Raw genomic sequence first — 56,761 nt, forward strand, 5'->3', positions numbered from 1 at the left:
ACCTGGGCCCTGTGCAGAACAACATCTCCTTCAACAAGACGCGCGGGACCACCCGTGGTATCCACGCTGAGCCTTGGGACAAGTTCATCTCCGTTGCGACGGGGAGCGTCTTCGGCGCTTGGGTCGACCTTCGCGCGGGCGACGGCTTCGGAACCGTGTACACGACCGTGATCACGCCCTCTACGGCGGTGTACGTGCCACGTGGCGTCGGTAACGCCTTCCAAACGCTCGAGGACTCTACCGCGTACTCGTATCTGGTCAATGCGCACTGGTCGCCCGAGGCAGAGTACACATTCCTGAACCTCGCCGATGAGACGGTGGCGATCAACTGGCCGGTACCGCTCGAGCACGCCGAACTGTCCCCGAAGGACCTGGCGCACCCGCGTCTCGTCGATGTGGCTCCGATGCGATTCAACTGATCACTCGATCACTCATCGCTTCTGACTGAAACAGTCCCCCTCCTGAGACGGAGGGGGACTGTTTTGATCTCAGCGACGTGCGTGAGGTTACCGCAGTGCACCGGGCGCAAGAATCAGCACGGCGCTGGGAACTCCGTACAGCCGTGTGATGTTGGCTTGCTCTTCCGTCGAGACCGGAGTCAGTCCTCCAGAGGCGAGATAGACCTGGCTGCTGTTGGACTCACGAACGAATCGTGGACCTGTTGCCGCTCCCGCAGACGGGATTGCAGAGATCACGTCCGCAGTGGTCGTAGCGAAAGCCAGCGATCCGTAATTCGATCTCTCCACCCGCAACCAGCCCTGTGCCGCGAGCACGTAATACGCTCCGGCGACTTCAGCCCTGGGTGTCAGAGTTGCGGTCGATTTGAGTTGGGCGAAGGACCCGGCCGTCAGCAGCTTCGACTGCGCGACCAGAGCATCGACTCGCAGAGCCGCAGGAACATCGATAACCTTGCCGCCGCTGGTGAGAAGACGTGTTTCGCCCGCGGCGTCCTTGTAAGCGCCGACTCCCACGACCGCCGCGCCGAGGGGGAAGCTGGTAGCGAGCGCTGCAGAGACCGACGTGAATGCTGAACCGATGCCGTAGGGCGCAAGCAGGGAAGGATCGGGAACCTCGCGCCTTTGTCCCCCCTGAACGAGCCAGAGCACGCCATCGGGCGACTTCAACAACGAGGCGAGGGTGCCTGCATTCGCCAACCCGAGCTGATCAGGCGAGATCGTCGGCGCCCCGTCACATCCTCGACCGTAACCCGACGCAGCAGCGCAGCTTGCGAACTGATAGTAAGTTGTCCCGTCAGAGAGCAACGCCCGCTCACTCGCATCCCGGAATACGAGGCCCAGAGAGAGCGGAACACGCTTGATCGCTCCGTCCGGGAGTTTCCAGAGCTTCGACGGCACTCCGAACCGTGCGACGATCCATGAAAGGGCTGCGTCGTCCTCGACGGGCTGCACTGCTCCACCGGACACGAGGAACATCTGCGAGGAAGATGTCTCCCGCACGAAGTGTGGCCGTGTCTCCGTGCCTGCTAGCGCTACTCCAGTCCACCCATTCGATCCGAGTTGAGTGAAGAGCTGTTGACCTCCGTACTGCATTGGGTCGACCTGCAACCAGCCTTGATCGGTCAGCATCATCGCTTTACCGTCGCTGATCATCCTCGAGGGAAGAGGACTGGTTGCTGTGACGAGAGCGAAGCTCGCCGCAGTCAACTTCCGTACACCAGAGACCACCACGGGAAGACGGTTCTCAGCGGGAACCGTGAAGGCTCCGGCGAGGTTGACCAGGACAAGCCCGGAACCGCCGTCGGAGTATGTCCCCGAGGCGAGCACCGGTGACCCGACCGACACCGGCTCGATGACAGAATTCGAGAGCGAAGTGGAAGCCCCGCTGATCCCGTAGGGAGCAAGCACTGCGGGATCGACCACTTCACGCCGCGCTCCGGACTGAACGAGCCATGTCGTCCCGTCTGACTTCCGCACCAGATGAGTCAGCCAACCGCGGTCGGTCGCCTGCGAGAGTTGAGACGGACTCACGACAGCGAGCTGCGCGCAGTCCCGACCCCAATCAGCGACCTGCCCACAGCTGGTGAACCGATACCTATTGGTTCCATCGATCAGATATGCCGCACCATCGGACGTCTTGACAAGGCCAGAACCCGCAGAAGAACTCTTTCCGAGGACAGTGTCGGCGACGATTCGTACGGCGACCGGCACCCCGTAGGCTGCAGCTATCCAACGCTGCTCCTCGGCCGACACCGCCTGCAGAACCCCCCCGGATACCAAGAAGACCTGGAGGCTAGAGCGCTCCCGCACGAAGTGCGGTCCTGACGCGGCGGGCGCGATCGGCATAGAGGCGAGCGAGCGCGTCGGCAGTGAGGCAAACGTCACGCTGCTTCCGTACGCTTCGGAAGCCATCCACCCGTCATTGCTAAGAACGTAAGAGATGCCGTCGACCTTCGCTGCCAGAGGCAGGTCACCCACCGCCGGAAGTTTGCCCATCGATGCAACGGAGATCGGTTTCGACATTGCTCGGAGTGCGTCGACCTGTCCTTGAGCGGAGACGGAGTAGGTTGCACCGCCCTGGAGAATCGCAATGCTCTTTCCAGTTGCATCGCCGTAGATGCCCGCTCCGAGTACAGGATCTCCAAGCGGGTACTCGCTCACCAGCGAATCGGCGACCGGGCTGACGGCCGTAGACATGCCGTATTGCGCCAGTAGCGATGTGTCGACGATCTCGCGCCGGGCACCTCCCTGAATGAGCCAGTTCGCACCGAGCGCACGCGTCGTTGGCGTGAGGTATCCGGCGTCCGGGTATGCGTTCGCCTGCCCCTGCGCCACCATCGGAAGCGAGGCACAACTCCAGCCATAGTCTGCAGCGAGCTCACATGTAGGTATGCGGAACCGGCGTCCGCTGTCCAGAAGGAACACCTGATACTGATCAGTTTTGATGGCGCGGGGCGCCTGACCACCATCGGTGAATCCTGCGAGCTGGGACGTACTCACGGTCTGCACGGGAGAGATCCAAGTGAACTGCGCCGCGCGCTCCGCTGTGGGGAACGAGTACTTCACGGAGCCGCTGACGAGGTAAGTCGCGCCGGTGGCAGAATCCCGGAGCACACGCGCACCGGTCGACTTCGTCGAGCCGAACCAGTCAGTGAAGTAGTTGTAGAAGTTGCGGTTTCCGTACGCCGAGCATCCGTCGCCTTCTCCGTACCCAGAGCGCATCGCGGCCGCATTGGGCTGGTAGGGCGTGTAGTAATAGAGCGCGGACGTAGCCATGTTCGCGACGTACACGGGAGAGCTCCCGCAGGCGCGGTTCGGGTTATAGAGGATGTTCCACGTCTTGCCCGGCGCGTAGTAGGTGAAGTAACGGCCTTCCATGTAGATCTGCATCTGGCGCGCTGCGCCGTAAATCTGGTGGAAGAAGCCGACGTAGTTCGGATCGCAAGCGACGCCCCCATCCGGGCATCCCTGCCCGAGCGCGGCATTGTAGCGGTTCATGCTCGGCCACGTGTGGGTGACCAGCCCCTGTTCCTTCTGCAGCATGACGATGAGCACCTGAGGATTGATACCGCAGGACTGCGCGACGCGGGAGATGATTCGCGCCGCCGACTCGTTGGCAGCGCCTGTGTAGCCCTGGCAGTATCGGTCGGCTGGGCGGTTCACCGATGTGATGGTGAAGTCCTTGAGGCAGATGATCGGGCCCCAACGGTCCGATCCGCCCTGGCACCGCGACACCTTGCTGTTGAAGAACGCCTGGATCTGCGCTTCCGTCATGGTTCCGCGGTCGGTGAACACCGCATCGCTGATGATGTTGCCGGGGTCGAAGCCGTCCAACGACATCTTGATGTCCCTGCCCTGAGCCGCACCGATCGTGGCTGTGGGCGCTGCGGAGACAGAGGCGACAGGGACGAATACACCGACCACGAGCGCAATGACTGCGACGAACGTGGCGAGGACCCGGGGCATCCTCAGGGTGTTTCGAGAGCGTGGGGCACGTCGAGACATGTGACCAGTGTGACGGAAGTTGCGTGATGATGCCACTGTTGCAATATTTTGGCCATCGGCGTGTCGGCGTGTCGAAGAAGACACAGCTGGCGTTCAGCCGATTACAGATCGGCGTGCAGGCCCCACACGCGCTCCGCGGCGCCGAGCCACGAGAACGATCTCGAACGATCCGCGCCCAGCACGCTGAGGCGTCTGGCCCCGTCACCGACGGCATCCTCGACTGCCGAGGGGACATCCGCGGGGTCGACGATCAGCCCGCCGTCCGCGATCACATCGCGGTGCACTCCGCTCTCGACGGCGACCACCGGCACGCCGAGGGTCATCGCCTCGATGACGCGCCATGGCCAGCCCGTGAGTGCGCTCGTCGCCACCAGCGCCGATGCACCCGCGAACACCGCGGCCCGGTCGTCCGCAGACAGCGACCCGCGCACGTGGGCGCGTGACTCCGGCAGTCCGGCAGCCGCGGCGATTTCTGCGAGCCGAGGCTCTGCGCCCTCGGGAGCATCGAGTACAACGGCGTCCTTGCCCGCAGCGACAGCGGCCCGGAAGCCGGTCTCCAGCGACTCCGGGGTCCCGGTCAGCGCGACGTATCCGGAGGGCAGAGACAGGGAGGCGCGGCGCGCGACCGCATCGAGCGGGACGACGAAACCTGTGGGAGCAGCGCCCGAGATGACCCGGATGCGCCCCTTGAGCTTGACGATCTCGGCGAGCCGCTCCCCCACCGCGTGAGACGGCACGACGACCGCGTCCGCGTGCTTGACCGCGCGCTTCAACATCGCGCGCTGCCAGGCGACAGCGGCCTTGGGCAGCAGGTCGGGCGACTCCCACGCGTACAGATCCCACAGAGTGACCGTCGTCTGGTCGTTGTCGTGCACCCGGTCATGCCGCACGAGAGGTGCCATGAGCGTGGACGAGTGGATCAGGCCGCCACCGACGCCGGGTGCGATCCCGAGCTGCCAGGATGCCGCGAGCTCCCGTCGCGCGAGCGAGAGCTTGCGCACGTCGGCCAGGCCGGGGATGCGCACCTCAGAGCCTGCGGGGATGATCGCCTCCACAGTGCAGCCGGACGGGGCCGTCGACACGAGCGCCGCCGCGAGATCCGAGGCCGCCGATGCGTGATCCGGATCGACCACATGCGTCAGTTGATCCAGAACAACACGCAGCCGAGCACCCATGCGACAACAGTAGTCGTCGGGGGCTGAAGAACCCGGGAGCGTGACCGTGTATATCCGGGGATCGACCTCATCGACGGAGCCCTAATATGCCGCTTCGTGCTTGAATGCAGGGGTGAGTGACGGACGCCTGCCTGTACGACGTCGGTGGTTGCGGTGGACCATCGGCGTGATCGTGACTTTGCTCGTGCTCGCGATCGGGTGGGTGACGATCCGCGGCATCGGAGCGGTGAACGATCTGCAGCAGGTCGCGACGTCGTCCTCGAAGCTCAAGGCGGCGATCGGCGATGGCGACCTCGACAAAGCCGCATCCCTGTCGAAGAGCATCGCGCACCACGCGGGATCGGCCCACGACCTCACCTCAGATCCGATCTGGGTCGCGTTCGGATACGTGCCCTGGATCGGCCCGAACTTCACGGCGGTGAGCGACGTCGCCGAGATCGCCGACGACATCGCCGCCGACGCGCTGATCCCTGTGCTCGATGTGGCCGGAGAACTCGACCTGGCCAGCCTGGGGCTCTCGGGGGGTGTTGTCGACCTCGCTCCGTTCACTCTCATCGAGCCGCCGCTGGCCGAGGCGAGCACGACATTGAGCAGCGCGGAGGATAGGGCGCTCGAGATCGACGCGGATGCCACGCTGCCTCCCCTCGCCGAGGCTGTGCGAGAGATGCAGGCCACCGTCACGCAGGCGGCGACCGTCGTGGGCTCGCTGCACGGTGCCGCGGTGCTGCTCCCCACCATGCTCGGGGCGGAGGGGCCTCGGAACTACGTCATCGCCATGCAGAACAACGCCGAACTTCGCTCCTCCGGCGGAATCATCGGGGCGATAGCCCTGATCCATGCCGAGAACGGTCGCATCAGCCTCGTCCAGCAGGCGTCCACGTTGGACTTCCCCGCTCTCGACACCGCCCTGCCCCTCAGCGAGTCGACGATCGCACTCTTCGAGGACCGGCCTGGCCGGTACCTGCAGAACATCACCAACATCCCCGACTTCACGGAGGCCGGCCCCGCCATCGCCAGTCGCTGGCAACTGCGCTATGGCACGCCGATCGACGGGGTGATCGCGGTGGACGCCGTGATGACGAAGCATCTCCTCGACGCCACCGGTCCGCTCCCGTTCGGGCCGTTCACCGTCGACAAGAACAACGTCGTGAGCCTGCTCCTCTCCGAGATCTACGCAGCCGTCCCCGACCCCGCCGCGCAGGACCAGATCTTCGCGCAGGCGGCCGGAGCGATGTTCGGAGCCGCACTGTCGGGTACAGATCCCCAGGACCTGGTCGCCGCCCTCGCGACGTCGGCGGACGAGGACCGCATCCGCATCTGGAGCGCACACGAGGACGAGCAGAGGATGCTCGCATCCACATCCCTCGGTGGGGCGCTCCCGAGCGACGACACCGAGACCCACGTCGGCGTGCTGTTCAACGACACCACGGGCGGGAAGATGGACTACTACGCAGGTGCGACGATCACGACCTCGGTGGGAACCTGCGAGGGCGAGCCGACGACGCAGGTACGGGTGACCTGGACCAACGACGCTCCTGCGGATGCCGCGACGTCGTTGCCGCCCTACGTCACGGCAGACGGACTGTACGGAGTGCCGGCAGGATCCACACGCACTCTTGTCACCGTGTACGGGCCGGAGGGCGCGACTCCGTCGCACATCGACCGAGACGGGGAGGATCAGACCGTGCAGACCGCGCTTCTGGGCGCCCGTTCCGCCGTCCAGCACGAGGTCCTGTTGGCACCGGGAGAGTCATCGACGATCACCGTCGAGTATCAGGGGACGGGCGCCGGGGAGCGCCTCACGGTCGTCGACCACACTCCGATGACCAGTACCCCCGACATCTCGCGCGAACAACTGCGTTGCGCATCGTGACTTTCCCGATCCGATGATGTAGGGTCAGTCCCACTGGGGAATATCTGAGTTCTGCAATTCTGTCGTGGGGACAGAATGAGCTCACGCAGTCGGATGCAGGGGTGTATCCGGAGGCGATTCCGCGTGTATTTCTGGGGAGAAACATGCTGAAGAAACTGGCTGCAATCAGCCTTACCGCTGGCGCGCTCGTGCTCATGGCACCGGCTGTCGCCTCTGCCGCGCCGGTCGTTCCGGCTGAGTCCGACTCATACTCGGGCACACCGCGCGTGGGCGTCGACGATCCGATCATCGACATCTGCGACGTGTCGACCGTCGCGTTCGGCGCAGGCTACTTCCTGCCGTCCGAGAATGTAAACGTGTCGGTCTCGGGGTTCAACGCCGGCGACTCCGCGGTGTCAGGTAACACGGCGGCTGCCGACGGCAGCCTCCTCGTCACCTTCCGCCCGCCGTCCGACGGCGAGGGCTCATACTCGCTCGCCTTCACCGGCTCACGTTCGTACACCGCGACCATCACGGTCACGCACGGACACGACGCCGCGATGAGCTGCGACCACGACCCCGGGGTCGCGAGCGCAGGAACAGAGATGCCGCTCACCGGTGGTGGGCTCGAGCTCGCACTCACCGGTGGCAGCGTATCGCCATGGGTTCTCGGCGGTGGAGCCGCTGCGCTGGTCGCAGGTGGAGCGCTCGTCGCCACAGGAGCTGCGCGCCGCAAGCGCGCCTAGGTCAGATCCCCGCTTTGCGGGGGTCGACTGGACGACGGTGGTCCCTCCCCCTCCGATCACCGTCGTCTGGCGAATCCGGTCTTGCACCGGAGGCCCACGGCAGCCCCCTTCACTCTCAGGTGGCAGCCGTGGGTTATTCGCGCCATCTGGGCGAAACGGTCGCTCCGATCAGTGCGGTAGCACGGTGATCTGCGTCAAACGGTCAAGGGCCGCGACCACACTACGGTGATTCGGGCGCCCGTTCCCGCACCAATCAGGGCGTCGGGGTCGGGGTCTCCGTCGGCGGATGCAGCGTCTGCTGCATCAGGTCGTGAATGTACGCGTAGTCAGGCGTGTGCTCGTCCACGCCGTTCTCGGGGGTGAGCTCGATCGTCGTGATCGTCTGCTCCTTGGCCTTCGTCATCAGATCGAAGAACTCCGGAAGCTTGTCCTGAGGCAGATCGGTGCTGATCAGCGCCGTACCGGCGGCGGCCACCTCGTTGAAGCGCGTGAGCACGGTCTGCGGAGTGAACTGCGCGAGGATCGCCTCCTGCAGCTCGCGCTGGCGCTTCATGCGATCCCAGTCGCTGGTCGTGTACCGCGATCGCGCGTACCACTGCGCGGTGTCACCGTTCATGTGCTGCTGGCCGACCTCGATCCACCCGATCGCCCAGGCATCGACATCGTATGGATCCGTGCCCTCCGGCGGTCCGCCCATCGGCAGCCGCTCCGTGACGTTGATGTCCACACCGCCGAGCGCATCGACGAGAGCCGCGAAGCCATGCATGTCCACGAAGACGTAATACGGGATCTCGATGCCGAGGACGCCCTCTGCCGCATCCTTCGTGGCCTCGATGCCCGGGTCTGACCCATGTGCGGCGGCGTCGGGGTAGAGTCCCTGGCCGTTGTCTTCCCGGCAGATCTCCGCGGCGTTGCGCACGTGGTTCATCCAGCCGTTCCAACCGCAAGAACTCGAGCCGTGCCCCTCGAAGCCGTTCGGATACAGCGCCTGCATCGGGCTGCCCTCGCTGAACGGCGCGTTCGGGAGCTCTCGCGGGATGCCCGTGATCGTGACGGCGCCGGTCGTCGCGTTCACCGAGACGACCGAGATGCTGTCGAACCGCATGGAGTCGCGGCCGTCTCCGCTGTCGGCACCGAGCAGGAGGATGTTGTAGTACCCCTCGCTCGGCGGCAGGCTGGGCCCGCTCTGACCGAAGATGGTGCTGATCGTCCCACGCGCGGTGCCGACGTACGACGCCGCGTAGCCCATGCCCGTGCCGACGAGACCGAGCAGCAGCAGCGCGACGAGCGGAATGGCGAACTTCGACGGGCTGGGGATCCTGACGATCCGCACCAGTCTCAGGACGTCGAACGTGAGGACGATCCACAGCACGATGTAGGCGATCATCAGCACCTGCACCAGAGTGAGGATGACCGCCGAGAACCAGCCGCCGCCTACGGTGAGCCACAGCAGGACCGGACGCGCGAAGAGTGCGAGGCCCGCGCCGACGATCACCAGGAACCACGCGAGAAGCGTCGCACCCAAGCCGAAGCGCCCGAGCCTGCGGTTGCCGGCGAGCACCTGAGCCGAACCCGGCACCAGCACATTCAGCAGCACCAGCCACCAGCCGCGCTTCGCCATCGTCGCGGCATCGGACGGATCCGGATTCCTCAGCGGGCGCGTCTCAATCAGCGGTCGCGCCGACCCGCGCGGAGGGGCAAGGGTCACAGCGACCCCTTCAGCCGTTCGTTCTTCTCCTCGACCTGAACTTCGAGGTCGAGCGCATAGGCTTCGACGCGGTCGGCGAGGTCGTCGTCGGACGTACCCAGGATCCGTGCTGCGAGGATTCCGGCGTTGCGCGCTCCCCCGATCGACACGGTGGCCACCGGGATCCCGGCGGGCATCTGGACGATCGACAGGAGCGAATCCATGCCGTCGAGGTATGCGAGCGGCACCGGGACGCCGATGACCGGGAGTGCCGTCATCGAGGCGAGCATGCCGGGAAGATGCGCGGCGCCACCGGCACCGGCGATGATCACGCGGATGCCGCGCCCCCGGGCTTCCCGCGCATATTGCATGAGCTTGTCGGGCGTGCGGTGCGCCGAGACGACCTCCACCTCATGCGGGATCCCGAAGTCGGTCAGCGACTGAGAGGCATCGCTCATCACGCGCCAGTCGGAGTCGGAACCCATGACGACACCGACGAGGGGCGCTGCGGAGGAGTGCAATGGCTCAGTCACCCACTCAGGCTACGGTCTACTGCTGGGAGAACCCCCGAACGGCACACCTCTGAAACAGCCTCAGTCGAAGTGAGCCGCTGCCGCCCTGGCGACGTACACGGCGTCGTCGAGGTCATCGCCTGAGACGTTCACGTGGCCCACCTTGCGGCCAGGACGCGGCGACTTGCCGTAGGTGTGGATCTTGGCGGTCGGATGCTCTCTCATAGCACCGGCGAAGCGGTCGCCGAGCTCCCCCTCTTTCGGGCCTCCGAGGATGTTCACCATGACCGACCACGCAGCGCGCGGGGTCGTGTCACCCAGGGGCAGGTCGGCGACGGCTCGCAGGTGCTGCTCGAACTGCCCGGTCACGGCGCCGTCCTGGCTCCAGTGACCGCTGTTGTGAGGACGCATCGCCAGTTCGTTCACGAGAATCCGCTCATCGTCGGTCTCGAACAGCTCGACAGCGAGCATGCCGGTGACCCCGAGTCCCTCGGCGATCGAGCGACCGATCTCGCCGGCCACCTGGATCAGACGCTCCGCGGCCTGCGGCGCGGGAGCGATGACCTCGGCGCACACGCCGTCACGCTGCACGGTCTCGACGACCGGATACGCGACGATCTGTCCGCTGGGCCGCCGCGCCACCTGCTGCGCGAGCTCCCGCACGAAGCCGACGAGCTCCTCGACCAGCAGCTCCTCGCCGTCGGCGAGGGCGTCGAACCAGTCCTGAGCCTCTGCTGCGGCACGGACGACGCGGACGCCCTTGCCGTCATACCCCCCTCGCGGGGTCTTGACGACACCCTGACCCTCGTGCTCGTCGAGGAAGGCTTGCAGCTCTGCGACGTCGCGCACCGGCGCCCAATCGGGCTGCGGCACGCCGAGTTCGGCGAGGCGAGCACGCATGACGAGCTTGTCCTGAGCGAACTGCAGTGCATCAGGGCCCGGATGCACGGCGACACCATCGGCGACCAGGGCTCGCAGGATCTCCTGAGGGACGTGCTCGTGATCGAAGGTGACGACGTCGACGTCGTTCACGAATGCACGCACCACCTCGAGATCGCGGTAGTCGCCGACCGCGGTCGCAGCGAGCTGCGCCGACATGCCTTCGTCTTCAGCGAGCACCCGCAGGTCGAGTCCCAGCTCGACCGCCGGGGCGATCATCATCCTGGCCAGCTGGCCTCCACCGATCACGCCAACGCGCAGCGCCATGTGCGCCTCCATTCGTCCTGACCATTCTCGCGCATCGGCGCGCGGACGGATCACAAGTCTCGCGCTGAGCGCTGAGCGCTGATGGCTGATCCCTGATCGCCGACCCCTGGGGCGATCGTCGCCGATCAGGATCCGGCGTATCCGTCCGGTCCCGACTGCGCGTCGCGGTGAGCGAGGATCTGACTCACCTCGATCTGATCGGCCAGGGTCTCGTGCACGAGAGTGACGTTGGGCACGTTGGCGATCCGCAGAGGCGCGTCGACCCCGTTCGAGAGCGTGATGGTCCCGACGCCCCACATGCGCTGCAGCACGCCGCGTCGCACGCCGATGGTGTAGCCGCGGGCATGAGACATCTCGTGCCGGTTGCGCGCGCCGATGCCGTGGTTGACGATGACCCGGCGCGTGGTGACCGTCGCCGATCGCGAATACCAGACGACATACGGCACGACCACGAGCAGCAGCACGATCACGCCCGCCGCAGCGAGCAGCATCCAGTTCTCGAACGGCGACGGAAGGTTGTCGTACAAGTACGCGGTGGCGCCGAACGCCGCGATCAGGACCAGCGCCGACCAGAACAGCCGGCGCGCATGGGCTCGGAACCGTGCGATGAGCAGTTCTTCTGTGGGCACGCCCGGCGGTGGCATCGTCGGCCTTCCGCCGAGAGTCACGGGCTGGGTCACTCCTCCATTGTGCCCTCAACTGCGGACATCGGCGTCTGCGCGCCCGGGCGTGTCAGAGTCACGCGGGTCGAACGTGCACCACGTCGCCCGCCGAAACGGCGGTCTCGATGCCGTCCTGGCGCACGAGAAGCCGCCCGTCGGCGTCCAGCGCCGTGGCCGTCCCGACGAGGACCCGGTCCCCAGGAAGCGACACCCGCACCTCGAGGCCGATGGTCGCGCAACGATCGCCTGCCGCCGCATGCAGTCCGCTCGACACCGCGTCTCCCGCCGCGGCGAGCGCGGCGACCAGGGTGTCGAGTTCACGCAGATACGCCGAGAGCAGGCGGTCGGCATCGACCTCTGCGCCCAGGACCGCGAAGGACGTCGCTGCGGGAACCGGCAGGTCGGATGCCGTCATCGCCGTGTTCACGCCGGTGCCGACGATCACCGCGTCGTGCGTGGCCTCGGCGAGGATTCCGCAGATCTTGCGACCGTCGACGAGCACATCGTTCGGCCATTTGACCGCCACCACGTGCTCGGGAAGCTGCTCGGCGATGGCATCGGCCATCGCCACGCCGGCGGCGAGGGGGATCCATCCTCTGGCATCGACAGCGGATGGGAGCCGCCGCAGCAGCACCGATACGGCAAGAGAGGCCCCCGCCGGCGCCGTCCACGTTCGATCGAGTCGTCCTCGGCCCGCCGTCTGGTTGTCGGTGAGCAGCACGGAGAGGTGCGGCCACGCCTGCGCGTCGACAGACCGCTCGCGAAGGACCGCGTTCGTCGAGCCGGCTTCGGCGAGCACGTCGAGACGCGAAGAGACTGAACGGGAGAGAGGAAGCTCCACCGTCAGACCTCTTCCTCGTCGGCCTCTTCGTCGTCGTCGTCCTCGTCGGTGCGTACGGAGCCGATCTCGTGCGCCTGCCAGTGATCCCACTTCTGCATGAGCTGCTCGATCGCGGCGTGGAACTTCTCGGTGGCGACTCCGGGCGTCGTGTCGCCGAAATAATGCTGCACCCACATGCGGAGCCGGGCGATGGCCGCCTCGTCCGCACGGACGCGCTCGACCTCCGCCACGATGTCCGTCGCGGCACCCGCGCTCAACCACTCGCAGTCCGAGAGGTACCCGTTGGTGTCGATCGAGGCGCGCTCGTCGGCAGGACGTGTGATCATCAACGGCTTCCCGACGGCCAGACGGTCATAGACCATGGCCGAGATGTCGACGATGGCGACATCGGCTGCAGCGAGCTGCCACCCGAGATCCGCGCCGTCGTCGTACACGTGCTGCGCCGTGGGATCGGCGGTGTTCGCCGCGGCGATGTCGGCGATGATCCGTCGATGCGCCGCGCCGTACGCGTCGTCGACCACACCGCTGCGCGGATGCGGGCGATAGATCACGCGGTGGCTGCCCGAGGCGAGCAACGCCTTCACCAGCGCCTCGCCGTGCGTCGCGATCGAGCCGTAGTGGGCGCTCGGGCGATCGCCCTCCCAGGTCGGTGCGTACAGCACGACGGTGCGGGCATCGGGCGTGTAGGGCAGCGTGCCGGAGTAATGATCAGCCTGGGGCCGACCGATCTCGATCGTACGGTGGTCGATGTCCCAGTCCCACAGCGTGCGGGACAGACGATCACGCGCGGCCTGACCTGCGACGAGGGCGTAGTCGTATGCCTTGTACTGGTTCGTGGTCATGTACATCTTGTCGGACTCGCCGTGGTTGATGAACACGTGCCAGCGTCGCCCATAGCGGAACATCTGGAAATTGCGGGTGTTCTGGTTCACGTAGAGCACGATCCGGATGTCCTGCGCCGTGATGAACCGTTCGAGGTCACGCACTGTCGGGACGAACGCGACAGGCGGACCATCCTCGTCGAGAAGCTTGTCTGCTCCGGTGGCGGAGCGGGACAGCACCACGACGGGCCAGCGCTTCGCGAGTTCTTTCAGAGGGCTGTACCACTGCCGCATCTGATACATGTTGACCGCGCCGTCCGCGAAGTAGACGGCGACCTTGTAGTGCTCGGTCGGATGAGGCTCCTGGTCGGCCAGGCGACGCCTGACCCGCTGCACGGCCTTGCGCGAGGCGAGCGCGCGCTTCAGCAGACGGTAGGCCTTCTTCGCATCGGACACTGCACCCATCCCTCCAGGATACCGAGTGCGGGCGAAGCGAATCAGCGAACGTCCGAGAAGCCCATGCCATGATCGTCATGTGCCTGACAAAGACATCGACGTTCCCGAGACCGGGGTGTCGTTCGTCATGCCCGTGCTCAACGAGCGCGCCTACCTGGAGCACGCGGTCCGCTCGGTGCTCACGCAGGAGCTGACGGTGCCGGCCGAGCTCGTGCTCGCACTCGGCCCCTCCACGGACGGGACGACCGAACTCGCGCAGCGTCTCGCCGCGGAGGACGACAGGATCCGCCTCGTCGACAACCCCGCGGCGCACATCCCCGTCGGGTTGAACGCCGCGATCCGTGCCAGTCGCTACGGCACGATCGTCCGCGTCGATGCGCACTCGGAGCTCTCGCCCGGATATGCGGCGCGCGCGTTGGACACCCTCGAGCGCACCGGAGCCGCCAACGTCGGAGGCGTCATGCACGCCGACGGACGGACTCCCTTCCAGAAGGCGGTCGCACGCCTGTACAACTCACCCGTCGGGCTGGGCGGCGGCGCGTATCACGGCGGGACCCAGGAGGGCGAGGCCGAGTCCGCATATCTCGGAGTGATGCGCCGCACCGTGATCGAGGAGGTCGGGCTCTTCGACGAATCGATCCGCCGCGGGGAGGACTGGGAGCTCAATCTGCGCATCCGCCAGGCCGGTCACCTGGTCTGGTTCGATCCGAGCCTCTCCGTCACCTACTGGCCCCGCGAGAGTTGGCTGCGCCTGGCGCAGCAGTTCCGGGCCACGGGGGCCTGGCGCGGAGAGCTCGTGCGCCGTTATGGCCGCCGCAACGGCATCCGCTTCTTCGCTCCCCCGGCCCTCGTGGTCCTCGTCGCGATGGCCCTGGTCGTGGGGGCGCTGCAGCTGACCGGCGCGATCACCGGGCTGATCTCCACGGTCCTCTCGGCGATCATCTACCTGCCTCTCCTCGCCTACGTACTGCTGGTGCTCGCCGTCGCGTCACTCCCTGGCGGCGGACGGTTCCGTCAGCGGGTGTGGACGCTGGCCGTCCTGCCGACCATGCACCTCTCCTGGGGGCTGGGCTTCCTCGGCGGAGTGCTCCGCGGCGCCGGCGACACCGTCGACGCCTCGAGGCTGGGCACGCGCAACACGCCCCTCCCCTAGTCCGGCTCCGGTGTGGGGACCATGCTGGCTCCGTCAGCGGGTGATGTACCCCTGATCGAGGATGCGCGCGACGACCCGCTCGGCCGCATGACCGTCGTCCCTGGCGTTGAACTGAGCCTTCCACGCGGCATAGCGCTCCGCGAAGGCGCTCTCGTGCCCCCGGTCCGCCAGTGCGGTGACGAGTTCGTCCTGCGTGTGCACCAGCGGCCCCGGTGCCCGTGTCGCGAGATCGAAGTAGAACCCGCGGAGCTTCCCGCGATAGTGGTCCAGGTCCGGCACGAGGAAGTACATCGGCTTGCCCGTGACGCTGAAGTCGAACATCACCGACGAGTAGTCGGTGATCAGGGCATCCGCGGCGAGCAGCAGCTGAGAGGTCTCGGGATACCCGGTGACGTCGATCACCCGCGCACCGGCGCGGTCGCGCCCGGTCTCGATCGTGCGCGAGTGCCCCCGCACGAGCACCACAGAGTCGGTCTTTCTGGCGAGCTCCTCGGGGTCGATGAAGTCGACCATCTCCGTGCGGTCGTCACGCCACGTCGGCGCGTACAGCAGCACGCGCTCGCCCTCGCCGATGCCGAGGGCAGCGCGGATCGCGGCGGGATCCCCTGTCACCAGGGCGTCGTTGCGCGGATACCCCTCGACCCAGACGGGCCGCCCGAAGAACGCGTATGCCTTGCGGAGAATACGCTCGGAGTAGGTGTTCTGCGCGAGCAGCACATCCCAGCGACGGGACTCCTTGACGACGGCTGCCATACGACGGGGGTCGAACCCCGGACGATGCAGCGCCAGGCGCTTGAGGGGCGTTCCGTGCCAGGTCTGCAGCACACGCTGCCCTGGCTTGCGCGCGAATCGACGTCGCAGCCAGTCGTTCACGATCAGCAGTCGCGCCGCCGCGCGGGCGCGCCACCATTCGGGGCTCCCCTCGACGACGGCGATCGCGCCGTCCGGGACCGCCACGGACAGGTCGACGACACTCCAGTAGCGGACGACGTCTGGCGCCACCGCAGCGAGCGCCCGGTCGATCGCCTGAGGGTTGCAGCCGACGCTGCGCCCGTAGAAGCTCTCGAAGAAGACGGCATTCTCGGTCGCGCCCTGATGCGCGAGGTAGCGCCCTTCGAGCGTGGCCTGCCCCTCCGGCGACTCGTACGCGGGGTCCACCGGTGCGGCGATACGGACGATCGCACCGTCGACGGCCACGCGGACGCCGGTCAGCACTTCGGGACCGATGTGCAGACCGGCGAGGTCGACGTCGGGGATGCGGATCTCGTAGTCGCCCGCAGGCAGAGGAAGCTCAGGCCCACCCCATCGCGATGCACGGAGCGCGAACGTGGCCTTCCACGTCTTGCCACCACCGGTGATGCGAGCATCGACTCGGGCGCGCGGCCCGATCAGCTGCGCCGTGGAGGGACGGTGACCTGCCCCTGCGATGATCAGCGACTCTGCCGTCTCATCGATGCGGGCCGTCGTCATGCTGCTCCCTTCGGCGCGGGGATGCCTCGCGCACGGATCGTCTCGTACACACGCCGGGTGTTGCGTCCGTCACGGAACGCGTGCATCTCCGCGCTGAGCGTAGCGGAACGCTGCGACCTCGCAGCGAACACGCCGTCATCGTCCAGCAACGCCGACAGCTGCACGAGGAGAGAATCCCAGTCCGTCGCGGCGTCGTCACCGGCCACGTCCTTGAAGCGACCGTAGAAGCCCCGCGTGCGGGCGTACTGCTCGGCGTCGGGCGCCAGGTAGAGCACCGGCATCCCGAGCAGTCCCACGTCGTAGGCGAGCGAGGAGTAGTCCGTGATCAAGACGTCGACCGCCGGGAGCGCGGGCGTGATGTCGGGCAGGAGGCCGGCCCCGAGCATCCGCACCCGTCTGCTCGGCAACGACGGCGCGTATCCGCCCTCGCCGAGGGGGTGGGAGCGCACCAGCAGCACCGCATCATGCTCTTCCAGCACACGGATGATCTGCACCCACTGCGCGGCATCCGGAACCGCAGGGTCGACCGCGCCGTCACGCCACGTCGGCGCGTACAGGATCGTGCGCGAACCGGGTGGCAGATCGCCCAGCGCGCGGCCGAGCAGCGCGGATGCGGCAGCTCGCCGCTCGTTCGGTTCACCGGCGGACAGGACGTCGACGCGGGGCTCTCCGGTGACGACGACGCGCGCGTCGCCGAGCGCGAATGCGGACTCCAGGCGACCCCTGGCGCGGTGCGAGGCCGCAGGCAGCACCCGTATCCGCTGAGCGGCACGGCGATACAGGATGCCGATCAGACGTCGGAGCACGGGCGCCCCTGGGATCTCGGGAACCTGAGTCGTGGCCGGCGAATCGAGTCCGATCCGCTTGAGCGGGATGCCGTGCCACAGCTGCACCACGAAGGCGCCGGAGATCGCGTAGCGATTCACATCCCCGAGACCGTGGGTCACCACGACGACGCCGGCGCGGGCCGTGGCCCACCACCCGCGCAGACCGCCCTTGCGAACGGTCCGGAGTCCCAGAACTGCGGCGTCGCGCTCCTCGCGGTCCGACGAGGTCAGCCACAGCGTCTCATGGCCCTCCGCCGCAGCGTGGCGTTGCAGCGCGAGAGCACCGTCGCCGACGCCCGCGCCGCAGCCGAAGACCCAGCGGGCGCCTCGGGGCACGAGGAGCGTGCCGACGCGTCCGGCGAGGTAGAGAGGGATCCGAAGCAGCTTGGCCGCATTGCCGGAGCCGAAAGAGAAGGACGCCACCCCGCGAGCCTATCGCGGGGTGGCGTCCTTCTCTGTGAGCGGGGTTCCGACGGTCAGCCTGCGAGCTCGCCCAGGGTCACGTCGATCTCATACTCCTTGCCACCGCGGATGTAGGTGACCTTCGCGTCGCTGCCGGCAGCGGCGGCACGAACCTGAGCGGTGAGGTCGCTGGCGCTCGTGATCGGCACGCCGTTGAAGGCGGTGACGATGTCGTCGGCCTTGAGGCCGCCGGCTGCGGCAGCTCCGCCATCGGTGACCTCTGCGATGTAGGCGCCTGCGACTTCGGCGTTCTCGACCGAGGCCGCGTCACGGACCGATGCACCGAGCAGACCGTGGCTCGCCGCACCACCGGCGATGATCTCCTCCGAGACGCGCTGGGCGATGTTCGCCGGGATCGCGAATCCGATGCCGATGGATCCGGATTCCTCCGAGCTGCCCGAGCTGGCGATCGCCACGTTGATGCCGATCAGCTCGCCCTTGCTGTTGACGAGGGCACCGCCGGAGTTGCCGTGGTTGATCGCCGCGTCCGTCTGGATCACGGCGATCGAGATGGACTCCGAGCTCTGCTGCGAGGTGTTGCCCGGCAGATCGAACTGGAACGGGCCCTGGCCCTCGCCCTCGTCCGGCGTCTGCTCCTCCTGAGGGGCGTCCTCGGACGACGAGTCGGGAAGGGCGGACGACGCGATCTGGATGCTGCGGTTGAGCGCGCTGACGATGCCCGTCGTGACCGAGTTCGACAGTCCGAGCGGAGCACCGAGCGCCACGGCGGTGTCGCCGACGTTGAGCTTCGACGAATCGGCGAAGTCGATGGGGGTCAGATCCGACGCACCCTCGAGCTTGATGACCGCGAGGTCGTAGATCGGGTCGGTACCCACGACGGTCGCCGTGAAGATGCGTCCGTCCGAGGTCGTGACGCGGATCGTCGGGTCGGCCACTGCTCCACCGAGGGTCACGACGTGGGTGTTCGTCAGCACGTAGCCGTCGTCGCTGATGATGACGCCGGAGCCGCTGCCGGCCTGGTCTGAGCCCGCCACCTCGATCGTGACGACCGACGGCAGCGCCGCGGTCGCGACCGCGGTGGTCTCGTTGACCGAACCGGGGTTGTTCACGGTGACCGTGTCGGGGCCCTGGGCGACACCCGTCGAGTTCTGGTTCGAGATGCCGTTGAGGAGCGCTCCTCCACCGAAGCCGGCGACACCGCCGACGAGTGCTGCGGCGACCACGATCGCGGCGAACTTGACCCCGGCCCGGGGCTTCTGGCCCTTGACCTTGGTCGCGCCGTCGACGGGCTGCACCGGCTGAGCGGTGTGGATGCCGAAAGCCGCTCCGGGAGCCGTGGCAGCGCCGGGGTGAGCGGGCGCCTGCTGACCTGATGCCGGCTGACCGGTAGCGCCGAAGTACGGCTGCGGAACCGTCTGCGCTGCTGGCGACACATGGGCCGCGGGCGCCTCGAACACCGGCGTGGGAATCTGCGGGGATGCAGCGGCGGACGCCGGGGATACCGGGGTCGTCTCCGGAGCGCTGGGCACGCTCGGTGCGCCCTGATGAGGCGCCGGCGTGGACGCGAACGTCTGCGGAACCTCATGCCCCTGGCTCGATCCCGGCGCGGTGGCGGTGCCGGTGGTCTCAGCGGTGGCATCCGTCGTCGAACGGTCGACGACCTCTGCTGCCTCGGTGGACGGCACCGCGTCGTTCGACGCGGGTACCGAGTGGTCCTGGGTGTTGTCTTCGTTCATGGTGTGTGCTCCTTCAACGACGCTCCTTCAGAATGGCGCGTGTATCTGTGCGTTTCGTATGGCGAAGATGAGTTTCACCTATGCCCTTAGCCTGTTCTTCATGAGTGTCATCCCAGGCGCATGGCGGCGCACGGCAGCGGGAGCCGGTCTGCTCGCACCCGACGGAAGCGTCGCGCCCACCATCTTCGCAGAGATGTCCGCTGCCGCGGCTCGAACCGGAGCGATCAATCTCGGCCAGGGCTTTCCCGATGAGGATGGCCCCTCCGAGGTGCTCGACGCCGCACGTGAGGCCATCGCCCGCGGGGCCAACCAGTATCCGCCGGGGCGAGGCATCCCCGATCTGCTCGCGGCGATCAGCGAGCACCAGCGACGCTTCTACGGACTCGAGGTGGATCCTGCTCGCGAGGTGATCGTGACCGCCGGTGCCACCGAGGCGCTGACGGCGACGCTGCTCGCTCTGATCGACGGGCCGGACGACGAAGTCGTCGTGTTCGAGCCCTACTACGACTCGTACGCCGCGGCAGTCGCCCTGGCCGGCGCTCGGCTGCGCACAGTGCCGCTGCGCGCGCCCGACTTCCAGCCGGACCTCGATCAGCTCGCCGAGGCCGTCACGGATCGCACCAGGGTCATCCTGCTCAACGATCCGCACAATCCGACCGGGGCGGTCTTCGACCGTGCGGTGCTCACCGAGGTGGTCCGGCTCGCCGAACTGCACGACGCGATCATCGTCACGGACGAGGTCTACGAGCACCTCGCCTTCCACGCCCCGCACACGCCGGTGGCGACCCTCCCCGGGGGCGCCGAGCGCACGCTGACGATCTCGTCGGCGGGAAAGACCTTCTCGGCGACCGGCTGGAAGATCGGCTGGGTGCACGGCCCCGCAGACCTCATCACAGCCGTGCTCACGGTGAAGCAGTATCTGACGTATGTGAACGGCGCTCCGTTCCAGCCGGCGATCGCGGTGGGGCTGCGCCTCTCCGACGACTACTTCACCGGGGCTGCGGCGACGCTGGCGGCGAAGCACGAGATCCTGGGATCGGGTCTGCGAGCCGCAGGCTTCACGGTGCATCCGCCGCAGGGCGGCTACTTCACCGTGGCCGACGCGTCGGCGCTCGGAGGGGTGGATGCGGCACAGTTCTGCCGCGAGCTCCCGGAGCGCGCGGGAGTCGTGGCGATCCCGCTCACGGCTTTCGTCTCCGAAGACCGGCGCGGGGATTATGCGGGCCTGGTGCGCTTCGCCGCGTGCAAGCAAGTGTCCGTGCTCGAAGAGGCGGCCTCACGCCTCGCCTCGAGCTTCTGAGCAACCGCTGCCCCTCGCGCGAGCTGCGCCGATCGCCGGCCGCTCAGCGCGGAGCGACCGCGTAGCGGCGCACGCGCAGCGACGGATTGACCGCGCGGACCCGATCGATCGCCGCCCGCTCGACGGCGGCGACTGCAATGCCCTCCGCGGTTCCGACCCCTGCCAGCACGACACCCTGAGGATCCACGATCTGCGAGTGCCCGACCCCGACCGGCGTCGGATGGTCGGCGGCGATCACGTAAGAGGTGTTCTCGATCGCCCGTGCGGCGAGAAGTGTCGTCCAGTGGTGCTCCTTGAGCGGGCCGCGCACCCATTCGGCCGGCACGACGAGGGCGTCCGCGCCGGCGTCGATGAGCGTGCGCGACACCTCGGGGAACCGCAGGTCGTAGCAGGTCATCAGACCGAACCGGATGCCGGCGAGGTCGAACGTCGCCGCGACGCCGGTCTCCCCCGCCTCGACCCAGTCGGACTCGGTCTGACCGAACGCGTCGTACAGATGCTGCTTGCGATAGGTCGCGAGGATCCCGTCGCCACGCACCGCCACGACCGTGTTGCGCACGTGCGTCGAGTCGGAGGCGCGCTCGGCGAGCCCCGCCACGATCACGACGCCGTAGTCGGCGGCCAGCGCGGTCAGCGTCGCCACGAACTCGCCGTCCAGTGTCTCGGCGTTCTGCGCGAGGGTCGTATCCATCGGATCCACGAAGTAGCTCGAGTACTCGGGGAACACGATCAGCGTGGCACCCCGCGCAGCAGCATCCGCCGTCAGCTGCGCGATGCGCTCGCGATTGTCCGCGCGCGACGCCGTCGGCGCGAACTGGCAGACGGCGACGGGGACGGCGGCAGAGGTCTCTGGCATGTTCTCCATCCTCCCGCATCGTGTCGGCCGAGGCACCGATTCCCGGCCTCGATTCGCGCGCCCTCAGAATCCGTGATAAGTTTCTTCTTGTGCCGCGGGGTGGAGCAGTTCGGTAGCTCGCCGGGCTCATAACCCGGAGGTCGCAGGTTCAAATCCTGTCCCCGCAACAAATGAAAGGCCCTCTGACTCGGAGAAATCCCGGTCAGAGGGTCTTTCGCTTTCCCCTGTGAGCCTCAGTAATCCCACTCGAGTGATGGGTCGGCAGGCACGAGGGGCCGATCATCCCGCTCCTGCCGCGGCTCGACCGTGACCTTGACCCGCGTGGCTGCGCAGACCAGGACGCTCATCATGCCGGCGCGGGCGGAGAAGCCGACGAAGGTGGGGCGCGTGCGAGCAGCCGTCTCGATCCTCCCCATGAGGTCGACCAGATCCTGCTCGGCCGCGAGCACGAACTCCTCGTCATCGAACACTATGCGGGTGATGGTGCCCATCTGCTCCCCTTCGATCGGGAGACGCGAGATCGCCTCTGCAATCGACGGTAGACAGACTCGGCGCTCACGGCGCGGGGGTTGCGCGGAACGCCCGACCATGCACTTCTCAGGCGAGACGCCTCGGAAACGCGAATGGACGCCCTCTCGGGCGCCCATTCGTCGATGTCACTGCGGGTTCACTCCCCCGACGAGCTCTCCAGCCCGAGAAGCGTGTTCACCGCGTCGGTGAGCCGCTTGTCGGCCTCGGCGAACTTCGTCAGGTCGCCCTCCTTGAGAGCCGCCTCACGGTCGGTGAGCGCCTGCTGCGCCGCGGCGAGAGCCTCGGCCTCGGCGTCGGTCGGCGTGGTCGGCTCGGTGGGAACCTCACCGGTGTCGGGATCGGGCTCGGTGGGCTCGACCTGATCGTCGCCACCCGTCGCACCGGCGTCACCGCCGAACAGCGTGTCGAGCGCGGCTGTCAGGGTGTCCTCGAACGCGACCTTGTCACCGAAGGCCACGAGGACCTTCTGCAGGCGGGGCAGCTTGGTGCCCTCGGACGACTGCACGTAGACCGGCTGCACGTAGAGCAGACCGCCACCGACGGGCAGTGTGAGCAGGTTTCCGTACAGGACCTCGGACTCTCCCTGCTGCAGCAGGTTGAGCTGCGGCACCACGGCCGTGTCGGAGTTGTAGGTGTTCTGCACCTGCCCGGGACCGGGCACCGTCGTATCGGTGTCGATCTCGAGCATCCGGAGCTGTCCGTAGCCCTCGGCCTTCACTCCCGCTTCCGCGCCCGCATCGGAGTCGACGGCCAGGTAGCCCATCAGCACGTCACGGTTGCTTCCGCCCTGTGCAGACGGGATGAACGTCGAGAACATCGAGAACCGCGGCGAATCCTGTCCTGGCATCTGCATCGTCAGGTAGTACGGCGGCTGCAGGACCGAGTCGCTGCGCGGGTCGTTCGGAGTCTGCCAGCGGTTGTCCTGCTGGGCGAAGGACCCTGCGGTGTCGATGTGGTACGTGCCGAGGATGTCGCGCTGCACCTTGAACAGGTCGGTCGGGTAGCGGACATGGCTCATCAGGTCGGCCGACATGTCGCTGACGGACTTCAGCGTCGACGGGTAGATGTTCTGCCACGTCTGCAGCACCGGATCCTGGTCATCCCACGCGTAGAGGGTGACCGAACCGTCGTAGGCGTCGACCGTGGCCTTGACCGAGTTGCGGATGTAGTTGATCTCGTCGATCGCGAGTGTCGGCGACGGGAGGTTCGAGTCGGCGATCGCATCCGACAGGCTCACGTTCGTCGAGTAGGGATAGGTCGAGCTCGTCGTGTATCCGTCGATGATCCAGACGATCCTGCCGTCCACCACGCTCGGGTACGGGTCGCTGTCGAGCTCGAGGTACGGAGCGACCTTCTGCACGCGCGTCTTGGGGTCACGGTCGTACAGGATCTGCGAGTCGTCGTTGACGAGGTTCGAGAACAGGATCTGCTCCGACTGGAACTTCAGCGCGTACAGGAGCTTCGTGAAGGTGCTGCCGATCTTCGGCCCGCCATCGCCCTCGAACGTCGTCTTGGTCTCGCTCGCGCCGTCCTTGCCTCGCGGGTAGTCGATCTCGACGGGATCGGTCCCGTCAGGAGCGCCGACGATCGAGTACTCGGGAGAGCTCTCGCCGAAGTAGACGCGGGGCTCGAACTTCTCGCCGTCGGTGAGGAAGCCCGATGAGGGGATGCCTCGTTCGAGGAACACCGGCTCGCCGTCGCTGGTGCGCTGGTTGCCGGCGGCTGCCACGAGTCCGTAGCCGTGAGTGTAGACCGCGGCGCGGTTGTTCCAGTTCGTGACGTCGACGCCGTTCATGTCGAGGTCACGGACCGACACCACTGTGTCCTGCATCTCGCCGTCGATCTCGTAGCGGTCGACGTCGAGCTTCTCCTGGAACTGGTAGTAGCCGCGGTACTGCTCGAGCTGACGCACGGCCGGGCTGATCACGTTCGGGTCCACGATGCGGATGGATGCCGTGGTCTCGGCATCCTCGCGCAGCTGACCGGCCTCGGCATCGGTCTCGGCCTCGAAGGGAGTCGTCTCGAGGTCGGCGACCCCGTAGGCCTCCTTCGTTCCGTCGATGTTCCGCTGATAGAACTCCGCCTGATAGGCGTTCTGGTTCGGACGCACCTGGAAGGTCGTCACGGCCCATGGGAAGCCGACGCCGACGACGAGCGAGGCGACGATGAGCAGCGCGGTCGCGGCGAGCGGGAAGCGCCAGCGGCCGATGACGGCTGTGACGAAGAAGAGGATGGCCACGATCGCGGCGATGATCGTCAGGATCGCGAGTCCGGGGATGGTCGCATTGACGCCCGTGTACGCGGGGCCGACGATGCGGTCGTCCTGGGCGACGAGCGTCTTGTAGCGGTCGAGCCACAGGCTGGCGGCCTGCACCAGCAGGTAGAGCCCGGCGATGATCGCGAGCTGGATACGGGCGGGCTTGGAGATGCGCAGCTCGCCCTGGCCGATCCGGACCGAACCGTAGAGGTACGACACGAGCGCCGTCACGATGAGCGTGAGCAGGAGCACTGCCGACACGAAGGCCAGCAGGATCGAGTAGAACGGCATCGCGAACATGTAGAAGCCGGTGTCCACGCCGAACTGCGGGTCGGTCGTATCGGTGGCGACGCCGTTGGCCCAGAGCCATACGGTCTTCCACTGACTCGCGGCCGAGAAGCCGGCGAACAGGCCGAAGAAGATCGGCATGCCCCACATGGCGAGGCGTCGCAGCGGCTCGATGACCTCCTGGTATCGGTCGAGCTGCGAGCTGAGCCGCACGTAGACGGGACGCAGTCGGTACGCGAGCTGGATGGCGACGAACAGCGGCACCGCCATGCCGAGGAATCCGACGACGAACATCACCGCCGTGGCGAACCATTGGGTGGTGAGAACTCCCGCGAAGCCCACCTGGTCGAACCAGAGGAATTCGGTGTAGAGCGACGCGAAGACGAAGAAGACGGCGATCAGCGCGGCGATGATCGCCAACGAGATACCGAAGATTCTTCGCGAGGTTCGGGGAGTGGCCGGGTTCGGTGCAGAAGTCGAGGTCACCCTCCCATCCTAGGCACGCCTTACTGTGCTGCGGCTGTCATCCCTATCACGGGGAGGTCACGACGTCGCACGTCGGGAGCGATCCCACGTCGCCGCCGTTGGCGATCACCTCGAGTGCATCGAGCGATTCCTCCAGCGTCGAGGTGCTGATCACGGTCAGACCGTCCGGCACATGACCGGTGACCTCGTCGCAGTTCGTACTGGGTGCGAGGAAGTAGTCGGCTCCCGCGTCGCGAGCACCGTAGAGCTTCTGGCGGATGCCTCCGATCGGCCCGACAGTGCCGTCGGCCTCGATCGTGCCGGTTCCCGCGACGTTCTCCCCGCCGTTGAGCTCACCCTCGGTGAGGGTGTCGATGATCCCGAGCGCGAACATCATCCCCGCACTCGGGCCGCCGACGTTGTCCAGCTGCAGGGTGACGTCGATCTCGAAGTCGTAGTCGGTGCGCAGGGTGACACCGATCAGCCAGGTGGTCACGCCTGCGTCGACCTGCTTCTCGGGCGTCACCTCGACGACCTTCTCCTCGCCTCCGCGCTGCACGGTGAGCTCGACGGTGTCTCCCCCGGCATCCTGTATCGCCTGCCGCAGCTGCTTCGCCGAAGTCACCGCCGTTCCGTCGATCGCGGTGATGACATCCTCGGCCTCGAGGCTCCCCTCGGCGGGTGCGTCTTCGACGACGTCGACCACAGCCACCTCGGCACCCGTGTCGTAGCCGAGTTCGTTCAGTGCCGCCGCTGTGGCCTCGTGCTGCGAATCGACCATCAGGGTCGCGTTGCGCTCGTCGCGCTGCTCGGTGGTGACGCCTTCGGGGAACACGGAGTCGAGCGGCACGACGGCACGAGACGGATCCGTCCAGGCGAGTGCGAGCTCGAACCAGCTCGGCGTGCGCTCGCGGTTGCCGACCACCTGGACGGTCGTGAGGTCGATCTTGCCGGCGGTCTCGAAGGTCTCGGCACCCTCGACGTGGATGAGGGGCACCTGCTCGCCGTCCGTGCCCGCGGCGGTGCCGAGGGTGTCGTAGACGGGTCCAGGCCGCTGGATGACGTAGGGCGTGGGGAGGAAGGTCAGCACGACGAGCGCGATCAACGCGACGATCAGCGCCCAGACTCCGAGTCCGAGCTTCACAGACCGTGTTCGATCCACAGTGTTCCTCCGTCGTTCGCGGGCGGCGTACAGCGATCTGCCCGCTTCGGGGTCTCGCGGCCGATCCTGTGACTAGCGTAGATGCCACGGCTTTAGGCGTGCTGAGAGGCGAGCGACATGTCAGACAACGACCCGACCCCCGAGGACTTCCAGGAGTTCCTCCGACGAATGATGTCCGGCCAGGGTGCCGGCGACATCGACCCCGAGGCGCTGCAGAACGCGTTCGCGGGCATGGAAGGCATCGAGTTCGACCCGGCGATGATGCAGACGATCATGTCGCAGCTGCAGGGCGCATTCGGCGGCGATGCATGGGAGAACGCGCTCCGTCAGGCGCTGCACATCGCGAACCGCGACGGACTCGGGATCACCGACGGCTCGAGGACCTCGCTGGTCGACTCGTTCGCGCTCGCCGACCTCTGGCTGAGCGAGGCGACGACCATCTCCGAACTCGCCGAGGCTCCTCGTGCGATGACCAGGGGCGAATGGGTCGAAGCGACCCTGCCCGTGTGGAAGGAGATCGCCGATCCCGTGTCGACGAGCATCGCCGATGCGCTCACCAGTGCGCTCGACTCCCAGGTGCCCGAGGACATGCGCGAGGTCGTGCAGGGGGCAGGAAAGCTCATGCGCGGGCTCGGCGGCTCGGTGTTCGCCGCGCAGTTCGGCCAGGTGCTCGGCAACCTCTCGCTCGAGGTCGTGTCGGGCGGAGACGTCGGCATCCCCGTTCTCCCCGCCGGCACCGCAGCCGTGATCCCGCAGAACCTCACCGCCTTCGGCGAAGGGCTCGAGATCCCTGAGGACCAGATCACGTTGTATCTCGCGACTCGTGAGCTGGCGTACGCGCGGCTGTACCGCCACGCCAAGTGGCTGCACCTGCATGTGATGGCGCAGATCACCGACTTTGCGCGCGGAGTCACCGTCGACGTCGACGCTCTCGAAGACGTCGCCAGCCGACTCGACCCCTCGAACCCCGAAGAACTCCGCGCGGCGATCGAGGGCGGAGCCCTGCTCCCCACTCAGACCGACGCTCAGCGTGAGGCGCTGGCACGTCTCGAGAACCTCGTCGCCACGATCGACGGATGGGTCGACGTGGTCACCGCGCAGGCGACCTCCCGGCTTCCCGACGGCGCCCGTATCGCCGAGGCGGCGCGTCGCCGTCGCGCAGTGGGCGGCCCCGCAGAGGATGCGCTCGGTGCGCTCGTCGGCCTGAAGCTGCGGCCGCGCCGCCTCCGCGAGGCCTCGGCCATGTGGCAGGCGGTCACCGACGCCGTGGGCACTGGCGGACGCGATGCACTCTGGGACTACCCGGATCTCATGCCGACGTCCGACGACATCGACGACCCTTCGAAGCTCGTCGCACGGCTCCAGGCGACGGCGCGTGGCGAGCAGCCCGTCGCCGACGAGTTCGACGAGGCGCTCGCACGTCTGCTCGACGGCGACGACTTCTCGGGTCAGAAGCCCGATGACGCTGCGAAGACCGATTCCCCGGAATCCGACTCCCCGGAATCCGACGCCGGCGACGGCCCGGGCGGCGACCGCCCGGTGTGATCGACGGCTTTCTGCTCGTGGGGATCCCCTCGACGAGCAGAGCGCCCGATGACTTCTCCACGGATGCCGGTGACGGCGACATCTCGAGCTGCGGAGTCCGCAGAATCGAGAGATGTCTCCGCTGACTCCCCAGATCACCACCCGCCTCGACCCCGCCGTGCCGCTGCTCTGGCGCGACGGAGAGACCCTGCAGATCGGCATCGAGGGCACCCTGCGCATCTCGGCGGCGGAGCCCTGGGTCGAAAGGCTGATCGCTCGGATGGCCGCGGGGTTCCGACGCTCGGCGTTCGACGTCGTGGCCCATGCGTCAGGCGCGCCCCGCGCCGACGCGCGGATGCTCCTCACCCGCCTCGAGCCGCTTCTCGTCGACGATTCCGCAGTTCCTCGCGCGGCCTGGGTCGAGAGCATCGACGTCCTCGACGGACGCTGCGAGTATCGGATGCGCGACGCGCTGCTCGACGAGGGCGTGACGGCGGGAGCGCGCGAAGAACCCGCTGACGTCGGCGTCGTCCTCGTCGAGGGCGCCGCCGCGGCCCTGCACTTCGCCCGCTACCTGCGCGAGGACATCACCCACCTGCCCGTGTCGCTGGAGCGCGGTCGGACGACGATCGGCCCGTTGATCGTTCCGGGTGACTCGCCCTGTCTCACATGCCGGGACGAGCACGAGCGCGACCGTGACTCGGCATGGCCGCGGATGCATGCACAGCTCATCGGAAGGGAATCCGGGCCGATCAGCGTCGCTCGGATCGCCGAGGCGGCGACCCTGGTCGCGCGTCTGCTCGCGACGACGACGCTGCCCGGGTCCTTCGTCGAGGTCAGCGGCGACGGTCGGCGCGCGTGGCGTTCACTGACGTTTCACGAAGAATGCCGGTGCCGCGAGCAGTCGTTCCTATCTCTGCCAGGAACCGCGACGGCGCCCGCTCCCCTCGTCCCGCTGACCGGGACCACGACAGCGACAGCGTACGCGCGGCGCGCGTGACCCCGACGTAGGCGAGACGGCGCTCCTCGTCGATCGCGTCGAAACCGGTGGCGTACGAGATCGGCAGAGCACCCTCCGCCCATCCTGCGAGGTACACGTGCGGCCACTCGAGCCCCTTCGCCGCATGGAGCGTCGATAGGGTCACGGTGCGCATCGTGGGCTCGTGCTGGTCTTTCGCGCGCGCCATGAGCGTGTCGCTGAAGGTGCGCAGATTCTCGTCGGGGCCCGCATCCTCCGCCAGCCGGAGGATCGCTCGCCTCGCCTCCCACCCGTCGCGCTGGGCTCCGCCGGCTTCCGGCGGCTCTTCGGTGAGTCCGAGTTCCCGGAGCACCCGCTGCACACCGGGGAGGAATCCGTGCTCTGTCGGCGCCACGGCGGCGGCGCGCAGCGCGAGGATCGCCTGACGCACCTCCGGCATGGCGAAGAACCGCGTGCCGCCCAGCACCGATGTCGCGATGCCCTCGGCGGCGAGTGCCTGCTGCAGCACGGCGGACTGCGCATGGGCGCGGTACAGCAGTGCGATGTCGGCCGGCGACGCTCCGGCTTCGATCCGCGCCGACACGGCGGCGGCGATGCCCTCGGCCTCCTCCCGCTCGGTGTCGTAGGCGGTCACGGTCGGCGAATCCGCGTTGAAGGTCTCCCGCGCGGGGACGAGTTCGAGGGCACCCGGCCGCCCCTTCATGAGAGCGTTGGCCGCTTCGAGGATCGGAGCCTGCGAACGGTAGTTGGTCTCGAGGCGCACGACCGTCGCCTCCGGATGGCGCCGTTCGAATTCGAGCAGGAAGCGCTGCTCCGCCCCGGCGAACGAGTAGATGGTCTGGCTCGCGTCGCCGACGACGCAGATGTCCTTGCGATCTCCGAGCCAGAGCTCGAGCAGCCGGTTCTGCAGGGGCGAGACGTCCTGGTACTCGTCGACCGTGAAGTGGCGGTACTGCTCGTGCACGGACGCGGCGACCCGTGGTTCCGCCTCGAGCATGCCTGCACACGCCAGCAGCACGTCCTCGAAGTCGAGCTGACGACGCTCATCCTTCAACGCCTCGTAGCGCTGCTGCAGCTCCATGAGCTGCTCCGTGTCGATTCCGCTCATGGAACGGCCCAGCGACGCGTGCTGCTCGACCGAGAGCATCGAGACCTTGCGCCACTCGATCTCTGAGGCGATGTCCCGAAGGGTGGCGGTGCTCGGGCGCAGACGCATCGCGTCGGCGGCCTGACCGAGCATCCGCACCTTGTTGTCGATGATCGACGGTGCGGGAGAACCGGCGAGAGTCGGCCAGAAGAAGTTCAACTGCGCGAGTGCCGCGGCATGGAAGGTGCGCGCGGCGACGCCTTCGACACCGAGCGCGCGCAGGCGGCCTCGGAGCTCGCCCGCCGCCTTGGCCGTGAAGGTCACCGCCATGACCCGCGACGGCGAGTACGCGCCGGTGTCCACGCCGTGCGCGATGCGGTGGGTGATCACCCTGGTCTTGCCGGTGCCGGCGCCGGCGAGAACCGCGACGGGTCCGCGGAGCACGGATGCCGCTTCGCGCTGTCGATCGTCGAGGGCTTCGAGCGCGCTCACCCGCGCTCCTCGAACCACGACACGATGAGGGCGCGGGCGATGGATGCAGGGCCCGGCAGGCCGACGGGACCGTCTCCGACGAGGGCGGACCCGATCTCGTCTCGGGTGAACCAGCGGACGTCGATGATCTCCTCACCGTCCGGACGCAGCTCGTGCTCGTCGACCGCCACCGCGCGGAAGCCGAGCATCAGCGACCGTGGGAAGGGCCAGGGCTGCGAGGACACGTACCGGAGGGAGGCGAGGCGGACTCCGGACTCCTCCTCGAGCTCGCGGTGGACCGTGGACTCGAGCGACTCCCCCGCCTCGGTGAAGCCCGCGAAGCAGGAGTACATCCGCCCGCCCCAGTTCGCGTTCGCACCGAGCAGCAGTCGCTCGCCGTCGGAGCTCTCGACCGCCACGATCACGGCCGGGTCGGTGCGCGGGAAGTGCTCACGCCCGCACACGAGACAGTGTCGCGACCATCCGGCCTGGCGAAGCTCGGTCGCGCCTCCACAGGCAGGACAGAACGGCGCATCGCGCAGCCAGCCGCCGAGCGCCAGCGCTTCGATGAGGAGCTCGGTGTCTTCGGCGCTCAGGCGGGCGCCGAGGTCGCGGAGCCCGAGCCAGGTCTCATCCGGCGTGGTGTCGAGGGTGTCGCCTTCGGGCGGCAGCACGGCGAGCAGAACGGCGGCACCGCGGGTGTCGCGTCCGAGAAGCGCCCACGTGGCGTCAGCGATCTGCGAGGGCGAGACCCTGAGCAGGGCGGCCGCGTCGAGGTCGTCACCGGCGATGCGCACCCGCCCGTCACGCACGGCGATGACCTGCGTGGTCTCATCGAAGCGCAGCCGGTCGATGACCCCCGGCTCGGTCCTGAGGTCTGCGGCTCGGTCGAGGGACGTGTTCTTCGCGGTCATCGGCTCCCTCTCTCACGGGCGTGGCGGAAGCGGGACCGCCCCCGCGTCCACCTACCCTGGGGGTATGGGACGCTCTCCATTCACTCTAGCCGCGGCGGTGACTGCCGCACTGCCCGGCGCGGAGGTCACCGGAGCCCGCATCCTCAGCGCCGACGGCGACGGACGGTTCGACTCCGCTGTGGCCTCGCTCGCCGACGGACGCGAACTCGCCATCCGAGTGGCCGACGACGACGAGACTGCACGTGAGCTCGCCGGCGAGGCGCTCGCGCTGCGCGCCCTCACCGCCGGAGCACGGGCGATGCTCCCCTTCCGAGCCCCCGAGTACATCGGCGAGACGCGGCTGGGCGACGCACGCGCACTGGTGACCGAACTGCTGCCCGGATTCCAGATCGAGGCGGCGATGGTGCCCGGCGGACGCGGTGCCGCAGAGTCGATGGGTGCGGCGATCGCCGCCGTGCATTCCCTCCCCACGTCGGTCGTCCGCGGTGCAGGACTGATCACGCGATCGGCGCAGGAGAGCCGCGACGAACTCGCCCGACTCGTGGATTCCGCCGCGTCGACCGGACGCGTGCCCGCGAGACTCACGGTGAGATGGCGTGAGGCCGTCGCCGACGACGACCTCTGGCGCTTCGAGTCCACCGTCGTACTGGGCGGCGTGCAGGCCACGTCCTTCATCTTCCGCGACGACCCCGAGCTCGGTCCCGAGGTCACCGGCCTCATCGGATGGCACTCTCTGGCCGTCGGAGACCCCGCGGTCGATCTCTCCTGGCTCTCGGCAGCCCCGGACGCATCCGCCGATGTGCATGCGTCCTACGCCCGAGCCGCGGACCGCGTTCCCGACCCCGCTCTCGAGGTGCGCGCACGACTGCTCGCGGAGCTCGAGTTCGCGCGCTGGCTGGTGCACGGCGATTCGCTGCGTCGACCCGACATCGTCGATGACGCCGCAGCTCTGCTCGAGGCACTCGCCGACGGACTGCACGGCGATGACCTGGAAGTCATCGCCGCGCGCAGCGAAGGAGTCGATTCGGCCCTGGACGCTCTCGACCGTGTGCCGGCGAGCACGCTCTCCGGCGTCGACACATCGATGCAGACCGACGCGTACAACCCCAACGAGCTGTGGCGCGACGAGGATGCCGACGGCGACAGCACGAGCGATCTCAGCGACGCCGCCTCGGATGCCGCGCATCGTCTGCAGGTGGGCGGGCTCGAGACGGAGGATCTCACGTCCGTGCGCTCGGCAGCCTCCGACGACCACTCGTCAGCCGACCGTGCGACGGATGGACGCCGCCACGAGAACCGGGATCGCGACCCGCAGCGCGGGGGCACGACCGACGGCGCCTCGCCGGAGGACGAGGCTCAGCGCGCAGCGCGGGCGGCGCTCCAGCGCTGGAAGAGCTCCGACTCGGAGTAGACCCGGTCGCCTCGGATGACGAGGTCGTCCGCGACGTAGTACAGCGCGACGTCGATCTCATCGAGCGGCACCCCGAAGCGGCGGTGATATGCGAGCCGGTAGAGCGCGAGCTGCAGCATCCGCTCTTCTCGCTCCTGCGCCGTGCGGGGAGCCTTGCCGGTCTTCCAGTCGACGATCTCGATGCGACCGCCTCGGTCTTCTCGCCGGTAGACCGCATCGAGCTTGCAGATGACGATATGACCGTCGCCCGAGCTCGTGCCGCCACCCAGGGCGAAGTCGATCTCGATCTCGACCGCGATCGGCTTCAGGCCACCCCATTCGCTGCGCTCGAAGATCTGCTGGAGACCGCCGAGATCTTCGGCGTCAGCCGGGGAGACCTCCGCACCGCTGCCCTCCGCTCCGAACGCGGGATCGTCCTCATCGATCTCCCAGAGGGCCTCATCGACGCGATGCCCGACACCCACGAGTTCGCTGCGCCGCTCCACCCATGCATGGAACAGCGTGCCCAGTCGGGTCTGGCGATACGGCCGCTCGGGCATCGGTCGCACTATCGATGACAGCGTGCCGCCGAAGTCGGCGACGTAGTCCTTGAAGCGCGAGGCGGGCACGCGCGTAGGAGGCGGTGCGTCCGTCCCCCGCAGCCTCGCCGCCCGTTCTGCGAGCAGCCGAGTCAGCTCGGGAGAGGGCACCGGGTCGCTCTCGGCCGCCGCACGAACGGATTCCGCTGCGCTCTCGACCACCGCTCGACGGGCACCGAGCGGATCGATGGGCCAGGAGAGGGTCGAGCCTGGGCCGTCGTAGGGGTTGATCTCAGGGTCCACTTCGTCGATCGTCCGCCCACCGGTCGCCTCGATCGCTTCGATCAGGTACGGACTCGGTGCCTTCGGCTGCTTCTGCCCCGCCCAGTGTGCGCCGGTCAGGAGCAGGTCGCTGCGCGCTCTGGTGACGGCGACGTAGGCGAGCCGCCGCTCCTCTTCCTGCTGGTATTCCCGGTAGGCATCCTTGAACACCGTGAGCGCGCCCGGCGCCGTCTTGCTGCGGCTCGTGAGCGAAGCGATCCCGGCCTTCAGCCGCTTGGCCGGGTCGAGCTCCTCATCGGACGGCGGGATCCAGCTGAACGTCGGCAGGGCCCCGCTGTCGCCGCGCAGAGCGAACGGCAGCACCCCGAAGCCGAACCAGCCCGCCGTGTCCGTCGGGCGCGAAGGAAGCTCGCCCTCGACCATTCGGACCACGGCGACAGCATCCCATTCGAGGCCCTTGGATCCGTGGATCGTCAGCAGCTGGACCACGCCCGGCTCGGGCGGCTCCGGTCGCGGGACCAACTCGTCGGTGCTCTCGGCCTTGTCGAGCCACGCCAGGAGGCTGGAGATGGTCCCGCGCTCGTCGGCCGCGAGGAACGCGCGCACCTCGTCGGTGAACGCCCGCAACTGAGTTGCCGCGATACGCGCGGGGCCCCTCGTCTCATTCGCCGCGAGCTCGATGTCGAGACGCAGCTCGAGCTCGATGAGCCTCAACACGTCGGGAAGCGGAAGAGACGAGGCCCGACGGAGGCGTTCGAGCATCTCCCCCGCCGCGCGTATCCGGGCGCGCCCCTCGGGAGTGATCCGCGCCAGAAGGCGGTAGTCGTCGCTGAGACCACGGAGCACGTCGACGGCGTCGACTATCGAGAGCGCCTCGTCGGCACCGCGTGATGAGCGGATGCGCTGCCGGAGCTCGTCGTCCAGGGGCAGCAGTCCGCTGTCGCGTCGGGACAGCTCGGCAGCGAGTTCTTGAAGGGCGGCCATATCGGCGATCCCGACAGCGAAACGGGGCCCGACGAGGAGTCTGATCAGCGCGGAGCCGGCGGTGGGATCGTGCAGCACCCGCAGCGTCGAGACGACGTCTACGACCTCGGGCGTCGCCAGGAGTCCGCCAAGGCCAAGGATCCTGTGCGGGATCCCTTGCGCGGCCAGCGCCGCGGCGAACGTCTGCATGTGTCGCTTCGACCGGAACAGCACGGCGCCGGTGTGCGGCTTCGCGCCGTCGTCATGCGCCGCGCGACGCGCTGCGAACCACTCGGCGACCTCACGCGCCTCGTCGTCGACCGTGAGCGGGAACCGGATCTCCACCGCACCGTCACCCGCGCCTGGGCGAGCCTCGAGCGGCGGCACGTCCAGTCCCGGTCGGCGGAGCGGCCCGAGAACTCGATTCGCGATGCCGAGGATGCTCCGGTCGTTGCGCCAGCTCGTCATCAGGCTGTAGTTCCCGACGGCCTCGTGCTCGGAGAAGGTCCGCGCGAAGGCGTGCAGGTTGTCCGCGCTGGCTCCACGCCATCCGTAGATCGACTGGTGCGGGTCTCCCACGGCCATCACTGCCGAGTCGCGGAAGAGCCGGGCGAGGAACTGGGTCTGGATCACCGAGGTGTCCTGATATTCGTCCAGGAGCACCACGCGATGCTGCTGTCGCAGTTCGTCGCGCACATCGGGCGATGATTCGACGATGTCGTACGCGCCGCTGACCTGATCGGCGAAGTCCAGCACGCCGCGGCGCTCCTTCTCGGCGATGTACTCGCGCACCAGGACCGAGAGCGCCGGTAGGGCTCGCAGGTTCGCCGTGACCGACGCGATCTCCGTATTGCTCCGATACGGGTCGAACGCCTCGGCCTGACGCAGCGCGATCCGATCCGCGCGGTCGAGGTCCGCTCGGTGATCGAGAGAATCTCCGGCCAGCCGCTGGACCGCGTCGACCACGCCGGCCACGGATCGGTCGATCTCCTCCAGCTCCGGCAGGTCGGCGCGGAGAACGATGTCCCGCGCCAGCATCCACGACGCGGCCTGGCTGAGCATGGCGACGTCGGAGTCACGACCGATCCGTGCCGCGTGCTCCCGCACGATGCCGTCCGCGAAAGCGTTGTAAGTGGAGACCTTGGGGCGGATCAGCACATCCTCGACCGCGGGTGCAGTCACGTCTCCCGCGGTTCCGTAGCGTTCTGCGAGCTCGTCGAGCACCTGCGATCTGACGACCTCCCGCTGACGGGCGTTCGCCGCTCTGGAGACACGATCCAGCGCGCCGCTCGCCACGATCTCGGGCAGGTGCGGCAGGAGGCCCCGTCTGCCGTACTCGTCGATGAGGGCGAGCCGGACGCCGATCCGCTCCGCGAGCTCACCTGCGGCCTTGCGGGTGAAGGTCAGCCCGAGGATCTCATCGCGCCGCACGTGTCCGTTCGCCACGAGCCATACGACGCGACCGGACATCGTCTCGGTCTTGCCGCTCCCCGCTCCTGCGACGACGAGCGCGGGTGCGGGCGGGGACTCGATCACTCGCTGCTGCGCCTCGGTGGGTGCGGGGAGTCCGAGCGCGGCGGCGACGTCGAGGGCGGAGATGCCGTTCCCCGCCCCTGTCCACGCGGTCATGCGCTCACCGCGGCGACGGTGTGGATCCGGCACGGCTGCACACGCCACTGCGTGTCTGCGCAGTGCGATTCGACGTGCGCCGTGAAGCTCGACGCCGACATGCCTCGAGCAGCCTCCGCGATGCGGCCGAGGAAGTGCACGCGGTCGTCTCCGGCGAGAGTGTGCTGGTGCGCGACGCGGAAGTCGCTGCCGGCCAGCGTCTTCGCCACCAGGACGAGGCGCGCTCCGGCGAGCGCAGCCGGGTCCGCACCTTCGATGAGTCCCTCCTGCACGGCCACCTGGTAGGCCGCGAGCTGGGCGTGGTCTGCCACCTTCTGCTCGCTCTCGGGCTCGTACTTGCCCGTCTTCAGATCGACCACCACGACGCGCTCTCCGTTCTGCGGGTCTGCCATGCGCGTCCACCTCTGCCCTCGGGCCTTCGCATGCTCGCCTCCGCCGGGCGCGTATGCCTCGACCCGGTCGATGAAGCCGTGGACGATCGCTTCGTGGGGGTGCGATTCCGTCTCTGCGCTCGCCGCACGCGCGGTGGGCTTCTCGCCGGTCTCCTCGGGGACGTCTACGGCGAATCGGAACTCGACCTCGCCGGCGATCACGCGCCCCCCTTCTGCCGCGACATCCGAGAGGTAGCTGTGCAGCCGATCGATGTAGAGATCGGCCCGGCGGCGCTCTTTTCGTCCGATCCATGCCGTCTCGAAGTCGAGCTCGGGCCAATGCTCGGCGAGGACGTCGCGCAGGCGCTCCAGCTCGCCGTCGGGCACCTGCTCCATCGCCTCATGGATGATCGTGCCGATACCTGCAGAGGGCGGCATCACCGTGTCGCCCCCGAGTGCGGAGACGGCCCAGTTCAGTTCGCACTCCTCGAAAGACTCCATCCGCGACGGCGACACCCGCGCGGCCTCGACGGTCAGGTCATGCAGGGGCGCATCGGTCGACGGCGGCATCACGCCGTACCACTCGGCAGGATTCGCGCCGGGCACGCGCTCTCTCGCGAGCACCGCCAGCTGGGAGGCCGCATGCTCTCGCGCGGGCGCCGAGGTCGACGATGTCAGCACGCGGCGGTGCCGCGCGACGAGGCCGCGCAGAGTGAGGGGATGCTCGGCCGACGCGTGCATCTCGGGAGGATCGGGCACCGGGAGGAAGGCGAAGAACGGGCTCGGCGTCATGTCGTCGTCGTCGACGGCGGTGATCAGCAGTCGCCGACGTGCTCGCGAGATCGCTCGCACGAAGAGGCGCAGCTCGTCGTGCAGCGCACCTCGGCGCCGATCGAGCACATCGGGAGGCTGCTCGGCGGCTCCGGTGCGGGCCGCGAGCAGCGCGTCGGCGAGCCTCCAGGTCTGCAGCATTCCTCCGCGGAGCCGGACGTTGGGCCAGACGCCGTCCTGCATCCCGGCGACCACCACTGCGTCGAACTCGGTGCCGAGAGCCGTCGCCGGAGTGAGCAGCGTCACCCGTCCCGGTCGATCGGGGCTCGCGAGCGAGTCCTCCGGCACCTCGCTGTCGAGGATGTCGCGGACGAACACCTCCGGCTTCTCGTTCGGGGTCCGCTCGACGAATCTCTTCGCGGCACCGAACAGGGATACCAGCGCGTCGAGCGCCCTCGCCGTCTCCGACCCGCTCGCCTGCAGCGACATCTCCCGCCAGGCGACCTGCAGCTTTCGGCCGTCGACGGCTCGGGACTGATCCCACACTCGCCAGAGGAGATCGTGGATCGTCTCACCCGCCGCGGCACCGTCGGCCACTTCGGCGACCGTCTGCGCGAAACGCGCGGCTCTGCGGGACTCCTGCGAGTCGATCAGGTCGAGGTGCGCGGGCGAGGTCAGCGCCTGGCGCATCAGCTCTCGCGCCGGGGTGGAGCCGCCGTGCTCGAGCTCGATGTGGCGAAGGCGCGCCCGAAGGCGGCGCAGTCCGATGGCATCCATCCCGCCGAACGGAGTGCGCAGCGACTCCTCCCAGTCCTGCGACGAGCGCTCGTCGGGTGCAGTGAGAGCCAACCGCACGATGCCGACGATGTCACGGACGACCGCCTCGCTGCCGAGCGGCCGCTGCACACCGGCGGCGCGCGTCGGGATCTCGCGAGCCGCCAGCTCCGTCTCGAGCTGGGTCACCTGGCGGGTGTCGTGCGCGATCACCGCCATGCGATCCCACGGAACATCGTGCGTCAGGTGCCATTCGCGCATCACGCCCGCTATGCGATCGAGCTCCTCATGAGGCGACGGCGCCACGAATGTGCTGACGAGGGATGTCGCTCCGCGCTCCTCCGGCTCGGCGAGGACCGGGGCGCGCCGATGGTCGACCCGACCGGACACGCCGATCGCCTGAGTGACCGTCCGCGTCAGTGCGGTGAGCGCTGCGGTCTGCCGATGCGGACCGTCGAGGACGTGCACCTCGCCGAGCTCGGTCGCGAGTCGGGAGAACAGTTCTGGGCTCGCCCCTCGGAAGGCCCCGGAGGAGATGTCGGGATCGCCGAAGGCGAGAACGGCGATACCGCGGGCCCGAAGGGACTCGACCACTGCGATGCCGCCCCTGGTGAGCTCCTGAGCATCGTCGATCAGCACGGCTCTGAGGTGGGCGAGCGGGCCGAGATCCGCAGCGTCCGCCGTGCGCAGGATCGCACTGGCCTCTGCGAGCAGGTCGGCGGCGTCCCGATGCGATGCGCGCGCCAGATCGAGAACCGCCCGGTACTCGACGAGGAAGTCGGCCGCCGCAGCCCACGCGGGATCGCCCGCCGCCCGGAGCTCGGTCGGCTGGGCGCCGAGCTCGACGCACTCCGCGAGGAAGGCCCGGAGCTCGGAGCGGAAGCCCTTGGAGGCACGGACCGACGGGCTGAGCGCGCCGGGCCAGGCGATGCGCTCGTCTTCGGCGTCGCCCGCGAGCAGCTCGGCGATGATGCGGTCCTGATCGGCACCGGTCAGCAGCGCCGGAGGTTCGGCTCCTGCACGGACCATCGCTCCGCGCACGACCTGGAAGGCGAACGACCCGAGCGACCGTGCGAGCGGGCCGGGGGTCGCCTGACCGATCCGCACACCGATACGGTCGCGCAGAGCCGTCGCGGCCTGCCTGCTGGGGGTGAGCACGAGGAGTTCTTCGGGACGGACTCCGCGGGAGTCGAGCAGATGAACGACGCGCTCGGTGAGGGTGCGGGTCTTGCCCGTTCCCGGTGCGCCGATGATGACCCCGGATGCCGTGACGTCAGCGCCGATCACGGCGTTCTGCGCAGCATCCTCTGTCATGCCCTCCACGCTACTGGCGCGCACGGACATCATCGGACGGGCGGTGCCGCACGTGCTGTGCGCTCACGGCGAAACCGGCCACTCGGCCGATCCGAGGGCCTCGCCGCCCGGTAGAGTTGGGCGCAGTCGTCGACCTCCGTGGTCGACTCGACCACAGCATCGTCGACTGGAAAACAGGAGTACGCGTGGAAATCCGCATCGGCATCATCAACACCGGCCGCGAGCTCAGCTTCGAGACCGCATCGAGCGCGGACGAGGTCCGCACCCAGGTCGCCTCGGCCCTCGAGCAGAACACCCCGCACCTGAGCTTCTCCGACGTCAAGGGCAACTCGTACCTGGTCCCGACCGCGAACCTCGCATACATCGAGCTGGGCACCGAGGAGTCCCGTCGCGTCGGCTTCTTCGCCTGACACCGCGATGTACATCCTTCTCGCACTCATCGGAGCGTGCGCTCTCGGCATCGCCGCCCACTTCATGATCGGTGGCCGAGAACTGCGCGGAGTCGCGCTGACGCCCGCGATCGCCACGGCTCTGGCCGCTGTCGTCTACACCGGGCTGCAGTGGCTGGGTGTCGGGGAGGACAGCATCTGGCTCTGGCTCGCCAGCGTTCTGGGCGCGGTCGTCGTGGCCGCTGCGCTGACCTTCGCGATCGTCGCACTCCGTCGCCGGTCGGACGCCACGGCCAAGGCCGCACTCGGCATCTGACCGCTCGTGGACGAGCGTCGCACTCTGCGGTGGATCCGCATCAGCATCGTCGTGCTCATGATCGGTCTCGTCGTGAGCGGCGTCACGGCCTTTCCATTGCGCCTCGAGCTCGGCTTCGCGTCGCACCTCCTGCACGACACTCCCGCCGCAGTCTGGTTCCCTGACGCGGTCGGCTGGGTCGACCGTGTGGCGGACGCTCTGACCGATGTGGACGCCCGATACCCGTTCATCGCCTACGGCACCGACTGGCTCGCCTTCGCGCACCTCGTCATCGCCGTCGTGTTCATCGGCCCGCTGGTCGATCCGGTGCGCAACATCTGGGTGATCCAGTTCGGGGTGATCGCCTGCATCGGGATCGTCCCGCTCGCCCTCATCGCCGGCAGCATCCGCGGCATTCCGCTCGGATGGCAGCTGATCGACATCTCGTTCGGCGTGATCGGAGCGATCCCGGCCGTGATCGCCTGGCGTCTGACGCGACGCCTCGAGCGGATGCGCGCTCAGGCGGTCGCGGTCTAGGAGGCCAGGCCCATCGCATCCATTCGCCGGGCGTGGGCTCCCATGAGCTCGGTGTAGACCAGCTCGACGCGGTCCTCGCTCATGGCGGCGAGCTCGGGCTGACGCAGAGCCGACCGGCAGACGAGGATCGTGTCGCCGACCAGACGACGAGCCCACATCGAGAGCAGCGAGCGCCACTCGCCGTCACCGTCGATCGTCTCCTGGATGATCGCGACGATCTCGTGCCGAGCATCGTCCTCGCTGAGGATCTCCGCCACCCGTTCGCCCGTCTCGCCGTAGCTCGACGCGAGCGCGAAGTAGAAGTCGTCGAGCATCCCCGCCGTGATGTAGACGGCCAGGAGGGTCTCGCGCGGGCGGGCGCCGATCGTCTTGCGGCGGAACGCGTCGAGGTTCTCCCGGAACGGCAGCATCAGCTGCGTGGGGTCGTCCCCGCGCTCGGCGATCAGATCGACGATCGCCCTGTGCTTCGTCAGCGCAGCGCCGGCGGCGCGGGACAACGACTCCTTCTCGGAGAGCTCCGGAGTCGCTCTGATCAGGCGGGTCAGCGTCTCGAAGTAGCCGAGCTGCAGATACGCCGCCTGCCCCAGGAACCGGGTGAGTTCAGGCGCGAGTTCTGCGAAGTCGACGCGCGTCGAGGCGCCCTGCTCCCCGCGACTGCGCAACGTCATCGTGCGCCGGGGCGTCCTACGCTTCCAGAACCAGTTCACCACGGGGTTCACAATACTCGGGCGACGCGGTACTTCCGGGCGCCACCACCCCCTCGGGTAGGCTGGTGCTGTCCCCGCCGTCGGAGCGGGGCCCGCGCCTGTGGCACATGAGACGGCGTGGATCCGTGAAACATGGCGATCCTCGCAGGTCGCCGGACAGGCATCTGAACATTGACAACCTTCGCTGATCTCGGAATCGATCAGGACATCGTCGACGCACTCGCCTCCAAGGGCATCGTCGACGCCTTCCCGATCCAGGAGCAGACCATCCCCCTCGGCCTTCCCGGCCAGGACATCATCGGCCAGGCCAAGACCGGAACCGGAAAGACCTTCGGCTTCGGCATCCCCGTCGTGCAGCGACTGGGCCTCAACCCGGAGCACGGCGTCAAGGCGCTGATCGTGGTTCCCACTCGCGAGCTCGCGGTGCAGGTGTACGAGGACATCGACCTGCTCACCAGCAACCGCTCGACCAGCGTCGTCGCGATCTACGGCGGCAAGGCCTATGAGGGCCAGATCGACCAGCTCAAGGCCGGAGCGCAGATCGTCGTCGGCACGCCCGGTCGCCTCATCGACCTCGCGGGCCAGCGCCTGCTCGACCTCTCGAACGCGACCGAGGTCGTGCTCGACGAGGCCGACAAGATGCTCGACCTCGGCTTCCTGGCCGACATCGAGAAGATCTTCCAGCGCGTGCCCGCCGTGCGGCACACGCAGCTCTTCTCGGCGACCATGCCCGGCCCGATCGTCGCGCTCGCTCGCCGCTTCATGTCGAACCCGATCCACATCCGGGCCAACGACCCCGACGAGGGTCTCACGCAGGCCAACATCAAGCACCTCGTCTACCGCGCCCACTCGCTCGACAAGGACGAGATCATCGCCCGCATCCTGCAGGCCGAGGGCCGCGGCAAGACCGTCATCTTCACCCGCACCAAGCGCGCGGCGCAGCGTCTCGTCGACGAGCTGGGTGACCGCGGCTTCAACGTCGGCGGCGTCCATGGCGACATGGGCCAGGACCAGCGTGAGCGCTCGATGGCCGCCTTCAAGGCGGGCAAGCGCGATGTTCTCGTCGCGACCGATGTCGCCGCACGAGGCATCGACGTCGACGACGTCACGCACGTGATCAACCACACCATTCCGGATGAGGACAAGACGTACCTGCACCGCGCGGGTCGTACCGGCCGCGCGGGCAAGACCGGCATCGCGGTGACCTTCGTCGACTGGGAGGACCTGCACAAGTGGGCGCTGATCAACCGCGCCCTCGAGTTCGGCCAGCCCGAGCCCGTCGAGACCTACTCGTCGAGCCCGCACCTGTTCGAGGACCTCGACATCCCGGCCGGCACCAAGGGCCGCCTCGTCTCGGCCCCGAAGACGCAGTCGGTGAAGACCGAGCGCGCGCCTCGTCCGGAGCGCGCAGCGGATGCCGCCGCCGAGGGAACGGAAGAGGGTGGCACCCGTCGTCGCCGCCGCCGCCGCGGAGGCTCGAACCCGGTGGGTTCGACGTTCGCAGAGGGCACGACCGACTCGGCGTCCGGCGACTCGCAGTCCGCTCCGTCGGGTGACCGCAGCGCCGAAGGCGCCGGCACCCACGACGGCGCGGGCAAGGAGCACCACGACGGCAAGCCCGCCCCGGCACGTCGTCGTCGCCGCCGCCGTGGCGGCTCGGGCGGCACGGGGGCAGCCCCGGTCGTAGGGGCCTGACAGGCCTCGACCCGATCGACCTCGGAGGGGGCGGATGCCGCATCAGCGGCGTCCGCCCCCTCCGCCGTCCTGTCGTGCGCCCTGATGCCGCGAGTACTGCGCCGCTGCGATCAGGCGTAGCGCGGCGCAGTACCCGTCGCCCGTTCGATGAGCCGCGCCACCATCTCGTCCGAGGTCGTGTGCTCCCCCGGCAGGTTGGGTTTGCCGGTGCCGTGGTAATCGCTCGAGCCGGTCACGATCAGATCGTGCTTCTCGACGATCGCGCGCAACGTCTTCTTGCCGGATTCGGTGTTCTCACGGTGGTCGATCTCGAATCCACCGAGGCCGGCGGCAATCAGCTTCTCGATGAACGGCACGGGCATCATCCGATCGCGTCCGACCGTGACGGGGTGTGCGATGATCGCGACTCCCCCTGCTTCCGTGATGAGACTCACCGCAGTGAGCGGATCGGGAGCGTAGTGAGGCTCGTAGTAGCCCTCACGCGGGTGCAGGATGCCGTCGAAGGCCTCCGTGCGGTCTCTGACGATGCCGCGCGCGACCAGGGCGTCGGCGATGTGCGGGCGTCCGACGGTCGCGTCGAGAGTGGTCTGCGCGAGGACGTCTTCCCAGCTGAGGTCGTAGTCGCGTCCGATGCTGCGGACGATCCGCTCCGCGCGCCCGATCCGGTCGCCGCGGATCCGTTCGGTCTCTGCCCTGAGTGCTTCGTCGAGCGGGTCGAAGAGGTATCCGAGCACGTGGACGCTGCGCCACTCGTGCTTCGCCGACAGCTCCATACCGGGGATGAACGTCATTCCGAGCTCGGCAGTGGTCGCCGCCGCCTCATCCCACCCGGTCGTCCGATCGTGATCGGTCAACGCCATCGTGCGCACTCCGAACCGGTGCGCCTGCCGCACCACCTCGGCCGGCGACTCGGTGCCGTCGGACTGGTTGGAGTGCATATGCAGGTCGGCGGGACCGGCGAAGCGAGGGGAACGAGCAATGGCCATCCTCTGAGCGTACCGACGACGGCCGATGACGGCCGATGCCGGACCGCGCGGCCCGTCGCGGCCCGTCGCGGCAGGGACTTCACAGAGACGCCTTCTAGGCTGGATGGGATGTTTCGACTACTGGGGATCCTCGTCACCGTGCTGTTCGCGATCGCGACGGCTGTGGTGGTGTGGCCGCAGTTCTTCCATCTCGAGCAGACGTATCCGTTCGCGCAGGTCGTCGCTGCCCGTGGGGTCGTGCTCGCCGCGTTCCTCGTCGTCGCAGCTCTCGCCCTGCTGCTCCTCCTCGCCAGGCCGCTCCGCGGCTTCGCCGCATCCGTCCTGATCGTCGCCCTGCTCGGCGCCGGCGCGACCGGTGCCATCGGATTCCAGCGCGGATTCGGTGGAGACACCCTTCCTGCGGCGACGGATTCCAGCATCCGCGTCCTTACCTGGAACACGGCCGGCGACGAGGTCTCCGCCGAGGAGATCGCGAAGCAGATCCTCGATCGCGGCGCCGACATCGTCGCGCTGCCGGAGACGACCGAGGAGGTCGGCGAGCAGATCGCGGTGCTGCTGCGCGAGCAGGACCACCCGATGTGGGTGCACCACGTGCAGTTCAAGCCGGACGTCGTCGACGGTCCGAAATCCTGGCACACGACGGTCCTCGTCTCCCCCGATCTCGGCGAGTACTCGGTCATCGAGTCATCGCAGGACGGCACGAGCAACACGGGTTCCGTGCCGAGCGTCGTGCTGATGCCGGTCGGCGGGAACGCCGGTGGCCCCGCGATCGTGGCCGTGCACGCCGTCGCGCCCCGCATGGAGGACATGGCGCAGTGGCAGAGCGATCTGCGCTGGATCGCCGACCAGTGCCCCGAGGGGAACTTCATCCTCGCCGGCGACTTCAACGCGACGATCGACCACATGGCCGGCCTCGGTGTCGACGGCGGCGACATGGGGTACTGCCGAGATGCCGCGACGCGCACGGGGAACGGCTACAGCGGGACCTGGCCGAGTTCTCTTCCGGCTCTGCTCAGCACCCCGATCGACCACGTCATGGCTTCCCCGAGCTGGACGGCGACCGGCTCCGTCGTCATCGACGACGCCACCGGCAGCGATCACCGCGGCCTGGTGGTGCAGCTCGAGCCCGCCGGCTGACATCCCGCGTCCGTCGCGCAGGTGACAGACTGGAGGGATGAGCACCGCAGAGCGCGACACGATCGCAGAGCCCACCACAGAGACCCCCGTCGAGGCGACGACGACGAACCGCAAGCAGCCCTTCCCCCGCGGCTTCCTCGACACGATCTCGACCGGTTGGGCGGACCGCCCGGAGTCGATCCCCGCACCTCGCGCACAGGCCTCGTACGCGGCGACCCGCCGGGCAGCCGTCTCTGCCGCGTTCCCCGGCAAGCGCCTCGTCATCCCCGCAGGTTCCCTGAAGCAGCGCAGCAACGACACCGACTACCCGTACCGTGCGCACTCGGCGTTCGCGCACCTCACCGGATGGGCCTCCGACGCCGAGCCGGATTCGATCCTCGTCTTCGACCCCACCGACGCCGGTCACGACGTCACCCTCTACTTCCGTGAGCGGGCAGACCGCACGACGACCGAGTTCTATGCGGACGCCACGGTCGGCGAGTTCTGGATCGGTCCGCGCCCCTCGCTCGCCGGAGTCGCGGCGGACCTCGCGGTCGAGACCCAGCATCTCGACCGTTTCGCACCGATCGAGGGCGAGCTGCTTCTCGACGAGGACGACGACCTCACCCGCTTCGTCTCCGAGCTGCGTCTGGTCAAGGACGAGTTCGAGATCGCCGAGATGCGCCGTGCGGTCGACATCACCGCTCAGGGCTTCGAGGACGTGATCCGCTCGCTCCCCGACGCGATCGCGCACGCACGCGGCGAGCGCGTCGTCGAGGGTGTGTTCCACCGCCGCGCCCGCGAGGACGGCAACGGTGAGGGCTACGACACGATCGCCGCCTCCGGACCTCACGCGTGCTACCTGCACTGGACGCGCAACGACGGCACCGTCGTCCCCGGGGACCTGATCCTCGTCGATGCGGGCGTCGAGGCCGACAGCCTGTACACCGCCGACATCACCCGCACTCTGCCGGTCTCCGGTACGTTCACCGAGGTCCAGCGCCGGGTCTACGAGACCGTGCGAGAGGCTGCGGACGCCGCCTTCGCCGCAGCACGGGTCGGGGTGCGTTTCCGCGAGGTGCACGAGGCTGCCATGCGGGTGATCGCCGCGCGGGTCGCCGAATGGGGCCTGCTGCCCGTGACCGCCCAGGAAGCCCTCGACGGTGATGCAGGAGGACACCACCGCCGCTACATGGTGCACGGCACGTCGCACCACCTCGGCATCGACGTCCACGACTGCGCTCAGGCTCGTCGTGAGATGTACTACGACGGCATCCTGGCCCCGGGCATGGTGTTCACGATCGAGCCGGGCCTGTACTTCCAGATCGACGACGTCACCGTGCCCGCGGAGTACCGCGGCATCGGAGTGCGCATCGAGGACGACATCCTGATGACGGAGGAAGGCCCGGTCAATCTGTCGGCCGACATCCCCCGGACGGCCGACGAGGTCGAGGCGTGGATCGCTCGCGTCCAGGGCTGACGTCACCGGATGCATGAGGGCGAGCTCGCGCTCACCGATGAGACCGCCGGGCGTCTGATCGCCCGGCGGTTTCCCGAGTTCGGCCTGATGCCGCTGCGGCGCGTCCCCACAGCGGGGACGGTGAACACGATCTTCCGCATCGGCGACGAGCTCGCGGTGCGATTCCCGCTCACCGGGGAGTCCGAGGCCGCGCTGATCGCCGAGGCCGACGCGATGTCGGAGTTCGCTGTGGTGTGCCCGGTGGCGGCGCCCCGACCTGTCGGCATCGGCACGGCATCCCCGGACTACCCGTCGGCGTGGTCGGCGCAGACCTGGGTGCCGGGAGAGACTGCGCGCCACGATCACCACGCGACATCCGATTCGCCGGCGTTCGACGTCGCCGCGCTGATCGCCGCTCTCCGGGCGACGGATGTGCGAGTGGATGCGGGGTGCGGCGTGGGCGCTGCAGCAGGCTATCGGGCTCGGCTGATACTACGAGGCCTCCAACCCCGGCATGAGCGACCTCGGGCTGTCGACCATGCGACGGCTGCTCGACGACACCGAGCTCTCATCCCTCGGGTGACGCCTCGGCGTGTGGCTCCGCGACGATCTCGACCTTGAACCCCTGCACGTTCTCCACCCACCCTGCGTAGTGGTCCGGTCCGCCGGCGTGCGGATACCTCTCCTGGTACAGCGGCTGCCACCCGTGCGCCTCCGCGTCCGCCAGCACGGCATCGACCTCCTCGCGGGTCCCGCCCCAGAAGGCCAGGTGGTTCACGCCCGCGCGACGCCGGTCATGTGCGGCGGACGACAGGTTCGGTGAAGTCGTGAGCGTCACATAGGCGCTCCCGGAATCCCACGTGCGGCCGTCCGACCATTCACCCGTGAGCTCGAGGCCCAATCGCGCGAGCAGCCATCCCCAGCTGCTCACGGCCTCGTCGATGTCGGGCACCCAGATCTCGACGTGATGCAGCCCCTTCATGACTGCCGCCCCCGGTACACGGCGGTGCGGAGCTCGACCGTCCAGACATCGGCGGTGGGCATGTCGAGCGACTCGGCCACCGCGATCTCGGCCTCGACGTCGTACGGCACCCGCACGAACTGCACGCCGAACGGATCGTCGGACGACGCGCCGCCTTCGAGGATCACGTACGACGGAACCGGGGTGTCGAGCGGGTTTCCGACGCTGCCGACGTTGAACAGAGTGCGTCCGTCGTTCGACTCGATGTAGGCGTCGTGGATGTCGGCATAGCCCACCACGTCCGGCAGCGGGCCGTCGCCTGTCATCTCGGTCGCCTCGAACATCGCGGAGAACTGCTCGGCTGTGTGGTGGAAGTGCACCCTGACGTGCGGGCTCTGCGCCGAGGCGTGGAACAGTCGGATCCGACGACCGCTGAGCACGAGATCGGCACTCAGCGGAAGCGCCGCGAGCCATTCCCTGCTCGAGGGCGACAGCTCGTCGCGCCACCAGAGCATCTCGGGCGGTCCGTCGTCGGGGATCGTGGGGAGGAAGTCGTCCCAGTTGCCACGGACGTTGAGCTCGCACACGGCCCGGCAGCGCTGCACCGCATCCTCTCCTCGCGGGCCCTTGCCCGCTGTGTCGCCGAGGTTGACGATGCGGGTGATCCCGCGACGCCCGATGTCGGCGAGCACCGCCTCGAGAGCGGTCAGGTTGCCGTGCACATCGGAGATCAGGGCGATTCGTTCGAGGCTCACCCTGCCATGCTGTCAGGGCCGGGCGAACTCCGCGACGAAAGGTGCGAGCGACGCGCCGATGTCGGATGCCGGGCGCTTGCGCCCCTTCACCTCGAAGGTGTGGCCGCCGCCCTCGATCCAGACGACCCGCGCGTCCTGGCAGGTGGCGACGACGTCGTGGAACTCCGTCAGCGGCTGGATGAACGGATCGTTCGTGCCCTCGATGAAGAGCTGAGGAACGACGATCTGCGGCAGATGCTCCGCGCGCGGCTTCTCGGGCTTGCCCGGGGCGTGCAGGGGATAGCCCAGATAGGCGAGGCCGTCGACGGAGAGCCCCGCGGACACCGCCATGGAGGCCATACGCCCGCCGTAGGACTTGCCGGTGGCCCAGATCGTCGCGGTCGGATCCTGCTCACGGGCGAAGGCCACGACCGCGTTCCACGTCGCGATCGCATGCGCCGCCGGCCCCGGCATCCTGCGGCCCTGCTCGACGTACGGGAAGTTGAACCGCAACGTCGAGAACCCGAGCGCCTCGAGCGCGTCGGCGAAGCCTGTGAGGAAGGGGTGGTCCTTGCCCGTGCCCGCGCCGTGCGCGATGACGACGGTCGCACCGTTGGTCCCCGGCGCCCAGTCCGCCGAGACCGTCGCCGCCCCTGCGGGCAGCTCGACGGAGATCTCGGTCATCAGCCGCGGAGGTAAGGGATCGCGAACGGCACCCGCATGACTTTGCCACCCGCTGCACGGACCATGCCGACGATCACGAGCACGAGGTGCAGCACCGAGAGCGCGAAGTAGATCGTGATCGGGATGCCGATCGGGTAGAAGCCCGACGGAGAGTCGGCCGTCAACGAGAACAGCAGAACGAAATGCGAGACCAGGAGGATCGTGGAGACGAGCAGGTAGGTCAGGCCCCAGTTCAGAGCCGTGCGCGCATTCTCTCGCGCCACTCCCCCGAAGCGACGGGAGGCTCCGCCACTGACCGCCATCGCGATCCCGGAGGCGAGGCCGCCCAGGAACGGGAAGGGGATGAGGATCAGGAGGCCCAGCGCCCACGGCAGCAGGCCACGGGGCGGGACAGCGGCAGGATAGGCGCCGACCGGGTAGCCCCCGGCGGGATAGCCGGGAGCGGGGTGACCGGACTGCTGCGGCGGGTATCCGTATCCCGGCGCCTGCGGGGCGTATCCGGGCGCCTGCGGCGGTGTGTATCCCGGCGCCTGCGGGGCGTATCCCGGCGCCTGCGGCGGGGCGTCGCCGTAGACCGGCGTCTGGGGCGGAACAGGAGGCAGTGGGCTCGCTGTCGGCGGAGCAGGCGGAACCGGCGGAGCAGGCGGAGCAGGCGGAACGGACTCGTACGGCGACGGTGCCGGCGACTGCTCAGGTGCCGCGCGATCGGTGGGAGTGCGAGTCTCGCGGTTCATGTCCGACATCAGGCGGGCTCCGCCGACTTCGGCGGGATGCCGGCCGCGCCGGATTCCGGTTCCTCGGCGGGCGGTGTGGCCGGGTCGGCGGGACGCGGCGGGATCGCGGGTTCAGTCGGCGGGGTCTGGCCGCCGCCGAGGGGCGGTGTCGGCTCCGAGCCCGGGACCTGATCGGGGCCGGGAGACGGCTCGACGGGGGTGGCGGGAGGGGTCGGCGCCGTGTGTCCGCCGGGTGTGATGCGCTCACCGTACCGCGGCGGCTCATCCAGGTTCACCGGCGCCCGGACAGGAGTGGGCTTCGCCGCCCCCAGCGCCAGACGCGCCTTCGCCAGCGAGGCAGCCTGCACCCTGACCTCGTAGTGGTCGGCGGCGAACTGCGTCACGCTCGCGAAGTCGCGACGCCGGCGCACGATGGCGTAGGTGACGAGGCTCAGCAGCATGCCGAGCGCGACGCCGATGAAGACGAAGCCGACGAAGAGCTGGATCGGCACCTCGGGATTGCCGATCACGAGGATCGCCGAGAGGAAGAGTCCGATGAGCACGCCGTTGACGGCTCCGGATCGGGCGGCGGCGGCATACCCGAGGCGACCGGTGATGCGCTCGACCGTCCGGACGCTCTGTCCGATGATCGCGATGTCGCGGGCAGGCACGTCTTCGGCGATCAGTTTCGACACCGTCTTCTGCGCGCCTTCGTAATCGCGGGTGGAAGCGACGATCTCGCCTTCATCGCGGCTGTCAGCTGGACGGTTCAGCATGCTCATCCCGCCATTGTTCCATGCTCGCCGGTGACCGGGCCGAGAGCGCGTCGCGCCGAGACACCGGCGCAGCGCTCCCGGCAGTACCCGCACAGGCCCCGCGCACTACGCTGGATGAGTGAGCACACAACGGGTATTCGCCGCGCGCCTGGCAGGTTGCGCCGTCTTCGACCCCGTGGGCGACCGGCTCGGCAAAGTCCGTGATGTCGTCATCGTGTATCGAAGTACGGCGGCCCCGCGCGTCATCGGCCTCGTGGTCGAGATCCCCGGGCGCCGACACGTCTTCCTCTCGATCGGACGGGTCACGTCGATCCGCGCAGGCCAGGTCATCAGCACCGGGCTCATCAACGTGCGACGGTTCTCGCCGCGTGCCGGCGAGGTGCGCGTCCTGGCAGAGCTGCTCGGTAGGCGGGTGAGCCTGGTCGACGGCAGCGGCACCGCCGTGATCGAAGACGTGGCCATCGAACCCAACCGCCTCGGCGAGTGGGCCGTCAGCCAGCTCTTCCTCCGCCGGCCGAAGACCAGCGCGTCGCCGTTCGCCAAGGGCCCGACCACGTTCGCCGCGTGGAGCGAGGTCGCGGAGCAGCACTCGCCCGGCGAGTCGCAGTCCGCCGAGCAGCTCGTGGCGTCCTATTCCGAGCTGCACGCCGCCGACCTGGCGAACACCCTGCTCGACCTGCCTCAGCAGCGCATGATCGAGGTCGCCGAAGAGCTGTCCGACGACCGCCTCGCCGACGCCCTCGAGGAGATGCCCGAAGACGAGCAGGTGCACATCCTCGATCGTCTCGGCGACGAGCGCGCCGCCGACATCCTCGACCAGATGGAGCCCGACGATGCGGCCGACCTCCTCGCTCAGCTTCCGCCCAACAGACTCGAGCAGCTTCTCGAGCTGATGGAGCCGGAGGAGGCCGAGGACGTCAGGATGCTGCTCCGCTACGGCCCCGACACGGCTGGTGGGTTGATGACGCCCGAGCCGATCATCCTCTCCGCCGATGCCACGGTGGCCGAGGCTCTCGCCCTGATCCGTCGGCACGAGCTGCATCCGGCCCTCGCCGCGGCGGTCTTCGTGACCCTGCCGCCTTTCGAGACGCCGACGGGCCGGCTTCTCGGCATGGTGCACTTCCAGCGGATGCTGCGCTACCCGCCCCATGAGCGACTCGGCGCCATCATGGACGACAGCCTCGAACCGGTGCACGTCACGGCGTCCGCCGCCGAGGTCGCCAGGATGCTGGCGAGCTACGACCTGGTCTCACTTCCGGTGATCGACACCGCGCACCGCCTGGTCGGCGCGATCAGCATCGACGACGTCCTCGACTACCTGCTCCCCGACGACTGGCGCACACACGACAGCGACGAGCCGACGGTCCCGAAGGAGGTGCGCTGATGGCCCGCTCCCGCTCGCCCCAGCTCGACGCGCCTCTGGGCCGTGGCACATCACGCCAGCGGTCGACATCGCGCGACCGCTTCGGGCGCTTCACCGAATGGGTCGCGCGCGCCATGGGCACCCCCGCGTTCCTGCTGATCCTCACCCTGTTCTGCGTGCTCTGGATCTGCTGGAACACGTTGCTGCCCGATCACCTGCGCTTCGATGACGCGGCGCTCGGATTCACGGCCCTCACCCTGATGCTCTCGCTGCAGGCGTCCTACGCCGCTCCCCTGATCCTGCTTGCGCAGAACCGCCAGGACGACCGCGACCGCGTGCAGATCGAGCAGGATCGTCAGCGCGCCGAGCGCAACCTCGCCGACACCGAGTACCTCGCACGCGAGATCGTCGCCCTGCGCATGTCGCTCGAAGAACGCAACAATCAGGTCGTGACCCGCGATGTCCTCCGCCAGGAGCTCAAAGCCCTGCTGGCCGAGCTCGGCGAGAACGACGAGCCGACGTCCACCGAGCGACGGTCCGGCGGGCGATCCGCATCATGAGTTCCGCCGAGTCCGTCCGCGCGGCGGTCGCAGCCGTCAGCGACCCTGAGCTCCGGAGGCCGATCGGCGACCTCGACATGGTGAGGGATATCTCGGTCGACGGCGGTCGCGCGCACGTCTCCATCGTGCTCACGATCGTCGGATGTCCCGCAGCGGCACGCATCGAGTCCGACGTGCGCGCCGCCGCGGCATCCGTGCCCGGTGTCACCGAGGTCGACGTCGAGGTCGGCGTGATGACGCCGACGGAGCGCAAGGCGCTCACCGAGAAGCTCCGCGACGGACGCCCTGCTCGTCAGATGCCGTTCGGCCCGGATTCGCTCACGCGCGTGATCCTCGTCTCCAGCGGCAAGGGCGGAGTGGGAAAGTCCACTGTGACCGCGAACCTCGCGGCCGCCCTCGCCGATCAGGGACTGGCCGTCGGCCTCGTCGATGCGGATGTGCACGGGTTCTCGATCCCGGGCCTGCTCGGCATCCCGGCCGGGACTCAGCCGACCCGCATCGACGACCTCATGCTTCCGCCCGTGGCGCACGGAGTGAAGACCATCTCGATCGGCATGTTCCTCCGCGACGGCGAGGCCGTCGTCGCATGGCGCGGACCGATGCTGCACCGAACGGTGCAGCAGTTCCTGACGGATGTCTTCTTCGGCGACCTCGACATCCTGCTGATCGACATGCCCCCGGGCACCGGCGACATCGCGATCTCGATCGGCCAGCTGCTTCCGCACGCCGAGGTCCTGGTCGTCACGACGCCGCAGGCCGCCGCGTCCGATGTGGCGATCCGCAGCGGTCTCGTCGCCCGCCAGACCGGTCAGCGGGTCATCGGCGTCGTCGAGAACATGGGCGCCTTCACCCTCCCGGACGGCACGGTGATCGACCTGTTCGGCGCAGGCGGAGGTGCGGCCGTCGCCGAGGCCCTTTCGGAGACGGATCCCGTTCCACTCCTCGCCTCTATCCCGCTCAGCCCCGCCCTGCGCACGGGAGGAGACATCGGCGTCCCGATCGTCCTCAGCGACAGCACGGATGCCGCTGCGACGGCGATCCGCGACCTCGCCCGCACCCTCGCAGGCCAGGGACGCGGACTCGCGGGCCGCTCACTCCCGATGACCCTCGGATAGGAGCGGCAGATGGCACTCATCGTCGACGAGCGGCTGCTTCGAGGGATGGCCCGCGACGCAGCGGTCTACGCTCTCACCCGTCCTGCGGCGATCGTCATGTGGATCGCCCTCGCCGCGGCGCTCGCGCTGAGCATCCTGAACCTGAGCGCTGCCGGAGGGAGCGCCGGGCTCTCGGGGCTGCTTCCCGTCGCGAGCATCGCCCTGATGGTCTACGCCGTCGTGATGACGATCGTCGGAGCTCGACGCGCTGTGCGGGCCGCCACTCCACCGGGCACCGTGGTCTGGGTGAGGCTCGGCGACAGCGCTCTGCACATCGGCTCAGGCAGCCGCTCATCCGACATCGAGTACCGCACCTTCCAGAGCGTGCGCGCAGGCACGGATGCCGTGCTCCTCAAGCTGCGCGGTGCGTCGGCGATCACCGCGATCCCGCGAGCGCTGCTGAGTGACGCCGACATCGCGCAGCTGCGCGCGCGGATCGGCTGAACGCGACTCGCAGGTCAGGGCCGGGTTCAGGGGCCGATTCAGGTGGATTCCGGGTCGTACGGCGGAGGACTCGAGTGTGAGAACTCCGGTCGCACCCGGGGCGTGTGCACGGGCTTCACCGCGGGCTCCGCGACGACGGTCTCCGCGCGAGCCTGCCCCGGTGCGGGGTCGTCCTCGAAGAGTGCATCCCGGATGATCCGCCGTGGGTCGTACTGCCGGGGGTCGAGCTTGCGCCAGTCGACGTCGTCGATCTCGGGGCCCATCTCGTCACGGACGCGCGATTTGGTGTCCCGCAGGAACTCGCCGGCACGCCGAGCGAGCTTGGCGACGCTCTCGGCGTAGCGCGGCAGCCGCTCCGGTCCGATGAGCAGCACAGCGATCAGACCGATAAGCAGCAGCTTTTCGAAGGTGATCCCGAACTGCATCTGTCCAGGCTACCGCCGCGCCTGCCCGTGCGCCGCGCACCGAGCGCATACCCTGGGAGAACACACATCTCAGTCGGGAGAATCAGGCAATGAGCGAGAACGATGCGAACGCACGTTTCATCCGCGAATCCATCGTGGAGCCGTCGCCGATCGCCCGCGCCCGCGCGCACGCCGTCGAGCTCGGCGCGTCGCCGATCAGCGCGGCCGTCGGCTCGCAGATCTCCGTGCTGGCCGCCGCGACAGGCGCTCGATCGATCGTCGAGATCGGCACCGGGGCCGGGGTCTCAGGGCTCTGGCTGCTGCGCGGTGCACCGCAGGCCGTTCTGACCTCGATCGACAACGAGCCGGAGCATCTGGCCGCCGCTCGTCAGGCGTTCGCGGATGCGCGCATCCCGGCGACGAAGGCGCGATTCATCACCGGACGCGCTGCCGACGTGCTGCCGCGCATGAACGAGGCGTCGTACGACATCGTGCTCGTCGACGCAGACCCAGAGAACGTCATCGACTACGTCGAGCACGGGCTGCGGCTCGTGCGCACCGGCGGTATGGTCCTGGTCCCCCGCGTTCTCGGTGGAGGCCGCGTCGCCGACCCCGTGCAGCGAGACGAGGTCACCTCGGCCTATCGCTCGCTCATCCAGGAGACGCAGGAGTCATCCGCGGTGCTCGCCACGGTGTCCACGACCGGCGAGGGCCTGCTGCAGGTGATCAGCGTCGGAGACTCCTGAGCGATCAGACCATCACGACGGAAAGAGGGCGACGGATCATCGATCCGTCGCCCTCTTCGTGAATCCGCGTGCGCGAATTCGAGTTCGATCAGGCGGGTGCCACGACGGCTGCCAGCACGTCGTGAAGTTCCTTCGCCTCTGCGTCGTTCACGGAGACGACCAGACGGCCGCCTCCTTCGAGCGGGACGCGCACGATGATGAGTCGCCCTTCTTTCACGGCCTCCATGGGTCCGTCTCCGGTCCTCGGCTTCATCGCTGCCATCGTGGGCTCCTTTTCCTCCGGTGGTATGCGACCAGTTTATCGGGTGTTACCCGAACCTGGATGTCCCCTATGAAGAAATGCATCAAGCCTTAACATTCACGGCACCTGCCAGAAGGTGTTCCCGAGGGCGTAGACGTGATAGATCCAGAGCCACTGGCCCCCTAGACAGGCGGCCAGAACGCCCACTCGCCAGCGGCGCGATCGCGGCACGGCGAGCGCTCCCCAGGCAGGGCTCAGCGGAAGCAGCAGCCGGAAGGTGCTGGACTGCGGGAAGAAGACCGCGAGCAGGTAGAGCAGGTAGCTCGCGCTCCACAGACGCAGATCCGGACCGAGTGCGCGCACCTGCGGCAGGTAGATCAGTGCGGCGCCGGCCGCCACCACCAGGAGCGCGAGCACCACCGGCCCCCACGATGTCGGAAGCCCCCACTGACCGAACCAGAACTGGGACGCCTGGATCCATCCCTCGAAGGGGATGAATCCCTCCACCCCGCCGACGAGCCAGTTCCGGCGCCAGGAGAGCTCGGTCGCGAGGTAGGCCCCTGGATCTCCGGTGACGAAGCCGGCGATCAGCTGCCACGAGAAGCCGGCGAACGTCGCCAGAGCGCCGAGGGCGACGATGTGCACGACCTCTCGGGTCGCAAGCGGGTCCTCGCGCCGGTGCCACCAGCGCAGGATGCCGTGCAGACCCAGGTAGAGCGCGAAGGCGAGGATGCCCGGACGCGTGAAAGCCATGATCGGGATCAGCAGGTACAGCCACGTGTACTGACGACGCACCGTGGCGTCGAGTGCGAGGAAGAGCAAGAGGAGGAAGAGGGTCTCCGCGTAGCCGACCTGGAACATCGCGGCGATCGGCCCCGACGCGAAGAACACGACCGACCACATCGCGGCCTGCTGCCCGATGCGGTCGCGCAGCAGGCGGTGCAGTGCGACGCACGCGAAGTACCCGGCGACGAAGGACAGCAGGAAGGCGCCCATCCCCCATGACCCGAACAGGAAGCCGATGCCCTTGGCCGCGAACGCGAAGACGGGCATGAATGCCCAGGCGTTCTCGGCGACGTCGCCGGACTGGGTGAGCGGCAGGTCGGACGGATATCCTTCTTCCGCCACGAGCCAGTACCACTGCGCGTCCCAGGCGACGACGAAGTCGGCGAGGCCGGGATCCGCGCCGAATCGAGACACAGAGGTCGACAGCAGCGCCGCCGTGATCATCAGCGCGGTGGTCACCGCACGAGCGACCAGGTATACGAGCGCGATCCGCAGCAGGAGCGGAGCACTCGCCCAGCGACGGGTGGCGGTCAGCGCGAGCTGAGCCACGTGCGCAGTCCTCGCTCGACCGCGTCGATCTGCGCGAGGGGCACCCGCTCCTCGTCGTGGTGCGCG

Annotated in this window: 48 protein-coding genes, 1 tRNA gene and 1 pseudogene (2 of these 50 cut by a window edge); 20 read left to right on the forward strand and 30 right to left on the reverse strand. The window is 68.4% G+C overall.

Annotated features, from left to right (window positions below; genetic code table 11):
- Positions 1–407 (forward strand): annotated as a pseudogene (locus tag ACQ4LY_RS17295) (dTDP-4-dehydrorhamnose 3,5-epimerase family protein); its annotated part reaches 142 nt to the left of the window's first position; the annotation flags it as partial.
- A 99-nt stretch (positions 408–506) separates the two neighbouring features.
- Here ACQ4LY_RS17295 and ACQ4LY_RS17300 read toward each other — a convergent pair.
- Together ACQ4LY_RS17300 and ACQ4LY_RS17305 are read right to left on the reverse strand one after the other, a co-directional pair.
- A complete protein-coding gene (locus ACQ4LY_RS17300; protein ID WP_431073517.1) occupies positions 507–3,923 on the reverse strand; it encodes a hypothetical protein in 3,417 nt (1,138 codons plus the stop codon).
- A 140-nt stretch (positions 3,924–4,063) separates the two neighbouring features.
- Positions 4,064–5,137: a glycosyltransferase gene (locus ACQ4LY_RS17305; protein ID WP_431073519.1), complete on the reverse strand. Its 1,074-nt coding sequence runs from the start codon at positions 5,135–5,137 to the stop codon at positions 4,064–4,066.
- Positions 5,138–5,249: 112 nt separating this feature from the next.
- On the opposite strand from ACQ4LY_RS17305, the gene ACQ4LY_RS17310 reads away from it, so the two are divergent.
- Entirely contained in the window at positions 5,250–7,010 is a 1,761-nt protein-coding gene (locus ACQ4LY_RS17310) for a DUF4012 domain-containing protein (protein WP_431073521.1), read from the forward strand.
- 143 nt (positions 7,011–7,153) lie between these two features.
- Entirely contained in the window at positions 7,154–7,735 is a 582-nt protein-coding gene (locus tag ACQ4LY_RS17315) for a hypothetical protein (protein ID WP_431073523.1), read from the forward strand.
- Between the two features lie 253 nt (positions 7,736–7,988).
- Here the strand turns inward: ACQ4LY_RS17315 and ACQ4LY_RS17320 are convergent, their stop codons facing one another.
- The 6 genes from ACQ4LY_RS17320 to ACQ4LY_RS17345 form a co-directional block, all read right to left on the reverse strand.
- Positions 7,989–9,443 (reverse strand): LCP family protein, encoded by a 1,455-nt coding sequence (locus ACQ4LY_RS17320; RefSeq protein WP_431073525.1) that lies wholly within the window; start codon positions 9,441–9,443, stop codon positions 7,989–7,991.
- Positions 9,440–9,907, reverse strand: a complete 468-nt coding sequence (gene purE / locus ACQ4LY_RS17325; RefSeq protein ID WP_431075717.1) for a 5-(carboxyamino)imidazole ribonucleotide mutase — start codon at positions 9,905–9,907, stop codon at positions 9,440–9,442. The genes ACQ4LY_RS17320 and purE overlap by 4 nt, the downstream gene beginning before the upstream one ends.
- 108 nt (positions 9,908–10,015) lie before the next feature.
- On the reverse strand, positions 10,016–11,140 hold the full coding sequence (locus tag ACQ4LY_RS17330; protein ID WP_431073527.1) for a 5-(carboxyamino)imidazole ribonucleotide synthase: 1,125 nt from the start codon (positions 11,138–11,140) through the stop codon (positions 10,016–10,018).
- 125 nt (positions 11,141–11,265) lie between these two features.
- On the reverse strand, positions 11,266–11,820 hold the full coding sequence (locus ACQ4LY_RS17335; RefSeq protein WP_431073530.1) for a PH domain-containing protein: 555 nt from the start codon (positions 11,818–11,820) through the stop codon (positions 11,266–11,268).
- Positions 11,821–11,878: 58 nt separating this feature from the next.
- The gene (locus ACQ4LY_RS17340) at positions 11,879–12,643 is read right to left on the reverse strand and encodes a biotin--[acetyl-CoA-carboxylase] ligase (RefSeq protein ID WP_431073532.1); all 765 of its coding nucleotides are present in this window, start codon (positions 12,641–12,643) and stop codon (positions 11,879–11,881) included.
- A 2-nt stretch (positions 12,644–12,645) separates the two neighbouring features.
- A complete protein-coding gene (locus ACQ4LY_RS17345; RefSeq protein ID WP_431073534.1) occupies positions 12,646–13,929 on the reverse strand; it encodes a CDP-glycerol glycerophosphotransferase family protein in 1,284 nt (427 codons plus the stop codon).
- Positions 13,930–14,047: 118 nt separating this feature from the next.
- On the opposite strand from ACQ4LY_RS17345, the gene ACQ4LY_RS17350 reads away from it, so the two are divergent.
- Positions 14,048–15,073, forward strand: coding sequence for a glycosyltransferase family 2 protein (locus tag ACQ4LY_RS17350; protein WP_431075718.1), 1,026 nt, complete (start codon positions 14,048–14,050; stop codon positions 15,071–15,073).
- Between the two features lie 33 nt (positions 15,074–15,106).
- Here ACQ4LY_RS17350 and ACQ4LY_RS17355 read toward each other — a convergent pair whose 3' ends face one another.
- The 3 genes from ACQ4LY_RS17355 to ACQ4LY_RS17365 are packed head-to-tail and all read right to left on the reverse strand — an operon-like array spanning position 15,107 to position 19,529.
- Positions 15,107–16,543: a CDP-glycerol glycerophosphotransferase family protein gene (locus ACQ4LY_RS17355; protein WP_431073536.1), complete on the reverse strand. Its 1,437-nt coding sequence runs from the start codon at positions 16,541–16,543 to the stop codon at positions 15,107–15,109.
- Entirely contained in the window at positions 16,540–17,793 is a 1,254-nt protein-coding gene (locus ACQ4LY_RS17360; RefSeq protein WP_431073538.1) for a CDP-glycerol glycerophosphotransferase family protein, read from the reverse strand. Before ACQ4LY_RS17360 ends, ACQ4LY_RS17355 begins: the two co-directional genes overlap by 4 nt.
- 53 nt (positions 17,794–17,846) lie before the next feature.
- Positions 17,847–19,529, reverse strand: a complete 1,683-nt coding sequence (locus tag ACQ4LY_RS17365) for a trypsin-like peptidase domain-containing protein (protein WP_431073540.1) — start codon at positions 19,527–19,529, stop codon at positions 17,847–17,849.
- 100 nt (positions 19,530–19,629) lie between these two features.
- Here ACQ4LY_RS17365 and ACQ4LY_RS17370 point away from each other — a divergent pair, with 100 nt between their 5' ends.
- Positions 19,630–20,829: an aminotransferase class I/II-fold pyridoxal phosphate-dependent enzyme gene (locus ACQ4LY_RS17370; protein WP_431073542.1), complete on the forward strand. Its 1,200-nt coding sequence runs from the start codon at positions 19,630–19,632 to the stop codon at positions 20,827–20,829.
- A gap of 43 nt (positions 20,830–20,872) precedes the next feature.
- Here the strand turns inward: ACQ4LY_RS17370 and ACQ4LY_RS17375 are convergent, their stop codons facing one another.
- Complete coding sequence (locus ACQ4LY_RS17375) at positions 20,873–21,685, reverse strand: carbon-nitrogen hydrolase family protein (protein ID WP_431073544.1); 813 nt, start codon at positions 21,683–21,685, stop codon at positions 20,873–20,875.
- A gap of 93 nt (positions 21,686–21,778) precedes the next feature.
- Here ACQ4LY_RS17375 and ACQ4LY_RS17380 point away from each other — a divergent pair.
- Positions 21,779–21,852: transfer RNA gene (locus ACQ4LY_RS17380), tRNA-Met, on the forward strand.
- 66 nt (positions 21,853–21,918) lie between these two features.
- On the opposite strand, the gene ACQ4LY_RS17385 is transcribed toward ACQ4LY_RS17380, so the two are convergent.
- From ACQ4LY_RS17385 to ACQ4LY_RS17395, 3 genes are all read right to left on the reverse strand, one after another.
- Positions 21,919–22,176: a hypothetical protein gene (locus tag ACQ4LY_RS17385; RefSeq protein WP_431073546.1), complete on the reverse strand. Its 258-nt coding sequence runs from the start codon at positions 22,174–22,176 to the stop codon at positions 21,919–21,921.
- 176 nt (positions 22,177–22,352) lie between these two features.
- Positions 22,353–25,247 carry a UPF0182 family protein gene (locus tag ACQ4LY_RS17390; RefSeq protein WP_431073548.1) on the reverse strand — a complete coding sequence of 965 codons (2,895 nt, stop codon included), beginning with the start codon at positions 25,245–25,247 and terminating at the stop codon, positions 22,353–22,355.
- Positions 25,248–25,293: 46 nt separating this feature from the next.
- Positions 25,294–26,388 carry a YlbL family protein gene (locus ACQ4LY_RS17395; RefSeq protein ID WP_431073550.1) on the reverse strand — a complete coding sequence of 365 codons (1,095 nt, stop codon included), beginning with the start codon at positions 26,386–26,388 and terminating at the stop codon, positions 25,294–25,296.
- Between the two features lie 117 nt (positions 26,389–26,505).
- Here ACQ4LY_RS17395 and ACQ4LY_RS17400 point away from each other — a divergent pair, with 117 nt between their 5' ends.
- A complete protein-coding gene (locus tag ACQ4LY_RS17400) occupies positions 26,506–27,933 on the forward strand; it encodes a zinc-dependent metalloprotease (protein WP_431073552.1) in 1,428 nt (475 codons plus the stop codon).
- An 815-nt stretch (positions 27,934–28,748) separates the two neighbouring features.
- On the opposite strand, the gene ACQ4LY_RS17405 is transcribed toward ACQ4LY_RS17400, so the two are convergent.
- Entirely contained in the window at positions 28,749–30,470 is a 1,722-nt protein-coding gene (locus tag ACQ4LY_RS17405; protein ID WP_431073554.1) for an ATP-dependent helicase, read from the reverse strand.
- Entirely contained in the window at positions 30,467–31,363 is an 897-nt protein-coding gene (gene nudC, locus ACQ4LY_RS17410; RefSeq protein ID WP_431073556.1) for an NAD(+) diphosphatase, read from the reverse strand. Before nudC ends, ACQ4LY_RS17405 begins: the two co-directional genes overlap by 4 nt.
- A gap of 64 nt (positions 31,364–31,427) precedes the next feature.
- Between nudC and ACQ4LY_RS17415 the strand changes: the two genes are divergently transcribed.
- Positions 31,428–32,774 (forward strand): phosphotransferase, encoded by a 1,347-nt coding sequence (locus ACQ4LY_RS17415; RefSeq protein WP_431073558.1) that lies wholly within the window; start codon positions 31,428–31,430, stop codon positions 32,772–32,774.
- On the opposite strand, the gene ACQ4LY_RS17420 is transcribed toward ACQ4LY_RS17415, so the two are convergent.
- The gene (locus tag ACQ4LY_RS17420; RefSeq protein WP_431073560.1) at positions 32,720–36,166 is read right to left on the reverse strand and encodes a UvrD-helicase domain-containing protein; all 3,447 of its coding nucleotides are present in this window, start codon (positions 36,164–36,166) and stop codon (positions 32,720–32,722) included. The genes ACQ4LY_RS17415 and ACQ4LY_RS17420 overlap by 55 nt on opposite strands.
- Positions 36,163–39,396: an ATP-dependent helicase gene (locus ACQ4LY_RS17425; RefSeq protein ID WP_431073562.1), complete on the reverse strand. Its 3,234-nt coding sequence runs from the start codon at positions 39,394–39,396 to the stop codon at positions 36,163–36,165. Before ACQ4LY_RS17425 ends, ACQ4LY_RS17420 begins: the two co-directional genes overlap by 4 nt.
- A 185-nt stretch (positions 39,397–39,581) precedes the next feature.
- Between ACQ4LY_RS17425 and ACQ4LY_RS17430 the strand changes: the two genes are divergently transcribed.
- Genes ACQ4LY_RS17430 through ACQ4LY_RS17440 form a run of 3 tightly spaced genes read left to right on the forward strand, consistent with a single transcriptional unit; the run spans position 39,582 to position 40,617 of the window.
- A complete protein-coding gene (locus tag ACQ4LY_RS17430) occupies positions 39,582–39,806 on the forward strand; it encodes a DUF3107 domain-containing protein (RefSeq protein ID WP_431073564.1) in 225 nt (74 codons plus the stop codon).
- Positions 39,807–39,813: 7 nt separating this feature from the next.
- A complete protein-coding gene (locus ACQ4LY_RS17435) occupies positions 39,814–40,101 on the forward strand; it encodes a hypothetical protein (protein WP_431073566.1) in 288 nt (95 codons plus the stop codon).
- 6 nt (positions 40,102–40,107) lie between these two features.
- Entirely contained in the window at positions 40,108–40,617 is a 510-nt protein-coding gene (locus tag ACQ4LY_RS17440; RefSeq protein ID WP_431073568.1) for a hypothetical protein, read from the forward strand.
- On the opposite strand, the gene ACQ4LY_RS17445 is transcribed toward ACQ4LY_RS17440, so the two are convergent.
- Positions 40,614–41,327, reverse strand: coding sequence for a ferritin-like fold-containing protein (locus tag ACQ4LY_RS17445; RefSeq protein ID WP_431073570.1), 714 nt, complete (start codon positions 41,325–41,327; stop codon positions 40,614–40,616). The genes ACQ4LY_RS17440 and ACQ4LY_RS17445 overlap by 4 nt on opposite strands.
- Positions 41,328–41,495: 168 nt before the next feature.
- On the opposite strand from ACQ4LY_RS17445, the gene ACQ4LY_RS17450 reads away from it, so the two are divergent.
- Positions 41,496–43,019 (forward strand): DEAD/DEAH box helicase, encoded by a 1,524-nt coding sequence (locus ACQ4LY_RS17450; protein WP_431073572.1) that lies wholly within the window; start codon positions 41,496–41,498, stop codon positions 43,017–43,019.
- A 110-nt stretch (positions 43,020–43,129) separates the two neighbouring features.
- Here the strand turns inward: ACQ4LY_RS17450 and ACQ4LY_RS17455 are convergent, their stop codons facing one another.
- Positions 43,130–44,005, reverse strand: coding sequence for a PHP domain-containing protein (locus ACQ4LY_RS17455; RefSeq protein WP_431073574.1), 876 nt, complete (start codon positions 44,003–44,005; stop codon positions 43,130–43,132).
- Between the two features lie 108 nt (positions 44,006–44,113).
- Between ACQ4LY_RS17455 and ACQ4LY_RS17460 the strand changes: the two genes are divergently transcribed.
- From ACQ4LY_RS17460 to ACQ4LY_RS17470, 3 genes are read left to right on the forward strand one after another with little or no spacing between them, the layout of a single operon-like run.
- On the forward strand, positions 44,114–45,142 hold the full coding sequence (locus ACQ4LY_RS17460) for an endonuclease/exonuclease/phosphatase family protein (RefSeq protein WP_431073576.1): 1,029 nt from the start codon (positions 44,114–44,116) through the stop codon (positions 45,140–45,142).
- Between the two features lie 37 nt (positions 45,143–45,179).
- A complete protein-coding gene (locus tag ACQ4LY_RS17465; RefSeq protein ID WP_431073578.1) occupies positions 45,180–46,601 on the forward strand; it encodes an aminopeptidase P family protein in 1,422 nt (473 codons plus the stop codon).
- A 9-nt stretch (positions 46,602–46,610) separates the two neighbouring features.
- Positions 46,611–47,201, forward strand: a complete 591-nt coding sequence (locus tag ACQ4LY_RS17470; protein ID WP_431073580.1) for a phosphotransferase — start codon at positions 46,611–46,613, stop codon at positions 47,199–47,201.
- Here ACQ4LY_RS17470 and ACQ4LY_RS17475 read toward each other — a convergent pair.
- From ACQ4LY_RS17475 to ACQ4LY_RS17495, 5 genes are read right to left on the reverse strand one after another with little or no spacing between them, the layout of a single operon-like run.
- The gene (locus ACQ4LY_RS17475; protein WP_431073582.1) at positions 47,149–47,562 is read right to left on the reverse strand and encodes a VOC family protein; all 414 of its coding nucleotides are present in this window, start codon (positions 47,560–47,562) and stop codon (positions 47,149–47,151) included. The genes ACQ4LY_RS17470 and ACQ4LY_RS17475 overlap by 53 nt on opposite strands.
- The gene (locus ACQ4LY_RS17480) at positions 47,559–48,296 is read right to left on the reverse strand and encodes a metallophosphoesterase family protein (protein WP_431073584.1); all 738 of its coding nucleotides are present in this window, start codon (positions 48,294–48,296) and stop codon (positions 47,559–47,561) included. Before ACQ4LY_RS17480 ends, ACQ4LY_RS17475 begins: the two co-directional genes overlap by 4 nt.
- Before the next feature lie 12 nt (positions 48,297–48,308).
- Entirely contained in the window at positions 48,309–48,959 is a 651-nt protein-coding gene (locus ACQ4LY_RS17485; RefSeq protein ID WP_431073586.1) for an alpha/beta hydrolase family protein, read from the reverse strand.
- A complete protein-coding gene (locus ACQ4LY_RS17490) occupies positions 48,959–49,702 on the reverse strand; it encodes a DUF4870 domain-containing protein (RefSeq protein WP_431073588.1) in 744 nt (247 codons plus the stop codon). The genes ACQ4LY_RS17485 and ACQ4LY_RS17490 overlap by 1 nt, the downstream gene beginning before the upstream one ends.
- Positions 49,702–50,454, reverse strand: coding sequence for a general stress protein (locus tag ACQ4LY_RS17495; RefSeq protein WP_431073591.1), 753 nt, complete (start codon positions 50,452–50,454; stop codon positions 49,702–49,704). Before ACQ4LY_RS17495 ends, ACQ4LY_RS17490 begins: the two co-directional genes overlap by 1 nt.
- 112 nt (positions 50,455–50,566) lie before the next feature.
- Between ACQ4LY_RS17495 and ACQ4LY_RS17500 the strand changes: the two genes are divergently transcribed.
- The 4 genes from ACQ4LY_RS17500 to ACQ4LY_RS17515 are packed head-to-tail and all read left to right on the forward strand — an operon-like array spanning position 50,567 to position 53,969.
- A complete protein-coding gene (locus ACQ4LY_RS17500; RefSeq protein ID WP_120493235.1) occupies positions 50,567–51,832 on the forward strand; it encodes a magnesium transporter MgtE N-terminal domain-containing protein in 1,266 nt (421 codons plus the stop codon).
- Entirely contained in the window at positions 51,832–52,371 is a 540-nt protein-coding gene (locus ACQ4LY_RS17505; protein WP_431073593.1) for a DUF1003 domain-containing protein, read from the forward strand. The genes ACQ4LY_RS17500 and ACQ4LY_RS17505 overlap by 1 nt, the downstream gene beginning before the upstream one ends.
- On the forward strand, positions 52,368–53,486 hold the full coding sequence (locus ACQ4LY_RS17510; protein WP_431073595.1) for an Mrp/NBP35 family ATP-binding protein: 1,119 nt from the start codon (positions 52,368–52,370) through the stop codon (positions 53,484–53,486). Before ACQ4LY_RS17505 ends, ACQ4LY_RS17510 begins: the two co-directional genes overlap by 4 nt.
- Before the next feature lie 9 nt (positions 53,487–53,495).
- Positions 53,496–53,969 (forward strand): YcxB family protein, encoded by a 474-nt coding sequence (locus ACQ4LY_RS17515; RefSeq protein WP_431073597.1) that lies wholly within the window; start codon positions 53,496–53,498, stop codon positions 53,967–53,969.
- A gap of 38 nt (positions 53,970–54,007) precedes the next feature.
- Here the strand turns inward: ACQ4LY_RS17515 and ACQ4LY_RS17520 are convergent, their stop codons facing one another.
- The gene (locus tag ACQ4LY_RS17520; RefSeq protein ID WP_056308620.1) at positions 54,008–54,394 is read right to left on the reverse strand and encodes a twin-arginine translocase TatA/TatE family subunit; all 387 of its coding nucleotides are present in this window, start codon (positions 54,392–54,394) and stop codon (positions 54,008–54,010) included.
- Positions 54,395–54,483: 89 nt separating this feature from the next.
- On the opposite strand from ACQ4LY_RS17520, the gene ACQ4LY_RS17525 reads away from it, so the two are divergent.
- On the forward strand, positions 54,484–55,119 hold the full coding sequence (locus ACQ4LY_RS17525) for an O-methyltransferase (protein WP_431073600.1): 636 nt from the start codon (positions 54,484–54,486) through the stop codon (positions 55,117–55,119).
- Positions 55,120–55,207: 88 nt separating this feature from the next.
- Here the strand turns inward: ACQ4LY_RS17525 and ACQ4LY_RS17530 are convergent, their stop codons facing one another.
- The 3 genes from ACQ4LY_RS17530 to dapE form a co-directional block, all read right to left on the reverse strand.
- Entirely contained in the window at positions 55,208–55,381 is a 174-nt protein-coding gene (locus ACQ4LY_RS17530; RefSeq protein ID WP_017203323.1) for a DUF3117 domain-containing protein, read from the reverse strand.
- Between the two features lie 96 nt (positions 55,382–55,477).
- The gene (locus ACQ4LY_RS17535) at positions 55,478–56,695 is read right to left on the reverse strand and encodes a hypothetical protein (protein ID WP_431073602.1); all 1,218 of its coding nucleotides are present in this window, start codon (positions 56,693–56,695) and stop codon (positions 55,478–55,480) included.
- A protein-coding gene (dapE, locus tag ACQ4LY_RS17540; RefSeq protein WP_431073604.1) for a succinyl-diaminopimelate desuccinylase crosses the window boundary here: on the reverse strand, positions 56,677–56,761 show its 3' portion. It continues 989 nt past the right edge of the window; only the last 85 of its 1,074 coding nucleotides appear in the window; the start codon falls outside the window, past its right edge; it ends in the stop codon at positions 56,677–56,679. Before dapE ends, ACQ4LY_RS17535 begins: the two co-directional genes overlap by 19 nt.

This window comes from Microbacterium phyllosphaerae (genome assembly GCF_050628115.1).
Lineage (GTDB): Bacteria > Actinomycetota > Actinomycetes > Actinomycetales > Microbacteriaceae > Microbacterium > Microbacterium phyllosphaerae_A.

Excerpts from the sequence above, each read along its gene's own strand:
- ACQ4LY_RS17300 (WP_431073517.1), bottom strand. The coding sequence starts at position 3,923 with ATGCCCCGGGTCCTCGCCACGTTCGTCGCAGTCATTGCGCTCGTGGTC.
- ACQ4LY_RS17305 (WP_431073519.1), bottom strand. The coding sequence starts at position 5,137 with ATGGGTGCTCGGCTGCGTGTTGTTCTGGATCAACTGACGCATGTGGTC.
- ACQ4LY_RS17315 (WP_431073523.1), top strand. The coding sequence starts at position 7,154 with ATGCTGAAGAAACTGGCTGCAATCAGCCTTACCGCTGGCGCGCTCGTG.
- purE (WP_431075717.1), bottom strand. The coding sequence starts at position 9,907 with ATGGGTTCCGACTCCGACTGGCGCGTGATGAGCGATGCCTCTCAGTCG.
- ACQ4LY_RS17330 (WP_431073527.1), bottom strand. The coding sequence starts at position 11,140 with ATGGCGCTGCGCGTTGGCGTGATCGGTGGAGGCCAGCTGGCCAGGATG.
- ACQ4LY_RS17345 (WP_431073534.1), bottom strand. The coding sequence starts at position 13,929 with ATGGGTGCAGTGTCCGATGCGAAGAAGGCCTACCGTCTGCTGAAGCGC.
- ACQ4LY_RS17350 (WP_431075718.1), top strand. The coding sequence starts at position 14,048 with ATGCCCGTGCTCAACGAGCGCGCCTACCTGGAGCACGCGGTCCGCTCG.
- ACQ4LY_RS17355 (WP_431073536.1), bottom strand. The coding sequence starts at position 16,543 with ATGACGACGGCCCGCATCGATGAGACGGCAGAGTCGCTGATCATCGCA.
- ACQ4LY_RS17365 (WP_431073540.1), bottom strand. The coding sequence starts at position 19,529 with ATGAACGAAGACAACACCCAGGACCACTCGGTACCCGCGTCGAACGAC.
- ACQ4LY_RS17370 (WP_431073542.1), top strand. The coding sequence starts at position 19,630 with ATGAGTGTCATCCCAGGCGCATGGCGGCGCACGGCAGCGGGAGCCGGT.
- ACQ4LY_RS17375 (WP_431073544.1), bottom strand. The coding sequence starts at position 21,685 with ATGCCAGAGACCTCTGCCGCCGTCCCCGTCGCCGTCTGCCAGTTCGCG.
- ACQ4LY_RS17385 (WP_431073546.1), bottom strand. The coding sequence starts at position 22,176 with ATGGGCACCATCACCCGCATAGTGTTCGATGACGAGGAGTTCGTGCTC.
- ACQ4LY_RS17400 (WP_431073552.1), top strand. The coding sequence starts at position 26,506 with ATGTCAGACAACGACCCGACCCCCGAGGACTTCCAGGAGTTCCTCCGA.
- nudC (WP_431073556.1), bottom strand. The coding sequence starts at position 31,363 with ATGACCGCGAAGAACACGTCCCTCGACCGAGCCGCAGACCTCAGGACC.
- ACQ4LY_RS17415 (WP_431073558.1), top strand. The coding sequence starts at position 31,428 with ATGGGACGCTCTCCATTCACTCTAGCCGCGGCGGTGACTGCCGCACTG.
- ACQ4LY_RS17420 (WP_431073560.1), bottom strand. The coding sequence starts at position 36,166 with ATGACCGCGTGGACAGGGGCGGGGAACGGCATCTCCGCCCTCGACGTC.
- ACQ4LY_RS17425 (WP_431073562.1), bottom strand. The coding sequence starts at position 39,396 with ATGACAGAGGATGCTGCGCAGAACGCCGTGATCGGCGCTGACGTCACG.
- ACQ4LY_RS17435 (WP_431073566.1), top strand. The coding sequence starts at position 39,814 with ATGTACATCCTTCTCGCACTCATCGGAGCGTGCGCTCTCGGCATCGCC.
- ACQ4LY_RS17455 (WP_431073574.1), bottom strand. The coding sequence starts at position 44,005 with ATGGCCATTGCTCGTTCCCCTCGCTTCGCCGGTCCCGCCGACCTGCAT.
- ACQ4LY_RS17460 (WP_431073576.1), top strand. The coding sequence starts at position 44,114 with ATGTTTCGACTACTGGGGATCCTCGTCACCGTGCTGTTCGCGATCGCG.
- ACQ4LY_RS17465 (WP_431073578.1), top strand. The coding sequence starts at position 45,180 with ATGAGCACCGCAGAGCGCGACACGATCGCAGAGCCCACCACAGAGACC.
- ACQ4LY_RS17470 (WP_431073580.1), top strand. The coding sequence starts at position 46,611 with ATGCATGAGGGCGAGCTCGCGCTCACCGATGAGACCGCCGGGCGTCTG.
- ACQ4LY_RS17475 (WP_431073582.1), bottom strand. The coding sequence starts at position 47,562 with ATGAAGGGGCTGCATCACGTCGAGATCTGGGTGCCCGACATCGACGAG.
- ACQ4LY_RS17485 (WP_431073586.1), bottom strand. The coding sequence starts at position 48,959 with ATGACCGAGATCTCCGTCGAGCTGCCCGCAGGGGCGGCGACGGTCTCG.
- ACQ4LY_RS17490 (WP_431073588.1), bottom strand. The coding sequence starts at position 49,702 with ATGTCGGACATGAACCGCGAGACTCGCACTCCCACCGATCGCGCGGCA.
- ACQ4LY_RS17495 (WP_431073591.1), bottom strand. The coding sequence starts at position 50,454 with ATGAGCATGCTGAACCGTCCAGCTGACAGCCGCGATGAAGGCGAGATC.
- ACQ4LY_RS17505 (WP_431073593.1), top strand. The coding sequence starts at position 51,832 with ATGGCCCGCTCCCGCTCGCCCCAGCTCGACGCGCCTCTGGGCCGTGGC.
- ACQ4LY_RS17510 (WP_431073595.1), top strand. The coding sequence starts at position 52,368 with ATGAGTTCCGCCGAGTCCGTCCGCGCGGCGGTCGCAGCCGTCAGCGAC.
- ACQ4LY_RS17515 (WP_431073597.1), top strand. The coding sequence starts at position 53,496 with ATGGCACTCATCGTCGACGAGCGGCTGCTTCGAGGGATGGCCCGCGAC.
- ACQ4LY_RS17520 (WP_056308620.1), bottom strand. The coding sequence starts at position 54,394 with ATGCAGTTCGGGATCACCTTCGAAAAGCTGCTGCTTATCGGTCTGATC.
- ACQ4LY_RS17525 (WP_431073600.1), top strand. The coding sequence starts at position 54,484 with ATGAGCGAGAACGATGCGAACGCACGTTTCATCCGCGAATCCATCGTG.
- ACQ4LY_RS17530 (WP_017203323.1), bottom strand. The coding sequence starts at position 55,381 with ATGGCAGCGATGAAGCCGAGGACCGGAGACGGACCCATGGAGGCCGTG.